This window comes from Bradyrhizobium sp. 44 (genome assembly GCF_023073095.1).
Taxonomy (GTDB): Bacteria; Pseudomonadota; Alphaproteobacteria; order Rhizobiales; family Xanthobacteraceae; genus Bradyrhizobium.
Genome location: NZ_JADPIY010000008.1, coordinates 112,847 through 169,797 on the forward strand (window position 1 = coordinate 112,847; position 56,951 = coordinate 169,797).

Annotated in this window: 49 protein-coding genes, 1 tRNA gene and 2 pseudogenes (2 of these 52 running past the window's edge); 22 read left to right on the forward strand and 30 right to left on the reverse strand. The window is 64.6% G+C overall.

Annotated features, from left to right (window positions below):
* Together trpS and murJ are read right to left on the reverse strand one after the other, a co-directional pair.
* Positions 1 to 683 carry the 5' portion of a tryptophan--tRNA ligase gene (trpS, locus tag IVB41_RS02600; RefSeq protein WP_247426378.1) on the reverse strand. The gene continues 370 nt to the left of window position 1, outside the view, so the window shows 683 of its 1,053 coding nt (coding positions 1-683); it begins with the start codon at positions 681 to 683; its stop codon lies off the left edge, out of view.
* Between the two features lie 73 nt (positions 684 to 756).
* Positions 757 to 2,307 carry a murein biosynthesis integral membrane protein MurJ gene (murJ, locus tag IVB41_RS02605; RefSeq protein ID WP_247426381.1) on the reverse strand — a complete coding sequence of 517 codons (1,551 nt, stop codon included), beginning with the start codon at positions 2,305 to 2,307 and terminating at the stop codon, positions 757 to 759.
* 125 nt (positions 2,308 to 2,432) lie between these two features.
* Here murJ and IVB41_RS02610 point away from each other — a divergent pair, with 125 nt between their 5' ends.
* Entirely contained in the window at positions 2,433 to 3,434 is a 1,002-nt protein-coding gene (locus IVB41_RS02610) for an adenosine kinase (protein ID WP_027566117.1), read from the forward strand.
* Positions 3,435 to 3,555: 121 nt separating this feature from the next.
* On the opposite strand, the gene IVB41_RS02615 is transcribed toward IVB41_RS02610, so the two are convergent.
* On the reverse strand, positions 3,556 to 5,250 hold the full coding sequence (locus tag IVB41_RS02615) for an AMP-binding protein (RefSeq protein WP_247426384.1): 1,695 nt from the start codon (positions 5,248 to 5,250) through the stop codon (positions 3,556 to 3,558).
* A gap of 80 nt (positions 5,251 to 5,330) precedes the next feature.
* Complete coding sequence (locus IVB41_RS02620; protein WP_247426388.1) at positions 5,331 to 6,524, reverse strand: serine hydrolase; 1,194 nt, start codon at positions 6,522 to 6,524, stop codon at positions 5,331 to 5,333.
* Between the two features lie 347 nt (positions 6,525 to 6,871).
* On the opposite strand from IVB41_RS02620, the gene IVB41_RS02625 reads away from it, so the two are divergent.
* Complete coding sequence (locus tag IVB41_RS02625) at positions 6,872 to 7,192, forward strand: hypothetical protein (protein WP_027566114.1); 321 nt, start codon at positions 6,872 to 6,874, stop codon at positions 7,190 to 7,192.
* A gap of 121 nt (positions 7,193 to 7,313) precedes the next feature.
* Positions 7,314 to 8,807, forward strand: a complete 1,494-nt coding sequence (locus IVB41_RS02630) for an NAD-dependent succinate-semialdehyde dehydrogenase (RefSeq protein WP_247357448.1) — start codon at positions 7,314 to 7,316, stop codon at positions 8,805 to 8,807.
* Positions 8,808 to 8,926: 119 nt separating this feature from the next.
* On the opposite strand, the gene IVB41_RS02635 is transcribed toward IVB41_RS02630, so the two are convergent.
* The 3 genes from IVB41_RS02635 to IVB41_RS02645 all read right to left on the reverse strand — a co-directional run bounded on the left by IVB41_RS02635 (position 8,927) and on the right by IVB41_RS02645 (position 13,347).
* The gene (locus IVB41_RS02635; RefSeq protein WP_247426390.1) at positions 8,927 to 11,143 is read right to left on the reverse strand and encodes a SulP family inorganic anion transporter; all 2,217 of its coding nucleotides are present in this window, start codon (positions 11,141 to 11,143) and stop codon (positions 8,927 to 8,929) included.
* 294 nt (positions 11,144 to 11,437) lie between these two features.
* Positions 11,438 to 12,352: a phosphoribosylaminoimidazolesuccinocarboxamide synthase gene (locus IVB41_RS02640; RefSeq protein ID WP_247426395.1), complete on the reverse strand. Its 915-nt coding sequence runs from the start codon at positions 12,350 to 12,352 to the stop codon at positions 11,438 to 11,440.
* A 77-nt stretch (positions 12,353 to 12,429) separates the two neighbouring features.
* Complete coding sequence (locus tag IVB41_RS02645) at positions 12,430 to 13,347, reverse strand: pirin family protein (protein ID WP_247426398.1); 918 nt, start codon at positions 13,345 to 13,347, stop codon at positions 12,430 to 12,432.
* Positions 13,348 to 13,615: 268 nt separating this feature from the next.
* Between IVB41_RS02645 and IVB41_RS02650 the strand changes: the two genes are divergently transcribed.
* The gene (locus IVB41_RS02650) at positions 13,616 to 14,677 is read left to right on the forward strand and encodes a helix-turn-helix domain-containing protein (protein WP_247426401.1); all 1,062 of its coding nucleotides are present in this window, start codon (positions 13,616 to 13,618) and stop codon (positions 14,675 to 14,677) included.
* 144 nt (positions 14,678 to 14,821) lie between these two features.
* Positions 14,822 to 16,249, forward strand: a complete 1,428-nt coding sequence (locus IVB41_RS02655; RefSeq protein ID WP_247426404.1) for a serine hydrolase — start codon at positions 14,822 to 14,824, stop codon at positions 16,247 to 16,249.
* 5 nt (positions 16,250 to 16,254) lie between these two features.
* Here the strand turns inward: IVB41_RS02655 and IVB41_RS02660 are convergent, their stop codons facing one another.
* Positions 16,255 to 17,622, reverse strand: a complete 1,368-nt coding sequence (locus IVB41_RS02660; protein WP_247426407.1) for an MmgE/PrpD family protein — start codon at positions 17,620 to 17,622, stop codon at positions 16,255 to 16,257.
* A gap of 122 nt (positions 17,623 to 17,744) precedes the next feature.
* Here IVB41_RS02660 and IVB41_RS02665 point away from each other — a divergent pair, with 122 nt between their 5' ends.
* Positions 17,745 to 18,860, forward strand: coding sequence for an aromatic acid exporter family protein (locus IVB41_RS02665; protein ID WP_247426410.1), 1,116 nt, complete (start codon positions 17,745 to 17,747; stop codon positions 18,858 to 18,860).
* 1 nt (position 18,861) lies between these two features.
* On the opposite strand, the gene IVB41_RS02670 is transcribed toward IVB41_RS02665, so the two are convergent.
* The 11 genes from IVB41_RS02670 to rpsT form a co-directional block, all read right to left on the reverse strand.
* Positions 18,862 to 19,512, reverse strand: coding sequence for a 2-hydroxychromene-2-carboxylate isomerase (locus tag IVB41_RS02670; RefSeq protein ID WP_247426413.1), 651 nt, complete (start codon positions 19,510 to 19,512; stop codon positions 18,862 to 18,864).
* Positions 19,509 to 19,997: a DUF2867 domain-containing protein gene (locus IVB41_RS02675; protein ID WP_247285147.1), complete on the reverse strand. Its 489-nt coding sequence runs from the start codon at positions 19,995 to 19,997 to the stop codon at positions 19,509 to 19,511. Before IVB41_RS02675 ends, IVB41_RS02670 begins: the two co-directional genes overlap by 4 nt.
* Positions 19,994 to 21,388: an MATE family efflux transporter gene (locus IVB41_RS02680; RefSeq protein ID WP_027566103.1), complete on the reverse strand. Its 1,395-nt coding sequence runs from the start codon at positions 21,386 to 21,388 to the stop codon at positions 19,994 to 19,996. The genes IVB41_RS02675 and IVB41_RS02680 overlap by 4 nt, the downstream gene beginning before the upstream one ends.
* Before the next feature lie 258 nt (positions 21,389 to 21,646).
* Complete coding sequence (murA, locus tag IVB41_RS02685; protein ID WP_247426415.1) at positions 21,647 to 22,942, reverse strand: UDP-N-acetylglucosamine 1-carboxyvinyltransferase; 1,296 nt, start codon at positions 22,940 to 22,942, stop codon at positions 21,647 to 21,649.
* 270 nt (positions 22,943 to 23,212) lie between these two features.
* Positions 23,213 to 25,648, reverse strand: a complete 2,436-nt coding sequence (gene gyrB, locus IVB41_RS02690; RefSeq protein WP_027566101.1) for a DNA topoisomerase (ATP-hydrolyzing) subunit B — start codon at positions 25,646 to 25,648, stop codon at positions 23,213 to 23,215.
* A 281-nt stretch (positions 25,649 to 25,929) separates the two neighbouring features.
* The gene (locus IVB41_RS02695) at positions 25,930 to 28,095 is read right to left on the reverse strand and encodes a hypothetical protein (RefSeq protein ID WP_247426418.1); all 2,166 of its coding nucleotides are present in this window, start codon (positions 28,093 to 28,095) and stop codon (positions 25,930 to 25,932) included.
* A 126-nt stretch (positions 28,096 to 28,221) separates the two neighbouring features.
* Positions 28,222 to 28,959, reverse strand: a complete 738-nt coding sequence (locus IVB41_RS02700; RefSeq protein ID WP_247426421.1) for a hypothetical protein — start codon at positions 28,957 to 28,959, stop codon at positions 28,222 to 28,224.
* A gap of 118 nt (positions 28,960 to 29,077) precedes the next feature.
* Positions 29,078 to 30,214, reverse strand: a complete 1,137-nt coding sequence (gene recF, locus IVB41_RS02705) for a DNA replication/repair protein RecF (RefSeq protein WP_247426441.1) — start codon at positions 30,212 to 30,214, stop codon at positions 29,078 to 29,080.
* A 109-nt stretch (positions 30,215 to 30,323) separates the two neighbouring features.
* Entirely contained in the window at positions 30,324 to 31,442 is a 1,119-nt protein-coding gene (dnaN, locus tag IVB41_RS02710) for a DNA polymerase III subunit beta (RefSeq protein ID WP_007598262.1), read from the reverse strand.
* A gap of 280 nt (positions 31,443 to 31,722) precedes the next feature.
* Positions 31,723 to 33,135: a chromosomal replication initiator protein DnaA gene (gene dnaA / locus IVB41_RS02715; RefSeq protein WP_026233035.1), complete on the reverse strand. Its 1,413-nt coding sequence runs from the start codon at positions 33,133 to 33,135 to the stop codon at positions 31,723 to 31,725.
* 1,263 nt (positions 33,136 to 34,398) lie between these two features.
* Entirely contained in the window at positions 34,399 to 34,665 is a 267-nt protein-coding gene (gene rpsT, locus IVB41_RS02720) for a 30S ribosomal protein S20 (protein ID WP_007598259.1), read from the reverse strand.
* Positions 34,666 to 35,104: 439 nt separating this feature from the next.
* Between rpsT and IVB41_RS02725 the strand changes: the two genes are divergently transcribed.
* The 3 genes from IVB41_RS02725 (at position 35,105) to IVB41_RS02735 (ending at position 37,257) form a co-directional block, all read left to right on the forward strand.
* A complete protein-coding gene (locus IVB41_RS02725; RefSeq protein WP_247426444.1) occupies positions 35,105 to 35,422 on the forward strand; it encodes a hypothetical protein in 318 nt (105 codons plus the stop codon).
* A gap of 163 nt (positions 35,423 to 35,585) precedes the next feature.
* A complete protein-coding gene (gene msrA, locus IVB41_RS02730; RefSeq protein ID WP_247426448.1) occupies positions 35,586 to 36,242 on the forward strand; it encodes a peptide-methionine (S)-S-oxide reductase MsrA in 657 nt (218 codons plus the stop codon).
* Positions 36,243 to 36,513: 271 nt separating this feature from the next.
* Positions 36,514 to 37,257, forward strand: coding sequence for a polysaccharide biosynthesis/export family protein (locus IVB41_RS02735; RefSeq protein WP_027566096.1), 744 nt, complete (start codon positions 36,514 to 36,516; stop codon positions 37,255 to 37,257).
* Positions 37,258 to 37,281: 24 nt separating this feature from the next.
* On the opposite strand, the gene IVB41_RS02740 is transcribed toward IVB41_RS02735, so the two are convergent.
* From IVB41_RS02740 to IVB41_RS02755, 4 genes are all read right to left on the reverse strand, one after another.
* The gene (locus IVB41_RS02740; protein ID WP_247428976.1) at positions 37,282 to 37,764 is read right to left on the reverse strand and encodes a hypothetical protein; all 483 of its coding nucleotides are present in this window, start codon (positions 37,762 to 37,764) and stop codon (positions 37,282 to 37,284) included.
* Between the two features lie 140 nt (positions 37,765 to 37,904).
* On the reverse strand, positions 37,905 to 38,579 hold the full coding sequence (locus IVB41_RS02745; protein ID WP_247426451.1) for a dienelactone hydrolase family protein: 675 nt from the start codon (positions 38,577 to 38,579) through the stop codon (positions 37,905 to 37,907).
* 159 nt (positions 38,580 to 38,738) lie between these two features.
* A complete protein-coding gene (locus IVB41_RS02750; protein ID WP_247285157.1) occupies positions 38,739 to 39,074 on the reverse strand; it encodes a hypothetical protein in 336 nt (111 codons plus the stop codon).
* A gap of 23 nt (positions 39,075 to 39,097) precedes the next feature.
* Complete coding sequence (locus tag IVB41_RS02755) at positions 39,098 to 39,862, reverse strand: alpha/beta fold hydrolase (protein WP_247357466.1); 765 nt, start codon at positions 39,860 to 39,862, stop codon at positions 39,098 to 39,100.
* A 306-nt stretch (positions 39,863 to 40,168) separates the two neighbouring features.
* On the opposite strand from IVB41_RS02755, the gene IVB41_RS02760 reads away from it, so the two are divergent.
* The 3 genes from IVB41_RS02760 to IVB41_RS02770 all read left to right on the forward strand — a co-directional run bounded on the left by IVB41_RS02760 (position 40,169) and on the right by IVB41_RS02770 (position 44,297).
* A complete protein-coding gene (locus IVB41_RS02760; RefSeq protein WP_007616069.1) occupies positions 40,169 to 40,660 on the forward strand; it encodes a (2Fe-2S)-binding protein in 492 nt (163 codons plus the stop codon).
* Complete coding sequence (locus tag IVB41_RS02765; protein WP_247426455.1) at positions 40,657 to 42,939, forward strand: molybdopterin cofactor-binding domain-containing protein; 2,283 nt, start codon at positions 40,657 to 40,659, stop codon at positions 42,937 to 42,939. Before IVB41_RS02760 ends, IVB41_RS02765 begins: the two co-directional genes overlap by 4 nt.
* Before the next feature lie 263 nt (positions 42,940 to 43,202).
* On the forward strand, positions 43,203 to 44,297 hold the full coding sequence (locus IVB41_RS02770; protein ID WP_027566090.1) for an HD-GYP domain-containing protein: 1,095 nt from the start codon (positions 43,203 to 43,205) through the stop codon (positions 44,295 to 44,297).
* A 182-nt stretch (positions 44,298 to 44,479) separates the two neighbouring features.
* On the opposite strand, the gene IVB41_RS02775 is transcribed toward IVB41_RS02770, so the two are convergent.
* Both IVB41_RS02775 and IVB41_RS02780 read right to left on the reverse strand, forming a co-directional pair.
* Positions 44,480 to 46,060: an ATP-dependent acyl-CoA ligase gene (locus tag IVB41_RS02775; protein WP_247426460.1), complete on the reverse strand. Its 1,581-nt coding sequence runs from the start codon at positions 46,058 to 46,060 to the stop codon at positions 44,480 to 44,482.
* A gap of 181 nt (positions 46,061 to 46,241) precedes the next feature.
* Positions 46,242 to 46,661 (reverse strand): VOC family protein, encoded by a 420-nt coding sequence (locus IVB41_RS02780; RefSeq protein ID WP_247357469.1) that lies wholly within the window; start codon positions 46,659 to 46,661, stop codon positions 46,242 to 46,244.
* Between the two features lie 124 nt (positions 46,662 to 46,785).
* On the opposite strand from IVB41_RS02780, the gene IVB41_RS02785 reads away from it, so the two are divergent.
* Together IVB41_RS02785 and IVB41_RS02790 are read left to right on the forward strand one after the other, a co-directional pair.
* Positions 46,786 to 47,760 carry a tripartite tricarboxylate transporter substrate binding protein gene (locus IVB41_RS02785; RefSeq protein ID WP_027566087.1) on the forward strand — a complete coding sequence of 325 codons (975 nt, stop codon included), beginning with the start codon at positions 46,786 to 46,788 and terminating at the stop codon, positions 47,758 to 47,760.
* 166 nt (positions 47,761 to 47,926) lie between these two features.
* The gene (locus tag IVB41_RS02790) at positions 47,927 to 48,205 is read left to right on the forward strand and encodes a DUF3551 domain-containing protein (protein ID WP_027566086.1); all 279 of its coding nucleotides are present in this window, start codon (positions 47,927 to 47,929) and stop codon (positions 48,203 to 48,205) included.
* A gap of 75 nt (positions 48,206 to 48,280) precedes the next feature.
* Here the strand turns inward: IVB41_RS02790 and IVB41_RS02795 are convergent.
* Positions 48,281 to 49,524 (reverse strand): annotated as a pseudogene (locus IVB41_RS02795) (S1C family serine protease).
* A 202-nt stretch (positions 49,525 to 49,726) separates the two neighbouring features.
* On the opposite strand from IVB41_RS02795, the gene IVB41_RS02800 reads away from it, so the two are divergent.
* The 5 genes from IVB41_RS02800 (at position 49,727) to IVB41_RS02820 (ending at position 52,693) form a co-directional block, all read left to right on the forward strand.
* On the forward strand, positions 49,727 to 50,344 hold the full coding sequence (locus IVB41_RS02800; protein ID WP_027566084.1) for a hypothetical protein: 618 nt from the start codon (positions 49,727 to 49,729) through the stop codon (positions 50,342 to 50,344).
* Positions 50,331 to 50,705, forward strand: a complete 375-nt coding sequence (locus IVB41_RS02805) for a transcriptional regulator (RefSeq protein WP_007616058.1) — start codon at positions 50,331 to 50,333, stop codon at positions 50,703 to 50,705. The genes IVB41_RS02800 and IVB41_RS02805 overlap by 14 nt, the downstream gene beginning before the upstream one ends.
* 30 nt (positions 50,706 to 50,735) lie before the next feature.
* Positions 50,736 to 51,479, forward strand: coding sequence for a di-trans,poly-cis-decaprenylcistransferase (locus tag IVB41_RS02810; RefSeq protein WP_027566083.1), 744 nt, complete (start codon positions 50,736 to 50,738; stop codon positions 51,477 to 51,479).
* 122 nt (positions 51,480 to 51,601) lie between these two features.
* A complete protein-coding gene (locus IVB41_RS02815; protein WP_247426464.1) occupies positions 51,602 to 52,150 on the forward strand; it encodes a GNAT family N-acetyltransferase in 549 nt (182 codons plus the stop codon).
* Positions 52,151 to 52,207: 57 nt separating this feature from the next.
* Positions 52,208 to 52,693 carry a Crp/Fnr family transcriptional regulator gene (locus IVB41_RS02820; protein ID WP_027566081.1) on the forward strand — a complete coding sequence of 162 codons (486 nt, stop codon included), beginning with the start codon at positions 52,208 to 52,210 and terminating at the stop codon, positions 52,691 to 52,693.
* On the opposite strand, the gene IVB41_RS02825 is transcribed toward IVB41_RS02820, so the two are convergent.
* The gene (locus IVB41_RS02825; protein ID WP_247426468.1) at positions 52,632 to 53,459 is read right to left on the reverse strand and encodes a metallophosphoesterase; all 828 of its coding nucleotides are present in this window, start codon (positions 53,457 to 53,459) and stop codon (positions 52,632 to 52,634) included. The genes IVB41_RS02820 and IVB41_RS02825 overlap by 62 nt on opposite strands.
* Positions 53,460 to 53,678: 219 nt before the next feature.
* Between IVB41_RS02825 and IVB41_RS02830 the strand changes: the two are divergent.
* Positions 53,679 to 54,364, forward strand: a pseudogene (locus tag IVB41_RS02830) (DNA-3-methyladenine glycosylase I).
* 242 nt (positions 54,365 to 54,606) lie between these two features.
* Positions 54,607 to 54,900, forward strand: coding sequence for a hypothetical protein (locus IVB41_RS02835; RefSeq protein WP_007598221.1), 294 nt, complete (start codon positions 54,607 to 54,609; stop codon positions 54,898 to 54,900).
* 113 nt (positions 54,901 to 55,013) lie between these two features.
* Here the strand turns inward: IVB41_RS02835 and dinB are convergent, their stop codons facing one another.
* Positions 55,014 to 56,117, reverse strand: a complete 1,104-nt coding sequence (dinB, locus tag IVB41_RS02840) for a DNA polymerase IV (RefSeq protein WP_027566078.1) — start codon at positions 56,115 to 56,117, stop codon at positions 55,014 to 55,016.
* Positions 56,118 to 56,239: 122 nt separating this feature from the next.
* Between dinB and IVB41_RS02845 the strand changes: the two genes are divergently transcribed.
* Positions 56,240 to 56,449, forward strand: coding sequence for a hypothetical protein (locus tag IVB41_RS02845; protein ID WP_007598219.1), 210 nt, complete (start codon positions 56,240 to 56,242; stop codon positions 56,447 to 56,449).
* A gap of 51 nt (positions 56,450 to 56,500) precedes the next feature.
* On the opposite strand, the gene IVB41_RS02850 is transcribed toward IVB41_RS02845, so the two are convergent.
* Together IVB41_RS02850 and IVB41_RS02855 are read right to left on the reverse strand one after the other, a co-directional pair.
* Positions 56,501 to 56,577, reverse strand: a tRNA-Arg gene (locus tag IVB41_RS02850).
* Positions 56,578 to 56,651: 74 nt separating this feature from the next.
* On the reverse strand, positions 56,652 to 56,951 hold the 3' portion of the coding sequence (locus IVB41_RS02855) for a diguanylate cyclase (protein ID WP_247426474.1). The gene runs 756 nt beyond the window's last position; only the last 300 of its 1,056 coding nucleotides appear in the window; its start codon lies beyond the right edge, outside the window; it ends in the stop codon at positions 56,652 to 56,654.

Below are 56,951 nucleotides of genomic sequence, written 5' to 3' on the forward strand. Positions count from 1 at the left end.
TCGTCGGTCAGATTGATGCGCGAATTATCCGAGGCGTCCGACTTCGACATCTTCTTGGTGCCGTCGCGCAAGCTCATGACGCGCGTCGCCGGGCCCGTGATCAAGGGTTCCGGCAGCGGGAAGAACAGGCCGTCATTGGCGCCCTGGCTGCGGATCGAGTCAGCGAAGTCATTGTTGAACTTCTGCGCAATGTCGCGCGACAGCTCGAGATGCTGCTTCTGGTCCTCGCCGACCGGCACGTGGGTGGCGCGGTAGAGCAGAATGTCGGCCGCCATCAGCACGGGATAGTCGAACAGACCGACGGACGCGTTCTCGCGGTCCTTGCCGGCTTTCTCCTTGAACTGGGTCATGCGACCAAGCCAGCCCATGCGCGCGACGCAGTTGAAGATCCAGGCGAGCTCGGCGTGGCCCGAGACCTGGCTCTGGTTGAACACGATGTGCTTGCTCGGATCGATGCCGCTGGCGATGAACGCCGCGGTCACCTCGCGGGTATTGCGCGCGAGCTCGACCGGTCCACCCCAGACGTCCACGCCCTGCGTAATCGCGTGCATGTCGACGACGCAATAGATGCAGTTGTGGGTTTCCTGCATCTTCACGAAGTTGACGATCGCGCCGAGATAATTGCCGAGGTGCAGATTGCCCGTCGGCTGGACGCCCGAAAAAACCCGTTCAACGAATGGCATGGCAGCTTCCCTGCAAGATACGGGGCGTCGTTTCCAACAGCGGCGCTGCCCCGTCAAGGGAATTTCGCTGACCTCAGGCGTCAGGATCGGGCTGGGCGGGGCGCTTCAAGGCACCGGCGGCCTCGCGCCAGGACGCGACGCCGAGGATTTGCAGGAGCAAGCCATAGACGATGATTCCGGCGGCGATCTGTGAGCCCAGCGCAATGAAGCGGATGAACCCATGGGCCTGTGCAGGCAAGAGACCCGCGGTCAGCCACAGCAGGCCGCCCATGACGAGCGCGGCGAGCACGATTCGCGGCAGCCGCTTGCGGGCGGCGGCATCGACCGAGAAGCCGAATTCACGCGTGCCTTTCCGGAGCAGCGAGATCGCACTGCTCCAGGCGCCGGCGGCAATGCTGGCGGCGATCCCGCTCGCGCCGAAAAAGTGACCGAGTAGGATCGCGAGTACGACCGCGACCACGAACCCTTTCGCGGTCGCCAGCAGCGGCGTCATCGTGTCGCTGCGGGCAAAATAGGCCGGGGACAGCGCCTTGATCAGCACATGCGCCGGCAGTCCCAGCGCCAGCCACACCAGTGCATGCGCCGTGGCCGCGCTGTCCTCCGCGCCAAAGGCGCCGTGTTCAAACAGCAGCCGCACGATCGGCTCGGCCAGCACGATCAGGCCGAGCGTCGCCGGCAATGCCAGCCCGGTCGCGAGTTCCAGCGCACGCGATTCCGCATAGGCAACCGCGTCGCGGTCACCGCTCCTCACCGCGCGCGTCAGCTCCGGCACCAGCACCGTGCCCATGGCGACCCCGACAATACCGAGCGGCAGCTCGATCAGGCGGTTGGCGAAATAGAGCCAGGAGATCGCGGCGGGCGTGGCGGAGGCGATGATCGCGCCGGCAACCATCAGCCATTGCGGGCCGGAGCTCGCGATCATGCCCGGGATCGCCTTGGCGAAGAAGCCGCGCATGTCCTTGTCGAAGCTCACGCGCAGCGGTGTCGCCAGACGCGCACTTCGCTGCGACAGCAGCATCAGGAGTTGCAACAGGCCGGCGATGCCGACGGTGGCCGCCAGCATCCACGCGGCGAAGGTTGCATCGGCGTGCCCCAGCAGGAGTGCCGCGATCGCGGCGATCAGGGCGATGTTGAACAGCAGCGGCGAGAAGGCGGTGAGTGCAAATCGCCCCTGCGCGTTGAGCAGGCCCATCAGCACCGTGACGGGTCCCGCGAAGGCGAGATAAGGCAGCATCAGCCGCGCATTCTGGACGGCGAGATCGAGCGAGGCGCCGCCGATGAAGCCCGGCGCGATAATCATGACGATCAGCGGCATCAAAAGTGCAATCACGATCGAGATTGCGATCAGGCCCGCGCTGACCGTACCCAGCACGCGTCCGGCGAACGCCGCCGCAGCCGCCTCGCCTTCGCCGTCACGAACGCGCAGCCAGGCTGGGATCAACGCTGCATTCAGGGCGCCCTCGCTGAGCAGGCGCCGCACCACATTGACGAGCTGAAATGCCGCCAGAAACGCGTCAGCCACGACGCCGGTGCCGAGCAGCGCCGCGATCAGGGAATCGCGTGCAAAGCCCAGCAGCCGTGAAGCCAGTGTCCCCGTCGAGACGGTCAGGAAGGAGCGGATCATCGGAACTGCATAATACCGTTGCTTGCCCGCGAAGGGCCGGTCGTGATAGGCCGCGAACCAGATTTCAGACCGACAGGAAGCGGATTTCCGCGGGTATCGCAATCCGCCAAACAGGATCAAGGTGAATGGCTGACGTGAAATATGACGTTCTCGGCATCGGCAACGCGCTGTTCGACGTGTTGGTCAAGACCGACGAAGCCTTTCTGGGCAAGCACGGCATGACCAAGGGCAGCATGTCCCTGATCGACGAGGCGCGGGCCGCCGCCATCTACAAGGACATGGGCCCGGCGACGGAAGTTTCCGGCGGTTCGGCTGCCAACACCATCGTCGGCATCGGCAGCCTCGGGGCGCGCGCCGCCTATGTCGGCAAGGTCAAGGACGACCAGATCGGGAAGCTCTACGTCCACGACATCCGCGCGGCCGGCGTCGCCTTCAACACGCCCGCAGCGAAGGACGGCCCTGCGACCGGCTGCTCCTACATCCTGGTGACCGATGACGGCGAGCGCACCATGAACACCTATCTCGGTGCCGCGCAGGATTTGTCGCCCGCCGACATCGACCCGGCCGAGATCGCAGCGGCCGGCATCGTCTATCTCGAGGGCTATCTCTGGGACCCCAAGAACGCCAAGGACGCCTTCGTCAAGGCGGCCAAGATCGCCCATGATGCCAAGCGCAAGGTGGCGCTGACATTGTCGGATTCCTTCTGCGTCGATCGTTATCGCGACGAGTTCCTGGGGCTGATGCGCAACGGCACCGTCGATATCGTGTTCGCCAATGAGTCCGAGCTGCATTCGCTCTACCAGACCTCCGATTTCGACACCGCGCTCAAGCAGTTGCGCAACGACGTCAATCTCGGCGTGGTGACCCGCAGCGAAAAGGGCTGCGTGGTGGTCACGCCAACTGATGCAGTCGCAGCGCCGGCGTCTCCGATCGCGAAACTCGTGGACACCACCGGCGCCGGCGACCTCTTCGCTGCCGGCTTCCTGTATGGCCTGGCGCGCAACCTGTCCCACAAGCAGTGCGGCGAGCTCGGCGCGCTCGCAGCCGCCGAAGTGATCCAGCACATCGGCGCGCGTCCGCAGGTGTCGCTGAAGGAACTCGCAGGGCAGCGCGGACTGACCGTGTAACGCTCGTCTCTCTCTCTCTCCCGTCATTGCGAGGAGCGCAGCGACGAAGCAATCCAGACTGCCTCTGCGGAAAGATTCTGGATTGCTTCGCTGCGCTCGCAATGACGATTGGGTTGGCAACCTACGCAGTCTTCGCGGCCTTCAGCCCAAGCCGTTGCTCCACCTGGTCGCGCATCAGGAATTTCTGGATCTTTCCGGTCACGGTCATCGGAAACTCGTCGACGAATTCCACGTAACGCGGAATCTTGTTGTGGGCGATCTGGCCGTCGCAGAAGGCGCGCACTTCTTCGATCGTCAGCATCTCGCCGGACCTGACGCGGATCCAGGCGCAGAGCTCCTCGCCGTAGCGGGTATCCGCAACGCCAAAGATCTGTACGTCCTGAATCTTGGGGTGGCGGTACAGAAATTCCTCGATCTCGCGGGGATAGAGGTTCTCGCCGCCGCGGATCACCATGTCCTTGATGCGGCCGACGATGTTGCAATAACCCTGGTCGTCGATGACGGCGATGTCGCCGGTATGCATCCAGCCGTTGGCGTCGAGCACATCGGCGGTCTTCTCCGTCTCCTCCCAATAGCCCAGCATCACGCTGTAGCCGCGGGTGCAGAGCTCGCCCCGTTCGCCGCGTTTGACGATTCTGCCGTCGAGATCGACGACCTTGACCTCGACATGCGGATGGATTCGTCCGACCGTCGAGACGCGGCGATCGAGCGGATCGTCGACGGCGCTCTGGAAGCTGACCGGGCTCGTCTCCGTCATGCCATAGGCGATCGTGACCTCGCCCATGTTCATCTCGCTGTTGACGCGCTTCATCACTTCGATCGGGCAGGGTGCACCGGCCATGATGCCGGTGCGCAGCGACTTCAGATTGAAATTTGAGAATTCACCGTGGTCGAGTTCGGCGATGAACATCGTCGGCACACCGTATAGCGCGGTGCATTTTTCCTGCTCGATCGTTCGCAGCGTCGCGAGCGGATCAAACCCCTCGCCGGGATAGACCATCGTCGCGCCGAGCGTGACGGAGGCGAGGTTGCCCATCACCATCCCGAAGCAATGATAGAGCGGCACCGGAATGCAGATGCGGTCCTGTTCGGTGAGGCGCATGGCGCGGCCGACGAAATAGCCGTTGTTGAGAATGTTGTGATGGGTCAGCGTCACGCCCTTGGGCGATCCCGTCGTTCCGCTGGTGAACTGGATGTTGACGGCATCGTCGAATTGCAGGGAGGCACCGAGCGCGGCGAGCTGCTCGCGGTGCAAGGGTCTGCCCATGCCGGCGACCTCGTCGAACGGGATCGTGCCCGGGCAGGCGGGGCCGCCGATCTGGATTACGATGCGCAAGGCCGGCAGCCGCGCGGCGCGCAATTGCCCGGGCTTGGCGGTCGCAAGCTCGGGCAACAGCGTGTTGAGCATGTCCATGTAGTTGCTGGTCTTGAACGCCGTCGCGGTGACGATGGCGCTGCATCCGACCTTGTGCAGCGCGAATTCCAGTTCGCTCAGCCGGTAAGCCGGATTAATCGTCACCAGGATGAGGCCGGCCTTGGCGGCGGCGAATTGGGTCAGCGTCCATTCCGGCCGGTTCAGCGACCAGATGCCGATCCGTTCGCCGCGTTCGAGGCCGAGCGCGACAAAGCCGGCGGCGAGCGCGTCGACCCGCTCGGCAAACTCCTTCCATGTCCATCTCACGCCGTGGCTGGGCGAGACCAGCGCCTCGCGATCGCCCCAGCGCCGCGCGGCCTGATCGAGGCTGCGCCCGATGGTGTCGCCGAGCAGCGGCGTGTCGGAGATGCCGCAAACGTAACTGTCGGCTTTGTCTGTCAAGATCGTGTCCTCCAGTCAGGTGCGTGGACGGCCGGGACAACAAGCCCGGCCGTGACGCCTCGTGAGAGTCAGGCGGCGCCTTACGCCGCCTTCTGCCCGCTGCCGGCATCGAGCCCGGCATAGACGCCGCGCTCGAAGCCGGCAAAAGCCTCGAGACACTTTGCGTCGGCGAATGGCAGCAGCTGCATCAGGATCACGCCGGTGACGTCGCGCGCCGGGTCGATCCAGTAGTAGGTGTTAGCGAGGCCCGCCCAGGCGAGGCTGCCCGCGCTACGGCCCTCGGCGGTCTTGGCGGTGTTGATCATGAAGCTGAGGCCCCACTTCTTCACCTGCTCGGGATAGAGATCGACGTCATTGGTGTACATCGGCGCCGCCGTGGTCATCTTGCCCATGGCGAGATCGCCGATGTGGTTCTGCCCCATCGTCGCGATGGTCTCGGCCTTCAGCACCTGATTGCCGTTGCCGCGGCCCTTGTTCAGGATCATCTGGGTAAACCTGATATAGTCGGCCGCGGTCGAATAAAGGCCGCCGCCACCCATGTGGAATTCCGGCTCCTGCTCGAGCTCGAACGGGATCGCGGCGAGCTTGCCGTCCTCGCCGCGCGCATGCATGCCGACCAGGCGCTTGCGCATGTCGTCGGTGATCTTGAAGGCGGTGTCGCTCATGCCGAGCGGTGCGAACAGATTGTCGCGCAGATAGGCATCGAGGCGCTTGCCGCTGGCGGCTTCCACGGCCTTGCCGACGAAATCGATATTGGTGCCGTATTCCCAGCGCGTGCCGGGGTCGGTCATAATAGGCGTCTTCAATGCCGCGTTCTGGCAGGTGGTGATGGCGGGGATGCCGTTCTTGTCCAGATAGACCGCGAGATCGCCGTTCCACATGTTGTAGCAGAAGCCTGCCGTGTGGGTCATGAGCTGGCGCAGCGTGATCGGCCCCTTGGCCGGCCGCAGCTTGGCTTCGCCCTTGGCGTCAAAGCCTTCGAGCACCTGCGGCTTGGCGAGATCGGGCAACACCTCGCCGATCGGCGCATCCAGCGACAGCTTGCCCTGCTCGACGAGCTGCATCGCGCCCGCTGATGTCACCGCCTTCGTCATCGATGCGATCCAGAACACGCTGTCGACGGTCATCGCATCCGGCTTGGACAGGTCGCGCTTGCCGAATGCGCCCTGATACAGCACGTCGGTACCGCTGGCGGCGATGGCGACGACGCCGGGAATCTCCCCGGCCTCGCTCTTCTGGCGCAGAATCTGGTCGATCTCAGCTTTGCCTTGCATCCGCGTTTCCTCCGGTTTGATTATTGTTGGAAGCGATCGATTGTCCTCCCGCGTGCGCCGCGCGGCAAGCGCATCCGCGTACCTGCCGCGGTCGCGATGTCGTGACTTGACGGTCGGCTCCCCGCGCACGACGACAAGGCGCTGAACTGCAATACCCCGTCACAATCTGCGGTGGATGGCCGCAACCAGCTGTGACCGTGGATGGCTGCTGGCGCTATGTTTCGACTGTTTTGACGCACTTGAAACATTTTGTGAGCTGCGGCGTTCAGCTCTCGGCCGATCGACGGCCAACGTTAAGACTTGATGCAAATTTAGCGGCCGCCCACCGGCCGCGAGGGGGACCTCAGATGATTTCGACCTGGAGCGAATGGAAGCGCTATCCCCGTCCCGGACGGGGCGAGAATCTCGAGGCGCCGATCTCGCCCGGCATCTATGAGGTTCGCATCGCCGGCACCGGCGCGCTCTATTCATTTGGCGCGGTCGACAATCTGGCGCAGGCGCTGGCGCTACTGCCGGTCGGTTCAAAGTCCTGGTTCGGCCGCCGCAACGCGTCCGACGTCCCTGATCTCGAATATCGGACCTGCGCGACCTCCTCGAAGGCCGACGCCAAGGCCGCCGCCGAGCGCATGATCGGGCGGCGCGAGACCTATCTGAGCGGCGCGGCGTAAGTCCGCCGCTCCGAGCCTGGCTCCCAGCAGATGTGCGTTGCGGGACGGTGCATTGCGCGCCGCTTCTCCCTATATTCCGGCCGAACCGGAACAGCCCGCAAAAGCCCGCAGGAGCAACGCCATGACCCCGACCGCCGCCGCACGTGCTCAGCACGCCACGTCCAATCTGCGCGACCGGTTGAAGGACCCGTCGCTTCTGAAGGAGGCTTGCTACATCGATGGCGCCTGGGTCGGCGCGCCGGTCTTCGCCGTCAACAATCCCGCGACCGGCGTCGAGCTCGCAAAGGTTCCGCAGCTTTCGGCCGATGACGCCACCAGGGCGGTCGAGGCCGCCGAGCGCGCCTTTCCGGGCTGGGCCAAGCACACCGCCAAGCAGCGCTCCAATATCTTGCGCAAATGGTTCGAGCTGATCATCGCCAACCGCGAGGACCTCGCGCTGATCCTCACCTCCGAGCAGGGCAAGCCGCTTGCCGAAGCCCTCGGCGAAGTCGACATCGGCGGCGCCTATGTCGAATTTTTCGCCGAGGAGGCCCGCCGCGTCTATGGCGAGACGATTCCGACGCAGCGGCCGGATGCGCGCTTGCTCGCGATCAAGCAGCCGATCGGGGTCTGCGGCGCGATCACGCCGTGGAATTTCCCGAACTCGATGATCACGCGAAAGGTTTCGCCGGCGCTTGCGGCCGGGTGCACCGTGGTGCTGAAGCCCGCCAATGAAACGCCGCTGTCGGCGCTGGCGCTGGCCGCGCTCGCGGAGAAGGCCGGCGTGCCCAAGGGCGTGTTCAACATCATCACCGGCGATGCAGCGCCGATCGGCAAGGTGCTGTGCGAGCATCCGGCCGTGCGTTTCGTCGGCTTCACCGGCTCGACCGCGGTCGGCAAGATTCTCTACCGGCAGGCCTCCGTCGGCGTGAAGCGGCTCGGGCTCGAGCTCGGCGGCAACGCGCCGTTCGTGGTGTTCGACGACGCCGATATCGATGCGGCGGTTGAAGGCGCGATCGTCTCGAAATACCGCAACATGGGCCAGACCTGCGTCTGCGCCAACCGCATCTATGCCCAGGACAAGATCTACGACGAGTTCGTGCAGAAGCTGTCGAAGAAGGTCGCGGCGATGAAGATCGGCGACGGCACGGAAACCGGCGTCACGCAGGGCCCGTTGATCAATTTGAAAGCGGTCGACAAGGTCGAGCGCCACATTGCGGACGCCGTCAAGCGGGGTGCCAAGGTCGTCACCGGCGGCAAGCGCAGCGAACTCGGGCGCTCGTTCTTCGAGCCGACGGTGCTTGCCGACGTCAAGCCGGACTCGCTGGTGGCGCAGGAGGAAACCTTCGGCCCGCTCGCACCGGTGATCCGCTTCAAGGACGAGGCCGACGTCATCGCGATGTGCAACGCTTCGCCGTTCGGTTTGGCGTCGTATTTCTACTCCCGCGATCTCGGCCGCGTCTGGCGTGTCGCCGAGGCGCTTGAGTCGGGCATGGTCGGCGTCAACACCGGCCTGATCACCACCGAAGTCGCACCCTTCGGCGGCGTCAAGGAGAGCGGCCTCGGCCGCGAAGGCTCGCATCACGGCATGGAAGAATATGTCGAGATCAAATACGTGATGATGGCGGGGGTTTAGGTCGCCGTCATTCCTCCACGTCATTGCGAGCGAAGCGAAGCAATCCAGAATCTTTCCACCGAGACAGTCTGGATTGCTGCGTCGCAATAGCTCCTCGCAATGACGAAGCTACGCGCCAATCAACGTCGCAACACCGCGATCGTGCGGTTCGCAAAGGTCAGCCGCTCCGCCATCACAGACACGAAATAGGTCAGCAGCTTGTGGCTGAGTGCGGGATCCTCGGTCTTGATGGCGTCGAATTGGTGCGTGTTCAGCACGTAGAGCACGCTGTCGACCTCGGCCTGGATGGTGGCGCTGCGCGGTGTCTGTGATACCAGCCCCATCTCGCCGATCGTGGTGTAACGGCCGAGGCTGCGCACGCGCGTGCTGCGGTCGTCGTCGGCCGGGATCATGATGCCGACGCGGCCGTCGAGGATGAAATGCATGGAATCGGCGGGGTCGCCGGCTTGCACGATGACCTCGCCGGCTTCGACCTCGATGCGCTGGCAGCGGCGGATCAGCTCGTCGGCGCCGTCCTCACTGCCGAGCATTCGCGTGAACCAGTCGCGCAGGCTGGCTTCTTCCTGCGCCAGCTCCTGATGCTGCGAGATGAGCTCGTTCTCGCACCATTCCAGCGCGCGATCGAGCTCGGGGACGATGGTGACGCCCTCGCCGACGAAGTCGCTGGAGCGCAGCACCTTCTCGGCTGTGGCCGACAGATGCACCAGGATCAGCTCGACGCCGAGTTCGCCGGCGCTGCGCTTGATCTGGGCAAAGCTATAGGCGGCCGATGAATCGACGCCAGTGACGAGCTTGAAGTCGAACAGCAGATAGCGGCATTCGGGGCGTTCCTGCAGCAGCTGCTTGACGTGCTGATAGAGCCGGTTGGCGGAGCCGAAGAACAGATAGCTCTGGAGATTGAGGCCGCGGATCTTGCCGCCATGGGCCAGCAGCACCTCCTGGTCGTCGCGCGAGCGATCGAGCGAGGAGCGGTACTCCGAGCCGTCGAAACTGTATTTGATCGACTCGACCCGCGCGGCGCTGAACGCAAACGTCGCGCAGCCGATGATGACGCCGATCAGGATGCCCGGCACGAAACCCCAGGCCACGATGATCGCGATGATGGCGATCAGCGACAGATATTCCAGCTTCGACAGCCGCTTGCGCGACTCGATGATCCATTTGTGCAGCTGGTCGGCGCCGAGATAGAGCAACAGGCCGCCGAGCACGAATTTGGGGATGAAGCCGAGCAGCTCGGGTGCGACGGCGAGCACCAGCAGCGACAGCGCTGCGGCCGTGAGGCCGGACAGGCGCCCGCGGCCGCCGCTGGAGAAATTGAGCATCGAGCGGCTGGTCGAGCTGCAGCCGGGATAGCCGCCCAGCATGCCGGTCAGGATATTGGCGGCGCCGGTGACGTTCAGCTCACACTCCAGGTTGGCTTCGCGATGCGTGGCCACCTCGATGCCGGTGGTGTTGAACAGCGTGCTGGAGGCCGTGACGAAGATGACCGCGACGACGTTGCCGAGCAGGTCCGGTATGGCAAACCAGGGATAGCGGGCGAGATCGTCGGTGTGCCAGGGCAGCACGAAGACCGCTTGCGGTGGGGACTGAAAGGTCCAGCCTAATGTGTGCGCCTCATCGGAGGAGACGCCGGTGATCCAGAACGCCAGATGCGCGGTGAGCACGCCGCCGACCAGGATGATCGGCAGTCCGAACGGGCTGCGCGAGCGGTGCCAGGTGAGATACAGCACCAGCGCCATCGCGCAGGCGGCACCCAGCTCCAGCAGGATCGTGCGGTTGGCGAAGTGCGACAGTGTCGCCAGTTGCAGCGGGTGGTCGGTGATCACCCGGACCGCACCCATGACGATGAGAAGTCCGGTTGCGCCCAGGAAGCCGCCGACCACCGGATAAGGCACGTAGCGGATGGCGCGGCCAAGCCGCGTCAGGCCCAGCCCACACAGCACCAATCCCGTCAGCATCGTCGACAGGCCGAGCGTGATCAGGATTGGTGACAGCAACGGCGCCGACAGGTGCGCCGTCTCGATGCGTTCGACCACCGAGGCTGCCAGGATACCCGTCACCGCGGCGGTCGAGCTGTCAGGGGCTGCAATCGCGAAGGGCAGGGAGCTGCCGAGCCCGACGACGGCCGCAAGCACCGCAGAGCTGACGAAAGTGGCCGTGATGCCGTAGGACAGATAGGGCGACAACGGCCCCGCGAAGATCAGCAGCGAGTAGGACAGTCCGAATGTGACGGTCAGGACGCTGGCGGCGCTCCCGCCCAATATATCAGTCAGCGCACGCTTGAGGGCCGGAGTGAGCCCGGCCGACGGAGTGAAGCCAATTGCTGGATCTGTCACGCCGTAACACTCGCTCGTGAATATTTCCCTCCGAGAGGTAGACGACTGCGAGGCTAGTGCAACAGGATTCTTGCAAGCCGGATGGAAGAAACCGAAGCGCCCGCCATTCGTCGTCGTCCTGGCGAAAGCCAGGACCCATTACCCCAAGGAGCAGTTTGGCGAAGTCTGCGCATTCGGGATTTGCACCGAACGCACGCGATAAACCTCGCGGTATGGGTCCTGGCTTTCGCCAGGACGACGCAGGGGAGGCATCGAGGCGGCCGGCAATGACGGAGCGAGAGGTGCCGAGTGGGGCTAGATCTTCAAATCCTGCCCCGTCACGCGGCGATATGCTTCCAGATACCGCTTGCTGGTCGCATCCACCACGTTTGCCGGCAAAGGCGGCGGCGGGGCGTCGCCATTCCAGCGGCCGGCGCGGCGCTCGACATCGAGATAGTCGCGCAATGGCTGCTTGTCGAAGCTCGCCTGCGGCTGGCCGGGTTTGTAGGCATCGACGGCCCAGAAGCGCGAACTATCCGGCGTCATGACTTCGTCGATCAGGATGATGCGGCCGTCCTTGTCGCGGCCGAATTCGAACTTGGTATCGGCGATGATGATGCCCTGCTCGCGGGCGAGCTCCTCGCCGAGCGTGTAGATCGCGCGCGTCATGCTCTCGAGCGTGTAAGCCGTCTCGTCGCCGACGACCTCGCGCATCTTCGCGATGGTGATGTTCTCATCATGGCCGGTCTCGGCCTTGGTCGCCGGGCTGAAGATCGAAGGCTCCAGCTTCTCGCTCTCGACCAGACCTGCTTTCAGCTTCTCGCCGGCCAAGGTCCCGCTGGCTGCATATTCCTTCCAGGCCGAGCCCGAGAGATAACCGCGGATCACGCATTCGATCGGAAACACCGTGGTGCGGCGGCACAGCATGGCGCGGCCGAGAATTTCGGCGCGATGTGGCTTCAAGGCCGGCACGGCGGCGATGATCTCGTCGGTGTCGGCGCTGATCATGTGATGCGGCACCACGCCTTCGAGCTCGTTGAACCAGAACGCGCTGATTTGCGTCAGCACCGCGCCCTTCATCGGAATGGTCTCGCCCATCACGACGTCGAAGGCGCTGATGCGGTCGGTGGTGACGAGCAGCAGGCGGTCGTCGTCGACGGCGTAGATATCGCGCACCTTGCCGCGCCCGATCTTGGGCAGGGGGAGGTCGCTGGAGAGCATGGCGGTCATCGGCAGAACTTTCGGAGCAAGGCCTTGCGACGGGACATCCGGCCGCGCCTGATCGCGCGACCGGAAACCGGGATAGCCTATTCCGGCAGCGGAATGAACTCATGTTCCTGCGGAACTGCCGCGAAGCGGCCGGTTTTCCAGTCCTGCTTGGCCTGCTCGATCCGCTCCTTGCTGGAGGAGACGAAATTCCACCAGATGTGGCGCGGGCCCTCCAGCGCGTCGCCGCCCAGAAACATCATCCGCGTGGCTTTGAGCGCCTTCACCGTGATGCGGTCGCCCGGACGGAAGATCAGGAGCCGCGGCCCCTCGTAGCGCTCGTTCGCGATCTCGACCTCGCCGTCGACCACGTAGATGGCGCGCTCCTCGTGATCGGGGTCGAGCGGCACGGTCGCGCCCGCGGCCGCCGTGACCTCAGTGTAGAACCAGGGCGACACCATCGAAACAGGGGAAGTGACGCCGAAGGTCGAGCCCGCGATCACCTTCGCGGTGAAGTCGCGCTCGGAGACCATCGGCAGGTCACCCGCCCCGTAGTGCTGAAACGAAGGGGCGATTTCTTCCGATCCTGCCGGCAGCGCGATCCAGCTTTGCAGGCCCAGCATCTTCTGCCCCGAGGCGCGCTGCACATCCGGCGTGCGCTCGGAATGCGCGATGCCGCGGCCGGCCGTCATCAAATTCATCGCGCCGGGCTGGATCTCCTGGATGTTGCCCTCGCTGTCGCGATGCATGATCGCGCCGTCGAACAGATAGGTGACGGTAGCAAGCCCGATATGCGGGTGCGGCCGCACGTCCATGCCCTTGCCTGAGACGAATTGCACCGGCCCGAAATGGTCGAAGAAGATGAAGGGTCCGACCATCTGCCGCTTGCCGTGCGGCAACGCGCGGCGTACCGCGAAGCCGTCGCCGAGATCGCGCGTGCGCGGCACGATGACGAGATCGAGCGCATCGCAGGACATGGGATCGCCGAGCACGGGATCGTTCGAGGGTTGCCAGCTCATGGTGGACTCCTTTTGGTTTTTTCGAGCTAAATCGTAGCAGAATTTTGTGCGGCCGTCGCGGCTAAGCCTGGACCACATACTCCGCCGTCATCGCCCGCGAAAGCGGGCGATCCAGTACGCCGCGGCCACTCGGTTCGATCACCGCCGTCTCGGAGTCCTGGATCGTCCGGTCAAGCCGGACGATGACAGCTGTGGTGCGGATGGTCCTTGAAAAAATCAATTGGACGGACGATGTTCGGCTCGCCCATACCGATGGCCACAGCATCTGATGACGTCAGCCGCCCTTGAACTCGCATTCCGCGCCGCTTCTGTGGCGTTGCTATTAGTGCTGGCAGCATCGCTTGTCAGCGATTTCCGCAATGTGCTGGCAGCCCGGCTCGGTGCGGCCTTTGCGCTCGGCTCGGCCGCGCATGCTGTGAGCTATTCTGTCGGAACATCATCGCTGGTCCCGGCCTGGCATACGCCGCTGATCGCGGTGTCGACCGGCAATATCGTGGTGTTCTGGCTGTTCACGCGCGCGCTGTTCGACGACGAGTTTCGCCTGCGCCGGTGGCACGGATTGGCCTGGGCGTTGGTGGCAGCCTTCAGCTTCGTCAGCTGTCTCTGGCTCGCACCTGGCGGACATGTCCGGGTCGCCCTGACCGCGGTGAACCTGATTGTGCTCGGCTTCATTGCGCTCGCGATCGTGCAGACAATCGGCTCATGGTCAGCCGATCTGGTCGAGCGCCGCCGCCGTGTTCGCGTCTTCATCGTCTGTGCCGCCGCGCTCTATGGCGGATTGAACGCGCTGCTCCAGATCCTTGTCGGCGGCAGTGACGTCGGCGATGTCGCCAACACCGTCAATACAGGCGTGCTCGCCGGCATCGTCGCGGCCATCGCCTATGCGATGATGCGGGTCGATGGCGCCGACCTGTTTCCAGCCGCCGCGGAGGCTGCGCCCGCGATCGCGGCGAGCCAGCCTGTCGGCGAGGATGCCGCCGACCAAAAGCTGATCGACGCCCTGATGCGGCTGATGGCGGACGAACGGATCTATCGGCAGGAGAACATCAGCATCGGCGTGCTGGCGGGCCGGCTGAAGATTCCCGAATACCGGCTGCGCCGGCTGATTAACCAGGGACTCGGCTACCGCAATTTCAATGTGTTCCTGAACAACCACCGGATCGAGGAGGCCAAGGCCGCGCTGGCCGATCCTGCCCAGGCCGAGGTCCCCGTCATCACCATCGCGATGGATTCCGGCTTCCAGTCGCTCGGCCCGTTCAACCGCGCCTTCAAGGCCGTGACCGGCGTGACGCCGACGGAGTACCGGCGGCTCAAGGTCAATGCCGTCTAAGCTTTAGGGTACTGAAATATTTCGGTTATTTTGGAATCGGCGAGCGTCTCGCGGTTTCGGCTAGGCCGCTTTCCAAATCCGGCGAGCAGGCATCGCGTGAATGCCGCTTCGTCTCCGGCACACGCCTCAAGCCGGAGCAAGCCCGTGACCCGCTGCCGCAAGATCGTCCTTCTCACCACCACCATCGCCCTTGTCGGCTTCGCGCTCGGCGCGGTTCGCGCCCATGACGTGCCCAAGGTCGCCACCGGCTTCATCGCCGACGTGCTCTGCGCGGAGACGTTTGTCTCGGGCCTCGATGTCAGGCGTAATTTGACCGAGACCGCCGATGCGATGCCGGGCGCCGGTCTGCTCACCTGGGCGATGGACTATCAGGTCGATCGCATGCGCAAGGACGTTACGGTGACGCTGTTCGGCATTGGCCGCAGCCACGCCGTCTATCGCGAGGGCCTCGGCTGCACGCTCGAGCACGGCGGAGGGATCACCGACGTCACGTTGCCGCCGGATGACAGGCAGCCGCCGTTGCTGCCCGAGATCGCTGGCTCCGCGGTCGTGTCGCCGCAGAGCCCGGAGTTGTCAGTAGCGCTCGATCGCGCCTTTGCCGAGCCGCCATCGCCGCCATTCCGCCGCACCCGCGCAATCGTCGTCATGAAGTCGGGCCGCATCATCGCCGAGCGCTATGCGGACGGCATCGGACCGGAGACGCCGCTGCTCGGTTTCTCCATGACGAAGTCCGTGATCTCGGCTCTCACCGGGATCCTCGTGCGTCAGGGCAGACTGAAACTCGACGGGCCCGCACCGGTCGCCGCCTGGGCAAATCCGGACGATCCGCGTCACGCGATCACCGTCGATCAATTGCTGCGCCACACCGCGGGCCTGGCGCTCGGCAGCTCGCTTCAGGCCTCGCTCGGCTCCGCGTTCGAGCCGGTCAATCGCATGAAATTCGTAGAGGCCGACATGGCCGCCTATGCCGCGAGCATGCCGCTTGCGACGTCGCCGGCCGCCGTGTGGAATTATCACGATGGCAACACCATCATGCTCGCGCATCTGATCCGGAACGCTGCCGGCGGCAATCCGGCGGATGCGCTTGCCTTCGCGCGCCGCGAATTGTTCGCGCCGCTCGGCATGCGCCATGTCACGCTCCAGCTCGACGGCGCGGGGACGATCAAGGGTTCGAGCGAGATGCTCGCATCCGCGCGCGACTGGGCACGCTTCGGCCAGCTCTATCTCAACGACGGCGTCGCCGGCGGCAGGCGCATCCTGCCCGAGGGCTGGGTGAATCACTCGGCGTCGGCGACGCCCAATGCCTGGGTCGGCATCGGCGCCGGCTTCTGGACCAACCAGGGCGACAGCTTTGGCGCGAAATTCCGCGTCGAGCACGGCTGGCCGCGCGACGCCTTTTTCGCCAAGGGCACGATCGGGCAATACACGATTGTGATTCCGTCGGAGCGTCTGGTGATCGTGCGGTTAGGCCGTTCGCCGAACGCACCACCGCAAGCGGATGGTGTGTTTGATCTGGTGCGGGATGTCGTGGCAGCAACGCGCGACAAAGGGAAAGTCGCGGGGGTGGATTAGGAGCTTTACCTTCCCAGCTCGGTCGCCTTCGCCACGCGATCGAACCGCTCCAGCGTCATGATCGCGTCCGCGAATTTCTCCGCGCGCGCATTCAGCACCGGACGGGCCAACGTCAAGAACTTCTGCTGCATCGCCTGTGCGTCGGGGAAGGAGGTCGGCTCTCCCGAGGGATCGGCATACAGCCGCTCATGCACGCCGTCGTCCGTCGTGATACTCACGCGGGCGCCGAAGGGGTGGGTGCGGCCGACTTCGAGCCGATCGTCCTGCACCACGTCGAACTTGTCGGCGAGCGCGTCGATGGCGGCGTCGCCCAGGCGGCTGTAGTCGTCCCAGCCAAATGAGCCCTGGTCGAGCGCGAGCGCGCCGGTGAAGAACATCGAGAACTGGCCGCCGACGATCGAGGTCGGGTGCCGCTTGGTCGCGGCGTCGCCGGTGAGCGTGATGCCGTTGCGATGCAGGCCGATCTCGACGCGCTTGACCTGATCGGGCGTCAGATTGTGCTCACGCCGCATCGCGATCAGCGCGTCGATCGCGGCATGGGTGTAGCGGCAGCTCGGATACGGTTTGACGCCGATCTTCATGGTCTCGTAGGTCTTGCCGAGCTCGGCGACTGCCTTGTCGGGATGGGCATCGTCGGTGTAGCCGGCGAGCAGGCCGTGCTTGCCCTCGACCGATTCCGTCGCACCGACGAAATCGTTGCGCGCCAGCGTCGCGGCGATCACGCCGTTCATCGCGGCGGCGCCGACCTGGTAGCGCTTGTTCCAGGCGCCATTGACGAGGAATTGCAGCGAGCCCGCGGCCTGGCTGCCGGCGACGCCGAAGGAGGCGACGAGCTGCTGCTCGGAGAGGCCGAACAATTTGCCGGCGGCCGCGGCTGCGCCATAGGTGCCGGCGGTGGCGGTCGGATGAAAGCCGCGGGCGTAATGCGAGGTCGGGTCGAGTGCGTTGCCGAGCCGGCAGCAGACCTCATAGCCCGCAACGATCGCGGTCAGCACGTCGCGGCCCGACGCGGCGACCATCTCGCCGATGGCGAAGGCGGCCGGAACCACCGGCGCGCTCGGATGCAGCGAGGAGTCCGCATGGGTGTCGTCGAAGTCGAGGGAATGGCCGAGCGCGCCGTTGAGCAGCGCCGCGACCGCCGGCGTCCAGGTCTTGCTGTCGCCGAACACGGTGGATTCGCCCTTGGTATCGAGCGCAAGGGCCTCCAGCATCTTCAGGATCGAGGGGGTCGATTCCGCTTCGCTGCGGGCCCGGATGGCGCTGCCGAGGAAGTCCAGCGTCAGCACTTTTGCCCGATCCAGCACTTCCGCCGGAATATCCTGGAATTTCAGGTTGGCGACATAGGCGGCGAGCGTTGCGGTTTCGTGAGCCATCGTGTTTCCTCGTTTTGGCGCGCAAGTTAGGCGGGCTGATTTGGCCTTTCAAGCGGCCTCGGGGCCGCGGGCATCAGCTATGCTTTTGGCTGGCTTTACCAGAATTGGATCGGGATAGGACGATGGCATTCGCAGGAGAGCTGTTCGACCGGGTCTGGTCGCGAAAGACCCAATTGGGGCTGGCGGTCCGGGTCACGGTGGCGGCCACCGGCGCCTACGCGCTCGCCACCGCGCTGCATCTCTTGTTGCCGCTCTGGGCCGTCCTCACCTCCATCATCGTGACCCAGATGAGCGTCGGGCGCTCGCTGAAGGCGACGCGCGACTACATGCTCGGCACCATCGGCGGCGCGATCTATGGCGGCGCCATCGCGATCCTGATCCCCTATTCCGGTGAACTGGGCCTGCTCGGCCTGCTGGTGCTGGCCGTGGCGCCGCTTGCCTTTGTCGCATCGATCTATCCGAATCTGAGCTCTGCAACGGTGACGGCCGTGATCGTGCTCGTGCTTCCCTCGATGCATCATGCCGATCCCATGGCCTCGGCGAACGATCGCGTCAGCGAAGTTACGGTCGGCGCGGTGACGGGGCTGCTCGTCTCGTTCCTGGTGCTGCCATCGCGCGCGGTGCGGCAAATCCGCGCCAGCGCGGCGAAGCTGCTCGAATTGATCGCGGAGGCCTTCACCGAATTGCTCGCGGGCCTGACGCGCGGCCGGGACAACGACGCGCTGCATCGGATTCAGGACGGTATCGGCACCGCAATGGTCGGCATGAATACCATCGGCGCCGAAGCCGAGCGCGAGCGCTCTGCGCGATTGTCGAGCGGGCCGGACACCGGCCCGTTGTTGCGCACGATCTTGCGGCTGCGCCATGACGTCGTGATGATCGGCCGCTCGACCGTGGTGCCGCTGCCGGCCGAGGTGCAGACACGGCTTGCCGCGCCGCTGACGGAAGTCTCGACGGTGATCGCACGCTTCCTGCGTTCGGCCGCCGCGGCGTTGCGCGAAGGCGCCGGCGCGCCGCCGATCCACCCCGTGCATGTCGCGCTCCAGCATTATGCCGAAGCGGTCGCCGCCGTGCGCCAGGACGGCCTGATCCGGGGGCAGCCCAGCGACACCGCGGAGCGCTTCTTCGCGCTCGGCTTTTCGCTGGAGCAGATGCACCAGAATCTCTGCGATCTCGATCGCGTCGTCGGCGAATGGTCCGAGGCCGCGACCGACAAGCCCGCGCGCGTGGCGGAGTGAGCTAGCGCCGCATCAGGCCTTTGCTCTCCATGCGCCAGACCAGCAAATCGATGCGGTCCTGACCGAAGAACGGCTCGTTGTCGAACACGAAGGTCGGCACGCCCCAATGGCCGGAGGCGGCGTGGTCCTTCTCGTTCTCAGTGATTACCTGCTCGTAGCGATCCGGGTCCGCGGTGATCGCGGCATCCATCGCGACGAGATCGAAGCCGGCCTTGGCGGCGGCGCGCACGAGATGATCGCCTTCGTTCCAGCCCGCCACCGAGCCGTCCCACAGCACGCGGGCGATCGCATCGGTGAATGCGAGCGAGCGTCTTTCGAGCTGCGCCATGGCACCAAGCCGGGTCAGACGGTGGATGTAGGGCTGCTCCGCCGCGACGTCGAACGTGACCTTGTCCTGCACGATCGGATCGGGCCTGGGAAAGCGGAACGGAATGCCCTCGTGCTGCGCGACGCGCGTGCTGTCGAGCACCACATAGCGAATGAAGTTCGGGCTGGCCTTCTTGAAAAACCCGGGCACACGGACTGCGAGCGGATAGACCGGCCGCACATTGACCGCCAGATCGTAGGTTTCGACGAGCTTGAGCGTCTTGGGCAGCGCCAGATAGCTGAACGGACTGCGAAAGGAGTAGAAGAGGTCGACGGAGAGCGTCATCGGGCCGGCTCCGCGAGCCGCCCCATCATGCTGCGGGCCACAAGCTTGTGGAAGGGCGTGATGAGCGCGAGGTAGGCGCGGCCCAGCCGATTGTTGGTCCGCACCAGCGTGGTCAAGGTGACGTGGCGCGGCACCGCTTCGCCGACCACATCGACCACGATGCGGAAATCGAGATGATAATCATTGAAGCCGGCGACCAGCTGCTCGGGCGTTTCACTCAGCACCGGAAACAGGCCGATCAAACCGCCCGGCGCCGGCGTACCCTCGCCCGATGTTTTCAGGCCGAACGGCGTCACCAACACGTTGCGCAGGCGTGTCAGTGCACCGACCCAGCGCGGCCCGTGCAACACCATCCTGGTGCAGGCCTCGCGGGCATTCACCGGTGCCGTGCCGATCTCCACGCGAAAGGCGTCGATGAATTGCGCACCGGCCAGCAGCGCGCCGGTGTCGACATCGGGGGTGACTTCGCGGACGGTCCCGTTCATTCCGTCAGTCTGCGCGTCAGCATCCGGAAGCGCAAGATCAGAAGTCCGGCATAGACGAACGATCCGATCGACAATCCGATCCAGACACCGACCGCGCCGAGATCGGCGTGAAAAGCGAGCCACCAGGCGATGGGAAAGCCCACGCACCAATAGCCGATCGCGGCGAATACCAACGTCATCCTGGTGTCATTGATGCCGCGCAGCGCGCCGCCCATGATGGTCTGGATGGCATCGGCGATGAAGAAGGTCGCGCCGACCAGCAGCAGCTTCGCGGTCAGCTCGACGGTCGCCATGCTCGCCACGTCGCTGCCGAAGAACAGTCGGCCGAGCTGATAGCGGCCGAAGATGATCGCGACGGTCAGGGCCGAGACGAACGCGATCCCGATCACGGCTGCGGCGAGACCTGCGCGCTTCACCGCAAGCGGCTCGCCGCGGCCGAAGGCGTGACCTACCCGCACGGTGGCCGCCATGCCGATGCCGAGCGGGACCATGAACAGCACGGCGGTGACCTGGAGCGCGATCTGATGCGCCGCGAGCGCCGTGGTCGAGATCAATCCCATCAGCAGCGCGGCCGAAGAGAACAGGCCATATTCCAGCAGCAGCGAGAACGAGATCGGCGCGCCGATCGCGATGAGCTTGCGCATCAGGGGCCAGTCGATCCGCCAGAGATGGGCAAGCGGACGATAGTCCGCGAACGGCTTGCGCAGCCCCGCAATGGCGAGCGTGGCGGCGAACGAGCCGAGATTGACCAGCGTGGTCGCAAGCCCCGCGCCGAACAGGCCGAGCTCCGGCAGGCCGAACAGGCCGTGGATCAGGACATAGACCAGCGCGGCATTGACGGGGATCGCCGCGAGCGTGATCCACAGCGGCGCCTGCGGCCGGTTCACCGCGCTCATCATGCTGCGCAGCGCGATGAAGCCGAGCGCCGGCGCGATGCCCCAGGCCAGCCCATTCAGATAGCGCTGGGCGAGCGCGGCCGAGTGCGGCGCCTGACCGAGTGCAACCAGGATGTGCTCGCCATAGAGCGGCGAGGCCATCATCGGCAGCGAGATCAGCAGCGCGACCCACAGGCCGACGCGTAAGGAGCGGCGGATGCGCCTGACATCGCCGGCGCCGAACGCCTGCGCGACCAGCGGTGATACCGCCGCCATCAATCCGAGCCCGAACGTGAAGCTGACGAAATAGACCGTATGCGCCAGTGCCGCTGCTGCCACCGCGCTCTCGCCGAGCCGGCCGATCAGCGCAAGATCGGTCGTGATCATCGCGATCTGCCCGAGTTGCGTCAGCGTCATCGGCACGGCCAGCCGCAGCGTCTCGACGAATTCGTCGGCGAGAGGATTTAGCGGCGCGCCGGCTTGCGGCTGCGAACGAGGCTGGACGGTGTCGAGCATAGCGGGTCAATAGCACGGCCGGGCGACGAAAACATGGCTTGGTCTTCTCCCTCTCCCCTTGCGGGAGAGGGTGGTTCGCCACGTAGCGTCGAGACGGGTGAGGGGTATCTCTCCGCGTACGGCACTCAAGCAGCAGGACTCGCTGAAGCAACCCCTCATCCGGCGCCATAGCCGATGCGAAGCTTCGGCGTTCTTAAAAACGGCGGCCGAAGGCCGCTTATGCCACCTTCTCCCACAAGGGGAGAAGGGAAGAAACTCTCAGCCCTTCCGTTCCGGCACGCGCCTGATCTTCGCGCCGAGCGCATTCAGCCGTTCGTCGATGCGCTCGTAGCCGCGCTCGATCTGGTCGGCGTTGTTGATCGTGGAGGTGCCCTCGGCGCAGACGGCCGCGAGCAGCATGGCCATTCCGGCGCGAATGTCGGGTGAGGTCATCGTCGCGCCGTGCAGCCGGCTTGGACCGGCGATGATGGCGCGATGCGGATCGCACAACACGATGCGCGCGCCCATCGCGATCAGCTTGTCGACGAAGAACATCCGCGATTCGAACATCTTCTCGAACATCAGGATCACGCCCTCGCATTGCGTGGCGGTGACGATCGCGATCGACATCAGATCGGCCGGGAAGGCCGGCCAGGGCTGGTCTTCCAGCTTCGGCACGTGGCCGCCAAAATCGTCCTGGATCTTCAGCGTCTGGTTCGAGGGCACGATGAGATCGTCGCCCTCGATGCGGCAGACGATGCCGAGCCGCTCGAATCCCATGCGGATCGAGCGCAGATGCTCGACGCCCGCGCGCACGATGCGAAGCGGCGAACGCGTCACGGCGGCAAGCCCGATCAGCGAGCCGACCTCGATATGGTCGGGCTGGATCCGGTAGGTCGCACCACCCAACGTCGCCGGACCATGCACGATCATGGTGTTGGTGCCGATGCCCTCGATCCCTGCGCCGAGCGCGACCAGGAAGTTGGCGAGGTCCTGCACATGCGGCTCGGACGCGGCGTTGCGCAAATAGGTGGTGCCTTCGGCGGCGACGGCTGCGACCAGCGCGTTCTCGGTCGCGGTCACGCTGGGCTCGTCCAGGAACACGTCGGCGCCGGTCAGTTTCGAAGCGCGGAATTCGAGCCGGTCGGTCGCGGTGACCTTGGCTCCCAATTGCTCGAGCGCGAGCACATGCGTGTCGAGCCTTCGGCGGCCGATGACGTCGCCGCCGGGCGGCGGCAGCATCACTTCGCCGCAGCGGGCGAGCAGGGGGCCCGCGAGCAGGATCGAGGCGCGGATGCGCACGCATAGCTCAGGATCGAGATCCGCGGCGCGGATGCTCTTGGCGTGGATATGAAGCGTGTTGCGGGCGGTCCATTCCGCCGCCGCGCCGACCGAGCGGATCAGCTCGACCAGCGTCTCGGTGTCGCGGATCCGCGGCACGTTTTCCAGCGTCACCGGATGCTCGGTGAGCAGGGCTGCCGCGATGATCGGCAGGGCCGCATTCTTGTTGCCGGAAGGCTCGATCGAGCCCGAGAGCCGGTGACCGCCCTCGACAATGTACTGGATGGGCGCCACGGGGTCTCTCGCTGTCGTGTTGAGTGGGGGCGGGTTTTCGAGGCGGAAGCTACCGAGAATTGAGCGCGGGAGCAATTCTGCACTTGTTGCGAGGGCGGGGGGAGGTTCAGCCGAGGTGTCTCTACGTCATGGCCGGGCTTGTCCCGGCCATCCACGCCTTTGCCAGATGCACGGAGAACGTAGATGCCCGGGCCTTCGCCTCGCCGAAGCGGCTTCGGCCGCGCAGGCGGGACAAGCCCGGGCATGACGACCGTCCAAAGCCATCCGATCTCAGATATCGATCGTCGCGCTCAGCGAATGTTCCTGGATGAAGTCGCGGCGCGGCTCGACCACGTCGCCCATCAGCTTGGTGAAGATGTCGTCGGCCTCGTCGACCTCCTTGACCTTCACCTGGAGCAGTGATCGCGCATTGACGTCCAGCGTCGTCTGCCAGAGCTGCTCCGGATTCATCTCGCCCAGCCCCTTGTAGCGCTGCAGCGAGACGCCCTTGCGGCCGGCGTCTGTGACGGCTTCGAACAGATCGACCGGGCCGTAGACCATGTGCTCGGTATCCTTGCGCCGCAGCTTGCCGGGCCGGGCATAAACGTCCTGGAGCTTGACCGTGTACTCGTCGAGCTTGCGGGCTTCGACCGAGCCCAGGAACGCGTCGTCGATGAGGGCGACGTCCTTGACGCCGCGCACCGTGCGCTCGAACTGGAAACCATGGCCTTCGACGTATTGACCGATCCAGCCGCGCTCGACCTCGTCGGCGAGCGTGTCGAGGCGGGCGGCGATGTATTGCGCGGCCGCGGCGGCTTTCTCCCGATCGCCGTAGATCGCCTTGTTGAGCACGCCGGTGATGGCAGCCTGCTCGATCACCTTGCGATTGTAGCGGGTGTGCAGGCTGCGCAGGACGCCGCGAACGGCACGGGCGTCGTCGACCAGCGAGCGCAGGTCGCGGCCGGTGCGATCGCCGCCGGTGCCGGGAATGTAGACGCAGTCGTCGAGTCCGGTATCGATCAGATAATCTTCCAGCGCCCGCTCGTCCTTCAGATATTGCTCGGACTTGCCGCGGTTGACCTTATAGAGCGGCGGCTGGGCGATGTAGAGATAGCCGCCGTCGATGATCTCGCGCATCTGCCGGTAGAAGAAAGTCAGCAGCAGCGTGCGGATGTGGGCGCCGTCGACGTCGGCGTCCGTCATCACGATGATCTTGTGATAGCGCAGCTTCTCGATCGAGAATTCGTCGCTGATGCCGGTGCCGAGCGCGGTGATCAGCGTGCCGATCTGCTCGCTGTGCAGCATCTTGTCGGGACGCACGCGTTCGACATTGAGGATCTTGCCGCGCAGCGGCAGCACGGCCTGGAATTCGCGGTTGCGGCCCTGCTTGGCGCTGCCGCCTGCCGAGTCACCCTCGACGATGAAGAGCTCGGATTTCGCCGGATCCTTTTCCTGGCAGTCGGCGAGCTTGCCGGGCAGCGAGGAGACCGAGAGCGGGCTCTTGCGCGTCAGCTCGCGCGCCTTTCGCGCGGCTTCGCGGGCAGCTGCCGCCTGGATCACCTTGCCGACGATCATCTTGGCTTCGGAAGGATGCTCCTCGAACCAGGCTTGCAGCGCCTCGTTGAGCACGTTCTCGACCACGGGGCGCACTTCCGAGGACACCAGCTTGTCCTTGGTCTGCGACGAAAATTTTGGATCCGGCACCTTCACCGACAGCACAGCGGTGAGGCCTTCGCGGCAATCATCGCCGGTGAGCGCGATTTTCTCTTTTTTCGCGTTGGCCTCGGCATAGCCGTTGACCTGGCGCGTCAGCGCGCCGCGGAAACCGGCGAGATGGGTGCCGCCGTCGCGCTGCGGGATGTTGTTGGTGAAGCACAGCACGTTCTCGTGGTAGCTGTCGTTCCACCACAGCGCGGCCTCGACGCCGATGCCGTTGGCTTCCGCGCGCACCATGATCGGCGCCGGCACGATCGCCTTCTTGTTGCGGTCGAGATATTTGACGAATTCCTCGACGCCGCCGGAATAGTGCATCTCCTCGCGCTTCTCGACGGCGTGACGCATGTCGGAGAGAGCGATGTTGACGCCGGAGTTGAGGAAGGCGAGCTCGCGCAGCCGGTGCTCCAGCGTGGCGAAATCATACTCGATGTTCTTGAAGGTTTCCGTCGAGGCCTGGAACGTCACCTCGGTGCCACGCCTGCCGGGCGCATCGCCGACCACCTTGAGCGGCGCGACCGCATCGCCATGGGCGAATTCGATGTAGTGTTCCTTGTTGTCGCGCCAGATGCGCAAGCCGAGCTTGCTCGACAGCGCGTTGACGACGGAGACGCCGACGCCGTGCAGGCCGCCGGAAACCTTGTAGGAATTCTGGTCGAACTTACCGCCGGCATGGAGCTGGGTCATGATGACCTCGGCCGCCGAAATACCTTCGCCCTTATGGATGTCGACGGGAATGCCGCGGCCGTCGTCGCGCACGGTGACGGAATTGTCGGAATTGAGGATCACGTCGACGCGAGTGGCATGGCCCGCGAGCGCTTCGTCGATCGCGTTGTCGACGACCTCGTAGACCATATGATGCAGGCCTGAGCCGTCATCGGTGTCGCCGATATACATGCCCGGGCGCTTGCGTACGGCGTCGAGACCCTTGAGCACGCGGATCGATTCCGCCCCGTAATCGCTCGGATTTGAGGGTTCGTTTTCGGCAGGCGTCTGCCGAGCAGGTTCTGTCATGAGAGGCCTTCGAGATGTCGCCCGAATCAGCGGCGCAAAAGGCGCTGATATGCGGGCTATTTGTGCCACGAAAGACGGATTGCGCCTAGCGCAAAGTATCTCCTGGCAAGTCTTTGATTAAATGGGATTTTTCGGCCGATTTTCAAGGCTTACGAGGGCCAATTCGGCGGCTTGGAAAAAGCGCGATTCGGGAAGCCGTTTAGGGCCGTGGAAGGCGTGGATTTTGCGGGGACGAGGGGTGCTCCGAGGCGCCTTGGAACGCCCCGGAACGGCCTTGCAACTCAATACATCTGAAGCGGCAGCACGTCTCCGCTTGGCCCCACCAGGAGGCCCCAGGCATCGCCGGCGGCAACGGTGAGGGTCTCGGTGCGAGCAGGGCGTCCCGGCAGACGCAGCGCGTACTGGTACTTGCCCGGCGGCAGATCGAGCATCGGGCCTTTCGGCGATTGCGGACCGCCGGCGCCGGCCGCGATCTTCACGGTTTGATTGTTGATCGTCAGCGATGCTTCCTTCGGTCCCATATTGCCGAGCATCAGCCTCGCCTGTCCCGCCTTCGGCATGATGTCGGCCTTGGCCGCGGCCTGCGGATTCCGCTGCATCAGGCTGACAATCGTCTCGTCCCTGGCGCGGCCAAGCTTCAGCACGGCCGGTCCCTGCGGCGAGGTGAACGCGAGCTCCGCCCGCTCGGCGGTCACGATCGCGCCGTCGGTCTTTTCCTGCCAGCCCCGCTTGGTCAGCTCCGTGCGATAGAACGCAAGGACCTCGCCAAGCTCGGCGGGAATGCTGGCTTCGAGCTCGGTCCGGAACGACTGGTCGCTGCCGGGGAATTTCGTGGAGCTTAATCCGGTCGAGCTGTGCTGCGTCGGCACGGGCAGGGCGGAATCGGGATCGAGCGTGAGCGGCTCCTTCGATTTGGCCTGGGCCGCCTTGGCTTGGGTCGATTTGGCCTCGACAGGCTTCGCCGCGGCGATAACCAGACCGGAGCCGTTGGCGCTAACGTTCACCTTCGGCCCCATCTGCATCACGGTCATCGAGATCGACTTGCCGCTCTTGGAGAATTCCATCACCGCCATGTTGGGCTGGTTGATGACGGAAGGTTGCTCCTTCCAGCCCGCTGGCTTGAGCGATGCGCGATAGAACGCGGTGAGCGCCTTCACGCTCGACGTCGAGGAGAATTCGAGCTGGCCGTCGTCGCCCTCGAACTTCACGCCTTCGGCGTTTTCGGGCAGCGGCACCGGCGTCTTGCTGTCGGCCAGCGCATTCAGCGGCGCGTCGGACAACGCGGCCGCCTGCACCTTGCGCCTTGCTTCGTCGGCAGTGATGAGCTGCTTGGCCGCACCTAACGCATCCCCAAGGAACTTCTCGTCCGCCTCTTTCTTCGCCTTGGCACGGGCGGCAAGCGCGGAGTCCTTCACCTGCGCGGTCAGGCTGACCATGGTGAAATCATATTTGCGGCCAAGCCGCAGCACGCCGGTTTCCTCCGCCGAAGAGATCTTGATCGCGACCTCGTCACCGGGTGCGAGCGGCGCGCTGCCGTCCTCCTGCCAGCCGCGCGCGGCGAGCTCGCGGTGATAGAAGGCGAGCACGGCCGGCAGCTCGGCCATCGCGGCGGCCGACATTTCGCGCTTGTTGTCGCTCGCGCCTCCGAGGCCCCTGGCCGTCTTGGTCGGGCTCGGCCGCGGCAGGCCGGCCAGATCGCTATCGGCCCTGAGCTCGCTGGGCAGCGCGAAGGGCGCGACCCGGATATCGATATTGGTGCGGCCGTCGTCGCGGCGCGTCAGCGTCAGCATCACGGGCTTCTGCTGATAGAAGCCGGTCTCCTTGCTATCGGCGTGCGCGTAGAACGCGCGCAGGCCGTTGGGAACGGTTTCATCCAGGCTGGTCGCCCAGCGCGCGGCGGTTTCCGGCGTGAGCTTCTGCCAGCCGATCGCAGCCATCTGGCTGGCATAGAAATCCGACGTCGCATCGAGCGTCGTCGGTGCGACGCAGCCGAGATAGGGCCGGGTCCCGTCGAACACGATGTCGCCTGCCCCTTCCGGAAATGGCACGTTCCCGTAAATCCGGTCGGTGGTGTAGTAGACCACGGACTGGTCGGGCCGGCCGGGCGCCTGCGTGAAATGCACGGAAAGGCCCTGTCGTCCCTTCCTGAACTTCAGCAGGCTGCTTTTTTCCTCAAGCGGCATCACATAGGCGACCCAGCCGTTGTCGCTCAGCAGCTTTTGGACCGCGGGCAGTGTCACGGCCTGCCGCGTCGGTACGCGATATTCGACGCTATAGGGATCGGGGCGCGAAGTTTCTTCCACCGCACCCTCGAGCTGCGGCAGCGCGTGGACGTCGACGCCCTCGTCGGCGCCGGCCGCGATCGAGCAGCTCGCCATCAGGAAGAGACCGCATGCAAGCAGCCGCCATCGTGCCGGGACTTGCGTCCCGCGCGGGATCATCGCCATCGTTACGTCTCCAGGATGCCGCGCGGCGCTTGGGCGCCCGCGATTGCAACGGCTGCGACACCGTCGGCGGGGCCTCAGACGAGAAGTCGCGGCAGGAACCGGGCAGGTTCAAAGATCCCGAACTGGTCAATACAGCTGGAGCGGCGACCATGCCTCGCCGTCGCGCCCGACGGTGAGCTCCCAGGCGTCGCCGGCTGCGACAGTGAGGATGTGGGTGTAGGCTGGACGGCCGGGTACGCTCAGTTCGTAGGAATATTTGCCGGGCGCCAGATCCAGCGATACGGCGTTGGCGCCGGCGGCGCGCTTGATGATCCGCGCGTCGATCCCGAGCACGGCTTCCGTTTCACCGATGTTGCTGAACACCAGCTTCGCCTGGCCCGGTTCGGGCATGACGTTCGCCCGGCTTGCAGTATCCGAGTTCTTCTGCACGAGATGAACCAAGGTGCTGCTGTCCTTGCGGCCGAGCTCCAGCATGGCCGGCCCGAGCGGAGAGACGAACGCGAGCTGGACGTGATCGGCGGAAACGACGGCGCCATCATGCTGCTCCTGCCAGCCGAGTTTTCCGAGCTCCCTGCGATAGAAAGCGAGAACGTCGCTGAGCTCGGCGGGCACGGTGGCTTCGAGCTTGACGCGAAGCGGCGCATCGACGCCCCGCATCAGAGTGGTGTGGATTCCTCGAAAACTGTAGCGGGTCGGTGCGGGTAGCCTGGCATCGGGATCGGGCATGAGATCGGCCGAAAACAGCGGCTGCGGCATCCAGGCGCCGGCGCTTGCCGCGAGCATGCACGTCGCGAGCAAGACGAGGCCGCACGCAAACGCCTGCCATCGTGCCGGGACTCGCGCCCCGGACCTTGCCGCCCGCATCTCACTCTCCAGGGTTCGCGCGTGATGTCATTGCGCGATTGCAAATCGGCCGCGACGCCGTCGGCGCCGCCTCCGGCAACTAGTCGCGGCGGAAATGGGGCCGGTTCAACGGCTGCGACTACCGCCGAGCCGATACCTGTCCGCTTTCGACGTCAAAGATCTCGCCCCCGGCGCCGATCTCGGCGAAGGCGGCGGGGTCTGCGCCGGTCAGCCACACCTGCGCGCCGAGCTTGCGCAGCTCGTCGAACAGCGCGGCGCGCCTGCCAGGATCGAGGTGCGCGACGACCTCGTCGAGCAGTAGCAGCGGCACGATGCCCGTCATCTCGGCGACCAGGCTCGCATGCGCCAGCACCAGCCCGATCAGCAACGCCTTCTGCTCGCCGGTCGAGGCATCGCGCGCCGGCATGCTTTTCGGCGCGTAGATCACCTGCAGATCGGTGAGATGCGGACCATCCGTGGTGCGACCCGCGATGGCGTCACGCGGACGGTTGTCGCGCAGGATCTGGCGGTAGCGATCCTCGACCGACGTCGCGGTCTCCGTCAGCAGCGCGTTCTCCATCCAGCCGTCGAGCGCGATCTGCGCCGAGGGGAAGGCGGAGGCTTGCGCGCGCGCGTTGAGCATGCCGGTCAGCCGCGCCGCGGTCTGGCCGCGGGTTGCGGCGACCGCGACCGCAAGCTCTGCGGTCTCGCGCTCGATCGCGTCACACCAATGGTCGTCGTAATTGCGGGTCTCGAGCAGGCGGTTGCGCGAGCGCAGGGAACGTTCGAGCGCGGAGATGCGGCTGGAATGGTCGCTGTCGATGGCAAGCACCAGGCGGTCGAAGAAGCGCCGGCGCTCGGACGCCGCTCCCATGAACAGCCCGTCCATCGCCGGCGTCAGCCACACCATGCGGATGTGGTCGCCGAACGACGCCGCCGAATTAACCGGTTCGCGGTCGATGCGGCAGCGCCGGCTGACCGCGGCGTCTGCGCGCGGCGGATCGATGCCGGTGCCGAGCGTGGCAAGGCCCAGCGCGCCTTCGACCTGTGCCGACACCGCCCAGGAGCCGTCGCCCTGGTTGTCGGCGACGTCGTCCAGCGTCGCGCGCCGCAAGCCGCGTCCCGGCGACAGGAACGAGATTGCCTCGATGCAATTGGTCTTGCCCGCTCCGTTCGGCCCGACCAGCGCCACCATGTCAGCCTTCGCCTCGAGCCCCGCCGCCCGGTAATTACGAAAATGCGTCAGCGTCAGGCGATGAATGCGGGAGGGGGTCATGTTGTCTTTGTCATTGCCGGGCATCCACGTTTTGTCTCCAAAGACGTGGATGGCCGGGACAAGCCCGGCCATGACGGATGTAGTCGATGCGAAGGGGCGCCGGTAGCCCTCACACCCGCATCGGCATCAGCACGTAGAGTGCGCTCTTGTCGTCGCGGTCTTGCACCAGGGTCGGTGAGCCCGGGTCGGCGAGCCGGAGCGTTGCGACGTCGCCTTCGATCTGGGCGGCGATGTCGAGCAGATAGCGGGAGTTGAAGCCGATATCGAGGGCGTCGGAGGCGTATTCGACTTCGAGCTCTTCGGTCGCGCTGCCGGAATCCGGATTGGTCACCGACAGCACCAGCTTGCCCGGCGACAGCGAGAGTTTCACGGCGCGGCCGCGCTCGCTGGAAATCGTCGAGACGCGGTCGACCGCGTTCTCGAAATCCTTCTTGTCGACGACGAGCTCCTTGTCGTTGCCCTGCGGGATCACGCGGCCGTAATCGGGGAATGTGCCGTCGATCAGCTTCGAGGTCAGCACCACATTGCCGATGGTGAAGCGGATCTTGGCCTGCGACAGCTCGATCGTGACCTCGGCCTCGTTGTCCTCGATCAGGCGCTGCACCTCGCCGACGGTCTTGCGCGGCACGATCACGCCGGGCATGCCCTCGGCGCCCTTGGGCTGGACCAGGTCGAGCTGGGCGAGGCGGTGGCCGTCGGTGGCGACGCCGCGCAGGGTGGCGGCTTTGGCCGAGCCCGCGGCATGCAGATAGATGCCGTTGAGATAATAGCGGGTCTCCTCCGTGGAGATCGCGAACTGGGTGCGGTCGATCAGCCGCTTGACGTCCTTGGCGGCGAGGCTGAACGAATGCGACATGTCGCCGGCCGCGAGATCCGGAAAATCATTCTCCGGCAAGGTCTGCAGCGTGAAGCGGGAGCGGCCGGCGCGGATCGCCAGCACGGCGCGGTCGCCGTCGGCTTCGAGCACGATCTGCGAACCGTCCGGCAGCTTGCGCACGATGTCGTAGAACATGTGCGCCGGCACGGTGGTGGAGCCCGCGGTCGCGGTTTCCGCCGCGAGCGTTTCCGTGACCTCGAGGTCGAGGTCGGTCGCCTTCAGCGACAATTTCGCGTTCTCGGCCCTAACAAGCACGTTGCCGAGGATCGGAATCGTGTTGCGGCGCTCGACCACGCGATGGACGTGGCCCAGCGACTTCAGGAGTTGCGCGCGTTCGACCGTAACCTTCATTGCACTACTCGCCCGATCCCCAAGGAAACACAAATCTGGAAAAGCCGGGCGGCGGGACGCGCGCCACGGCACCGAAATCCCCGGAAGGCCGGGTCATCCAGCCGATATGACCAAAGCCGTCAGGGTCGCGCAAGGTGGCGCGTAAAGTCATCCGTTTCAAGGGATTGCGCGACAGTTCCCCACGATTTACCGGCAAAGACGGGCCGGCGCCCAGCTGGACCAAGACCGCCGCCCCAGGCATGGCCGGGGCGGCGCGAGGGAAGGGGAAAGACCTAGGCGTTTATTCCTGAAGCTGGCGCTTGAGCGATTCGACCTCGTCCGACAGCGCCGTGTCCTTGGAAACCAGGGCCTCGATCTTGCGAACGGCGTGCAGCACCGTGGTGTGATCGCGCCCGCCGAAGCGGCGGCCGATCTCCGGCAGCGATCGCAGAGTCAGCGTCTTGGCGAGATACATCGCCACCTGGCGCGGACGGACCACGTTGGCGGTCCGGCGCGAGGACAGGAGGTCGGAGCGGCTGACATTATATTGCCGCGCCACCACGCGCTGGATGTCCTCGATCTTGATCCGCTTCGGTTCCTGCGGCCGGATCAGGTCGCGCACCTCGTGCTCCGCCATCTCCAGCGTCACCGGCCGGTTGTTGAGCTTCGAATGCGCGAGCAGGCGGTTGATCGCGCCTTCGAGATCCCGGCCGTTATGGGTGATGGCGCGGGCCAGATAGGTCAGCACCTCCTCCGGCACCTCGAAGGTCGCATGATGGGCGCGGGCCGCGGCGACGCGCGACTTGAGAATGCCGTGTCGCAGCTCCTCGCCGAGCGAGGCCATCTCGACCACGAGGCCGCCGGCCAGCCGCGAGCGCACGCGGTCGTCGAGGCTTTCGAGATCGGACGGCGGACGGTCGGCCGCGATCACGACCTGGCGGCCGGCATCGATCAGCGCGTTCAGTGTGTGACAGAACTCGGCCTGGGTCGACTTGCCCTGCAGGAACTGGAGATCGTCGATCACGAGCACGTCGATGCCGCGCAACGCTTCCTTGAAGGCGAGCGCCGTCTGCGTCTTCAGCGCGGCGACGAAGCCGTACATGAATTTCTCGGCGGTGAGATAAAGCACCTTGCGCTCGTTGCCGGAATTGCCGGCCCAGGTCACCGCCTGCAAGAGATGCGTCTTGCCGAGGCCGACGCCCGCATGGATGTAGAGCGGATTGAACATGACGGGATCGCCGCGACGACCCTCGGCGACCTGACGCGCAGCCGCATGCGCCAGCGTGTTGGAACGGCCGACGACGAAGCTTGCGAAGGTCAGGCGCGGATCGAGCGGCGAACCGCCGAGCGCATCGTGATTGGCCGACACCGGCGCAGTCGCGGTCGAGCGCAGCTCCGGCGCAGGCGAGCGGCGCGTTTCGACCGGCGCTGGCGCTTCCTTCTGCTGCACAACGGGGCGCACGGCCGAGCGCACGGTGAGATCGATGCGATGCACTTCCGGCATCTCGGCCTGCCAGCACGACAGCACGCGCTCGGCATAATGGGCCTGGATCCAGCTCTTCAGGAAGCGGGTCGGCACCGACAGACGCACGCTCTCGTCCTGGACGCCTTCCAGATCCATGCGCGCAAACCAGCTCGTATAGACGTCTTCGCCAACGTTCGAGCGCAGCCGACTCTTCACGCGTGACCAGCGATCCTGTTCCGGGGTTGTCATCATTTGAGAACTTTTCTTGAGAGATAAGGTTGCGTGGTGAGCGCCATGCAGAGTTCCTGCCAGCAATACCTGCCCAGGATTATTTGCAATGGCGGGACCTCAAGCGATTTCACCTGCAGGCATGGCTCGACCGCTCGGCGGAAACGCCGCGTCCGATCAGCAATGTCTAGAGATGGAGGGGTCGCGAGGTCAGCGCGTACTCGGCGCTCCGTGACACGCGGGAGGCTTGGTGTCCGACGAATCTAAAACGGCATCGCTGGAAGTCGAAATGCTGGAAGTCGAAATGTGTTTCAATACCGCGTTGAGTTCGTAAGACATGATACCTCCCCGTCCTGCCGTGATTGCTCGCGACAAGGTCCTGCGTGTCCAAACGACACCCGCGTCGTCATCGGATGCCTGCCCGTGTACTAGTCCGCTCGGCCTCGCCATCATGCCTGTCGGGGCAGCTTTCAAGATGTCTCTTAAGCGCGAGAGAAAGATCCCGCTTGGAGACATTCAGACAAAGAGCTACCGTTCCCGCATTGCTGTGGGTTTTGATCCGACAATCGCTTGTTGAAGCGCCGCCTACGTGCACATCGCCGCCGATTTGCACGCTCGCCCCGTTTCCGATACCGCGCTGGTCTCAAGATCGTGGGCGCCGCTGACGTCTTAAGGAATACACTATGCGGAAAGACTCGCAACGGAATTGATTCACACTTGAGGCATCAAAAATCTTGATCTGCGTTAACGCCACGCGGACTTGTGCACAGGCTTCAGAGCAAGTTTTTGGATTCGTGCACAGAATCGAAGACGCCACGTTTCATGTGACAATTCTCCGCCACCGCCAAAAATTTTTTACAAAAGCGTCACGCGCGCGACGCGCGGACGAGTTTTCCAAATGCTTGGCCTCACTATGTCGATAAGTGGTTAGCTAGCCATCGTTTTTTGAGTCTCGTTTCACAGGGTAACTCCATCGCGTGACGCGATCCGGGGAAACTACGGTGTGCAGAACTCGCAGACGCGCGAATTCAACTTGCGCCCGCCTCGCAAGGGTCTTTTGCACCGCGGTGGAGTTTCCGCTGTTGCAAAATCATTCGCAGGTAGAACTACGGGACATCATGGTGCAAACGCCGCAATCCTCCGATCGAAGGTCGCTCGGCGCGTGACTGCTTGCGTGGATATGGCAGGCAACAAAAAAGCCCGGCGTGATGCCGGGCTGTTTGACGTATGCGATGTGCGACCGGATCGTCCGATCGAACGAATGCTGCTAGATCACTCGCGAGCTTACTTGGCGAGCTTGGCGATCTGCGCGGTGAGCCGCGAGACTTTGCGGCTGGCATTGTTCTTATGAATGATGTTTCGCTGCGCGGCGCGCATCAAGGCGGGCTCGGCGTTCGCCAGCGCCGTCACGGCTGCGGCGCGGTCGCCGGTCTTGATCGCTTCTTCGACGTTACGCACGGCACCGCGCATCTGGGTGCGGCGCGACTTGTTGACGGCGGTGCGGCGGGCGATCTTGCGCGTCGCTTTCTTGGCGGAAGTGGTATTGGCCATGGTCTCAATGTCCTTTGCGGGTACCGGTCGCGTCTTGGTCGGGTAGCGCCGGCTTGCTTGACCGCGTAATCGACGCTCGGAATTAGGGTGTTCGGTTGCTAGGCTGTTCCTGGAACAAGAGCGACGGCCTTGCGGCTGTCTCTGAGGCCCAAAGAGCCTCTCAGCTCTAGGAGCCTCTAAGCCCCGAAGAGCCTCTAAGCCCAAAAGAGCCTGCAACTGCTCAAAGAACAGCGGCGGCAGGATTGCGCCCGCCGCCAGTTGGCGCCCTTATAGAGAGGGTCTTTGGCACCGTCAACGCTTTCCCGGGCTGGACAACCAGCCTCTTGGGGTGGGGATGAATGCCGTAACGCCCTGAAGAGGTTGAATTTCTGCCGTCTCCCTTGTATTGGCTGGCGGCGTTCCGAGGGTCGTCCGATCGGACGACTATAAAGGGTGAGGCATGATCCGCGGCTTTTTCCGACTGATTGGGCTGCTGCTGCTCGCTGGCGGGTTCATCTTCATGGTCTACGACGGCGCCCGCTGGGTCGCCGACCAGACCCTTCGGTTCACCCGCTTCGGCCAGTTCTGGAACGACATCAATCAGGCCAGCCAGACGGCATTCCGGACCTGGGTCGAGGCCAAGGCGCCCTGGCTCTGGAACTCGGTGATCCGCCTGGTGCTGGATCAGCCGGTTTTCGCCGTCCTCGGCATTCTCGGCATCCTCCTGATGATCCTGTTCCGCCCGCGCAAGCCGCTGATCGGCTATTCCCGGGATTGAGCTTTCGATTCGCGCGCCTCGAACCGGCGCGCGGACGGCGTAACGGGGCTGCCCCTTTGCGCGTAAAGACCTATATTCCCAATTGATCGCGAGCACGCCGCCTGAGCGCTTGGCTCATCGCCTTGGCTCAGGCGAGGCACAGCTCGTTCCCGGAGATCCGTCCATGCTGTTCATGCGCAAGACCACCGCATTGCCGAGCGCCACGGAAGCGCTGCCCGGCCGTGCGCAAGCCATTCCGACCGCGACCACCCATTTCGTCAACGGCACGAAGTTGCAGCCGCCTTATCCCGCCGGCCTCGAGCAGGCGGTGTTCGGGCTCGGCTGCTTCTGGGGCGCCGAGCGCAAGTTCTGGGAGCTAGGCGAGGGCGTTTACACAACTGCTGTCGGCTATGCCGGCGGCCACACGCCGAATCCGACTTATGAAGAGACCTGCTCGGGCCGCACCGGTCACACCGAAGTGGTGCTGGTCGTGTTCGATCCGAACAAGGTGTCGTACGAGAAGCTGTTGAAGACGTTCTGGGAGAGCCACAACCCGACGCAGGGCATGCGTCAGGGCAACGACGTCGGCACGCAATATCGAAGCGCGATCTACACCTGTTCAGACGTGCAGAAGAAAGCGGCCGATCAATCGAAGGCGCTCTATCAGAAGGCGCTTGCTGCAAAAGGTCTCGGCACCATCACCACCGAGATCGCACCCGCCGGCGAATTCTACTTTGCCGAGGACTATCATCAGCAATATCTGGCCAAGAATCCCGCCGGCTATTGCGGTCTGGGCGGCACCGGCGTGTCCTGCCCGATCGGCGTCGGCGTGAGCGCGTAAGTCAGCCGCGAAGGTGGTGCACCTCTCCCGCTTGCGGGAGAGGTCGACGCGTCCCGGGCGATGCGAAGCATCGTCCCGCGCGCCGGGTGAGGGTTCTATCCTCTGGGGGATTGTCCCGTCGTGGATACACCCTCTCCCCAACCCTCTCCCGCAAGCGGGAGAGGGAGCGCACTGCGCCCGTAGCCGCATCGTCGCGCCACCCGGCCCTCAACGCTTTATTAACCATAACCGGTGCATCACTGGATCTGTCTCGTTTCGAGGGATAAGTCCGGTGCCGGTTGCACGCGCGTTTCGATTGTCGATCTCGGCAGCGTCCCTGGCAGCGTCCGCCGCGCTGACCCTTGGCGGCTGCATGCAAACCGCTGGTCCCGTCGCCTATGTGCAGCCGCGCGCCGATCTCGATTCGATGGCCTATGGCCAGCCGTACAACGCGCCGCAGCCGGTCGTCGTCGGCAGTGGCGGCGGTGCCATTGCAGCACTCAGCAATTCCTTTGCCTCGCCTGCGCCCATGCCGGTTGGTTATGCCGCACCGATGGCGGCGCCGGTCCGGTACGATTCCTCCTACCATCTCGACGCCGGCGACAGGCTGCGCGTCGTGGTCTATGGCCAGGAAGGTCTCACCAACAGCTACGCGATCGACGCCGGCGGCTCCATCACGATGCCGCTGATCGGCGGCGTGCCGGCGCGCGGCCGTACCCCGGCGGGCCTTGCCGGCGAGATCGCCGCGCGGCTGCGCAACGGCTACATCCGCGAACCTTCGGTCGCCGTCGAGATCGAGGCCTATCGCCCGTTCTTCATTCTCGGCGAAGTCTCCGCGCCCGGCCAGTATCCGTATGTGCCGAACATGACGGTCGAAAGCGCCGTCGCAATTGCCGGCGGCTTCTCGCCCCGCGCCAAGCGCGACGTGGTCACCGTCACACACACTGAAGCCGGCGGCGCCATGCGCGCCGTGGTGCCGCTCGGCACGCCCTTGAGCCCCGGCGACACCGTGTTCGTCGGCGAGCGCTGGTTCTAGAGCGCTTTCGAGCGAAGCTCTAGCTCACCGCCTGAAATCCAGCCGCCCGTTCGGAAAACATCCGTCGATCCTGGTGGCGTCGACCACCAGCCCAACCCATGGCCGTGTAATCACCGGATTGGTTAGGTTGATATATTTCCCGACCAGGCGATCCCCGCCGTCGCGCGCCGCATCGATCAGCCCGTGCCGGCGGCCATGGTCCCAGTCGAAGCGCAGGAAGATGCGCTCGCCTGTGACCCGCACCTCAGCGCGTCCTTCTTTCCAGGCTTGCGGCGTATCGCCGGCAATGGTCGGATCTGCGCCGCCATTCCAGCGGCTGGCCCAGATGCCGTCGAGCGGGTCTGACTGTGCCGCGATTTTTGCCCACGCCGCCGCGTTGACGTCGGCGGCATCGCCGGCAAGCGTGGCGATTGCGGCATAATCCATGACGTCGCGATCATCAGGCGCGGGCACGTCCATGGTGCCGAACGGATTGCGGATGACGACGTTCGTATTGGCTTGCTGCATCACGATCTCCCGGCGTGGGTTGGCTTGATCAGCCAGCTCTATCGCCGTGCGGCAGGATGCAGCCACCCGATTCCTGCTCTCTTCATCATTCCGGGCGTGCGCCCGTCGGCGCATCCCGGAATGACAGAGAGCCGCGCGCGCTACGATTTCAAATGCTTGGCGAAAAATTCCATGCTGCGCGGCCAGGCGATGTCGGCGCTGGCCTTGTCGTAACTCGCCCGCTCGTCGCAGTGAAAGCCGTGCTGCGCGCCCGGATAGACGAAGACCTCGACGTCCGGCCGCTTCGTCTTGATGGTCTCGACGTCGGTCAGGGGAATGCCGGCATCCTTCTCGCCAAAATGCAGCTGCGTCGGCACTTTGGGTGCCTCGTCGGCAAAGCGCACGACGGCGCCGCCGTAATAGCCGATCGCGGCCTTCAGGCCCGACAGCCGTGTCGCCGCGACGAAGGCGACGCTGCCGCCCAGGCAAAAGCCGATGATGCCGACCGGGCCGACGCTCTTCACCGCATCGATCGCCGCCTGGGTGTCGCGCAGCATCGCGTCCCAATCCGGACTGGCGACGAACTTGCGCGCCTCCGCGATCTCATCGGGCGTGTAGCCGGACTGGAAGCCCGGCGAGGTCCGGTCGAAGATCGACGGGGCGATCGCGACATAGCCTTCCCCGGCGAGGCGATCGCAGACCGAGCGGATGTGATGGTTGACCCCGAAAATTTCCTGGATCACCACCACCGCGCCCTTCGCCGTGCCCGCGGGGTCGGCGCGATAGGCACTGAGCAGGAAATTGTCGGAGGCCGTCAGCTTGGTGTCTTGTCCCACGCGGGTTGTCCTTGGTGGTTGTCACGAATTCACTCTTTCTCCTCATCCTGAGGAGCGCGCTCTTGCGCGCGTCTCGAAGGATGAAAGGCCGAGCTGCGAGAGGCGGGCCTGCATGGATCGAGACGGCGCTTCGCGCCTCCTGACCATGAGGAGAACCACCTACTCCCACATCCAGTTTTCGCCGTAATCCTCCTTCCATCCCGCCAACCGGCCATGACGGAACTGCAGGAACAGGCGGTGACGGTAGGGGATCAGTCCGCTGCCGCCGATGTTGCGAAGCGCGAGATAGATCTCGTTGCCGGGACGCCCGCGCACATATTGCAGCGGTTGCCCGAGCGCCCGCGCGGTCTGCCCGGCATCCATGCCGAAGGCGAGCGGCGTGTTGTTCGACAAGGTCGCGACGAAGGGCAGGCGGGGTGGTGTCCCGCCGAACTGCTCGGCTTGCGCGGATACCGACAGCAACACCGCGCCCGCAGCCAACATCGCTCGCTTCATTGCCTGTGTTCCCGTCCGATCGTCTATTCCGGCAAGTTCTTCAGGAAAGGCAGCACCGCGTCAACAAAAGCCTGCGGCTGGTCGATGTTGACGGCGTGTCCGGCGGCGGGAATCACGACCTTTTGCGCGCCGGGAATTTTCGCGGCCATGTAGTCCGACGCGGCGAGGAACGGCGTGTCGTCGGCACCGACCACGATCAGGCTGGGCACCTTGATCTCCGGCAGCAGCTCGATCACCTTCGCATCGCGCTGGGTCAGCATGCCGCGTGCGGCGAGCGCCAATCCCGTGGCATTGCGATGGCGCGCGGTGGCGCGCTCGCGCGTCGCCGCCTTCAGCACGTCGAGCCCTTCGCGGTCGAACTTGTCGGCGGTGGCGAGCGCCCGCGCATTCCAGGCCTCGCGTGCATCGTCCTTCTTGAAGCCCGGGCCGGTGTCGATGATCAGCAGCGCGCGGACGCGCTTTGGATGCGCGCGAGCGAAGGCAAGCGACATGTAGCCGCCGAGCGACAGCCCGCCGATGATGGCGCGCTCAGTGCCGACCACATCGAGAATCGCCGCGATGTCGCCGACCGTGAGCGCTTCGCTGTAGGCGGCGGGATCGTCGGGATAGTCGGACTGGCCGTGACCGCGCATGTCCCACAGGATCAGCTTGTGGTCCTTCGCGAGCGCATCGACCTGCCCATGCCACATCGCCGAGGTCGATGAGTAGCCGTGGGTCAGCAGCAGCGGCGGGCCTTCGCCATGAACCTCGTAGTAGATTTTGACGCCGTCCCGATCGATCCCAGCCATTGCATGCCTCTTGCTATCTCGTTTCTTCACCCATCCTAACGCGCCAGGTTACTCGGGGGAAACCGCCTGAACGCGATGGCCTGCATGTTTGGCGTGCACTCTGTTGCGTCCAGTCGCTGCATCATCGCTGTTCTCGCAACGCACAAGATGCGCGCGCCGCGTTTGTTCGATCGATTCCAAATTGCATTTGCCTCCGCGCCTGAACGCGATCATTCTTGCGGTCAAGGCTGGCGCCGGCCCGGTGGGCGTCCGCCAAGACAAGTTGCCGCCGTAAGCGGCTTCATGCACCGGCAGGGGAAGACGCCTATGCCAACTCTCACCATCAACGGGCGGAGTCTGTCCGTGGATGCGGCGAACGACACGCCGCTCCTTTGGGCGATCCGCGAGCAATTGCAGATGACCGGCACCAAGTTCGGCTGCGGTGCCGGGCTTTGCGGCGCCTGCACCGTGCACGTCAACGGCGAAGCCGTGCGGTCGTGCCAGACCATGGTCGGCGATGTCGCCGGCAAGAAGATCACCACCATCGAAGGCCTCGCCGCCAAGGGCGACCATCCCTTGCAGAAGGCATGGATCGCCGAGCAGGTGCCGCAATGCGGCTACTGCCAGTCCGGGCAGATCATGCAGGCGGCGTCGCTGCTCGCCAAAAATCCCAACCCGACCAAGGAAGAGGTCGTGGCGCATATGGACGGCAATCTCTGCCGTTGCATGACCTATTCGCGGATCCAGAAGGCAATCATGCGCGCCGCAACCGAGATGCGCACCGCATCCGCCTCCGGCAACGAGCGGAGGCCCACATGAATAAGCACATCAAGAGCGTCACAGCCGAAACGACAGATCTCAGCCGCCGCTCCTTCCTGGTCGGCACCGCGGCAACCGGCCTCGTGCTCGGTTATGCCGGCGTGCCCGGCATCGGTGAGGCGCTCGCGGCGCCCCAGAACTTCGAGCCTAGTGTCTGGTACGCGATCGCGCCCGATGGTCTCGTCACCGTCACCTGCGGCAAGGCCGACATGGGCCAGCACATCGCCTCCACCATGGCGCAGATCGTGGCCGAAGAGCTGGGCGCCAAATGGAGCGACATGCGGGTTCAGCTCGCCTCCAATGATCCGAAGTTCAACGATCCCGTGCTCGGCGCGCAGATCACCGGCGGCAGCTGGTCGACCATGATGAACTTCGAGGCCATGAGCCGCGCCGGCGCCGCCGGACGGATGGCGTTGACGGAAGGCGCGGCCGCCGCGATGGGCGTGCCTGCGTCGGAACTGGTGGTGCGCGATTCCATGATCTCGCATCCGAAGTCGAAGAAGGCGATGTCGTTCGCCGATGTCGTCAAGAGCGGCAAGGCGACAAAAACCTTCACACCGGACGAGCTCAAGGCAATCAAGCTGAAGACGCCGGAACAATACACCATGATCGGCGTGTCGGTGCCGCAACTCGACATCCCCGCCAAGACCAATGGCACGGCCAAATACGGCATCGACGTGATGATTCCGGGCATGGCCTATGGCGCGGTGGTGACGCCGCCGGTGCGCTTCGGCGCCACGGTCAAGTCGGTCGACGATAGCGCCGCCAAGAAAGTGCCGGGCTTCATCAAGGCCGTCACCCTCGACGACAAGACCGGAACGACCTCGGGCTGGGTCGTCGCGGTCGCCAGCACCTATGCCAATGCCAAGAAGGCGGCGCAGGCGCTCAAGATCGCCTATGACGGCGGTCCGAACGCGAAAGTGTCGAGCCAGTCGCTGCTCGACGAGGCCATGCGGCTTCAGAAGCAGGGGGATTCCGGCCAGTTCTTCGTCAAGGACGGCGATCCCGCGGCGGCGTTCGGCACGGCGGCCAAGGTGCTGGAGGCGGAGTACACCACCAGCATCAATATCCATGCGCCGATGGAGCCAATGAACGCCACGGCGGAGTTCAAGGGTGAGATCCTGCACATCTATTCCGGCAACCAGTTCGCGACGCGCTCCGGTGCGATCGCGGCGGGAGCGGCCGGGATCGATCCGAAGTTCGTGGTCATGCACCAGATGTGGCTCGGCGGCGGCTTTGGCCGCAGGCTCGATGCCGATATGATGATTCCGGCGGTGCAGGCGGCGAAGGCCGTCGGCAAGCCGGTGAAGGTGATCTACACGCGCGAGAACGACATGACGATGGATTTCTCGCGTCCGCTCACCTATCAAAAAGTAAAGGCGGGCGTGGACGGCGACGGCAAGCTCGTCGCGCTCAGCCACGACGTGGTTTCGGCCTGGCCGACCGCGCGCTGGGGAATCCCTGATTTCCTGACGCCGTCGGTGGACAAGAAGGGTCCGCTCGACTCCTTCACGGTGAACGGGGCCGACTTCTTCTACACCGTGCCCAACCATCATGTGCGCGCGATCAAGAACGAGATGGCGCACAACGCGACGCCGTCCGGCCAGCTCCGCTCGGTCGCGCCGGGTTGGACCTTCTGGGCGGTCGAGAGCATGATCGACGAGATCGCGGCGGCGGCGGGCAAGGACCCCGCGCAGTTCCGCATCTCGCTGCTCGATGGCGCCGGCAAGAACGACGGCGGCGCGCAGCGGCTGCGCAACACGCTGCTCGCCGCGATGGGTCTTGCCGGCTACGGCAGCAGGAAGCTGCCGAAGGGTGAGGGCATGGGCGTAGCCTGCGTCTCGTCGCAGGAACGCGCGACCGCAAGCTGGACGGCCTGCGTTGCCCATGTCGCCGTCGCGCCGTCGGGCGAGGTGACCGTGAAGAAGCTCACGGTCGCCACCGACGTCGGCACGCAGGTGCATCCCGACAACATCCGTGCCCAGGTCGAGGGCGCGGCGCTGTGGGGCTTGTCGCTGGCGATGTATGAGAAGGCGACGCTCAAGGATGGTGGCATCGAACAGACCAATTTCGACAGCTACACGCCCTTGCGCATGAGCCAGGTGCCGGAGGTCGCGATCGCCGTGATCGCCAATGGCGAAAAGGCCACCGGTGTCGGCGAACCCGCGGTGACGGTGATTGCCCCCGCAATTGGCAACGCCATCTTCAACGCCTCGGGCGCCCGCGTCCGGGCCCTGCCGATCACCGCCGAAGCCGTGAAGAGCGCGATGAAGGCGTAAGGCTGGTTGCGATTGTGACCTGACATGATCCGCCGGGAGCAGCCCCCGGCGGATTTGTCGTTAAAAAAGCTCTGTGTTTGCAAGCACATCTCTACTGTGCATGGGGTTGTTTTCGAGGTTTTGATTGGAACCGCTCGGAGAGGCGAACTCCGTAAAATTGTCCCTGATTCCGCAAGGTTCCATTGAGCACGCCTCTTAAGGGCCGGAGAACCTGATCCGGCTTAGGCTTTGGCCCGAAACACGCCCGTGCTCTTGGGGAAGCCATGAACGCCTCAGCCAAACCCGCCGCCAAACGCCGGCTTCTGCTCGCCTCCGACCGGAGCGACGAGAGCACCGAACTCGCCAGCATCCTCAAGGCGGTTGGCGACGTCGCGACAGTGACGACGCAGGAGATCCCCGAGCAGCCCTCGCGCGATCTCTCCGGCCTCGTGGTCGACATCAATCTGCGCTCGCCCGAAAGCGTGCAGCGGGTGCGCAACAAGCTGCGCGGCGATGCCTATCGCGCGATGCCTCGTCTGTTCGTGCTTGCCGACGCCCTGCATCACGGCACCATGCAGGCCTGGGCCTTGGGCGCCACCGACACCATCTCGCGGCCGCTTCAGCCCGAGGACATCCTGCAGCGCATCCGTGCGGCGTTCCCCGACACCGCCGTCTACGACGCGACCGATCGCGGCAAGACGCTCAATCGCGGCGTCGAGGCCGCGCATGCGGTGCTGAAGAAGATGTTCGAGAAGCTGCCGCTTGGCGTGCCCCTGACCTTCGACGACGTCATCGCCGCCGAGAGCAAGATCCTGAAGGCGATCAAGCACTCCTCGCTGCGCGAGTGGCTCACCACGGTGGGCTGCCACCATGTCGGCAGCTACCGCCACTGCCTGTTCGTGACCGGATTTGCGGTCTCCTTCGCCCAGCACCTCGGCATGCGCGAGGACGACCAGCGCCGGCTGACCCGTGCCGCACTGCTGCACGACGTCGGCAAGGCGTTCGTTCCCTCCGCGCTGCTCGACAAGCCCGGCAAGCTCACCGACGAGGAAATGGCCGAAGTCCGCCAGCATCCGCGCCGCGGCTATGACGCGCTCGCAGCCCAAGGCGGCTTCCCGCCGGAGATGCTGGACGTCGTGCTGCATCATCACGAATTCCTCGATGGCTCCGGCTATCCCAACAATCTCTCGTCGAACCAGATCAGCGATATCGTGCGGGTCACGACGATCGTCGACATCTACGCGGCACTCGTGGAGAAGCGCGCCTATCGCATGCCCTTCACCCACTCGCGCGCGTTTACGATGATGGAAGGCATGGGCGGCAAGCTGGACCAGCAGCTGTTGCAGGCCTTCCGCCCGGTGGCGCTGGGGTCGTTCTGACGATCCGTTGCTGCGAATCTTGCGGCGCTAGCACTACACGCTCGGTGTCGTCCCGGCGAAGGCCGGGACCCATAACCACAGGGAGTGGTTTGGCGACGACTCGTCGTTTGGTACAGGCACTGCCCGTCCTTGTTAGATCACGCGGTATGGGTCCCGGCCTTCGCCGGGACGACGATGTGCCCTCATCCCACCATCTTCCTCAGCTCCGCCTTCGCGACCTTCTCCAGCGTCGAGCGCGGCATGTCGTCGACGAAGCGGATCTCACGCGGCACCTTGAAGTCGGCGAGGCCGGCGCGGCAGGCGGCCATCACGGCCTCGTGCAGATCAGGCCGCGCACCGGCGACGCCACCCTGCGGGATGATGAAGACGACCGGCACCTCGTCCAGCATCGGATGCGTCTTCGCCACCACGGCGGCCTCGCGCACGCCGGGGACGAGCGCGACCACCTGCTCGATCTCGGACGCGGCGACGTTCTCGCCGCCGACCTTGAGCATGTCCTTGCTGCGGTCTGCGAAGCGAATGTAGCCGTTCTCCAGTCGCACCACGCGGTCACCGGTGAGAAAGAAGCCGTGCTCGTCGAAGCTCTCGCGCGTCGCCTTCTCGTTGTGCAGATATTCGGCGAACAGCGACAGGCCGACAATGCCCTTGATCGAGAGATTTCCGGTGCCGCCGATTTCGGTCGGCCGCCCGTCGTCGTCGGTGATGCGGATTTCATATTCCGGTGCGGCGCGGCCGATCGACATCGGGATGTTGGGCTGGTCGATCTCGCCGACGATGCCGTGGGTGATGGTCTCGGTCATGCCCCACCAGCCGATGATCTTGACGCCGAAGGCGGCGAAGGCCGGCGGCTCGTTGATCGCGGTGCCCCACAGACGGAATTTGTGATCGCGCGGGATGTCCTGCTCGAGCAGCGCCTTCATGCAGAACGGGATCGTCGAGGTCCAGGTCGAGCCGTGCTCGCGCGCGGCGCGCCAGAACCGGCTGGCGGAAAAGCGCGGCTGGATCACGCAGGTGGCACCGACCCATAGCGTCGCCAGCATCGAATAGGCCAGCGCGTTGGTGTGGAACAGCGGCAGATAGGCCTGATGCACGTCGCTTGCGTGCAGGTCTTCGTGCGCGGCGTTGATCTTGGCGCCCCACAGCGCGTTGGCGTGGGTCCACAGCACCGCCTTGGGGCGCGATGTCGTGCCCGAGGTGTATTGCACGCTGCACGGCGCGCGCGGATCGATCGCGCGCCTGGGACGGTCGGCGCTGTCGGCGAACAGCTCCTCAAAGCTGTCGCCGCGTGAGACCGGGTTCGCGGGCGCCGCGCCCGAATCGTGCGAGGTCACCGCCATCCATCGAATGTTGCGGCAATTCTGCGCGACGATCTCGGCATAGGCCGGCTGCGTGATCGCGGCAACCGCGCCGCAATGATCGGCAAAATAGTCGAGCTCGGCCGGTGCCGAGCGCGTGTTGGTGGTCACCGCGATGGCGCCGAGTTCGACACAGGCAAACCAGGCCAGCAGCGCCTCGATGCAATTGTCGAGATGAATGAGCACATATTCGCCCGGCTTGACGCCGCGCTTGGCCAGTCCCGCCGCGAGCGCGCCGACCCGCTCGTGAAACTCGCCATAGCTCCAGCGCCGCGCAGGCGCGTCGAACGGCGCCCAGATCAGGAACGGATGTGAGCTGCGCACCTCAGCCCGCATCTTCAGCAGCCAGGGCACGTCGAGCCCGTCGAACGGGCCCACGATTCCGGCGGCGGCTTGCGAATTCGGCATATGTCCTCCCGTGCAGCCTGCATCTTGCTGGCGGCTGCGTTTTGATATTGCGTCTTCCTGCTCTCTCCGCCGTCATTGCGAGTGGAGCGAAGCAATCCAGAATCCCTCCCCGGAGGCAGTCTGGATTGCTTCGTCGCAAGGGCTCCTCGCAATGACGATGCGTGGGGCAGGCGGCTTGGCCTTACCGGCCTCCGTCCTCATACGACGAAATCTCGATCAGGCTGCCATCCGGATCCCTGCAATAGACCGAGCGCAGGGTGCCGCGGGCGCCCTGCTTGGGAACCGGGCCCTCTTCGATCGCGACGCCATGTGCCTTCAAATGCGCCACCACCTCGTCGGGACTCGCGGAGGTGAGGAAGCACAGATCCTCGCTGCCGGCGGTCTGGTGGTCCGCGGTGAACCACTCCACCTTGTTGGCATCGCGCGGCCGGACGTTGATCTTCTGGTTACCGAATTGCAACGAAGTCCGCGGCGCTTTGCCGCCGCCGGGGTCGAACACCTTGACTTCCATGCCGAGAATCTTGCCGTACCACGCGGCGGTCACTGCGACGTCCGCGACGTTGATCACGAGATGATCGAGGGCTTCGACCTTGACCGCCATGCCTTATCCTTTCGTCGTGATGCGCCCCGTGCACTTTCCGCCTGCGGCAAGCTTTGTTACAACCGCGCCGACGCCATTTTCAAGCTATCTGGCTCAAGAACAACACGTTGGGAGAACCCTTGAGATGATCACTCGCCGTACCGCGCTGAGCCTGCTCGCCGCCAGTCCGCTTGCAGCCAGCCCGCTGTCGAAGGCCCTTGCCGCCGATTACCCGACCCATCCGGTGAAATGGGTGGTCGGTTATCCGCCGGGCGGAGCCACCGACATCCTTGCGCGGCTGATCGGTCAGCGACTGTCGGAGAAGTTCGGCCAGCAATTCGTGATCGAGAACAAGCCGGGTGCCGGCAACAATATCGCCACCGAATCGGTCGTCAACGCCGAACCCGACGGCTACACGCTGCAACTGGTCAATCCGGCCAACTACATCAACGCCTCGCTCTACACCAACCTGAAGTTCAACTTCGTGCGCGACATCGCGCCGGTCGCCTCGTTCCAGCGTGTACCGAACGTGATGACCGTCAACAAGGACGTGCCGGCCAAGACCGTCGCCGAGTTCATCGAATACGTGAAGGCCAATCCCGGCAAGGTCAACATGGCCTCCTCGGGCAACGGCACCTCGGTGCATCTGTCCGGCGAGATGTTCATGGCGCTGACGGGCTGCAAGATGCAGCACGTGCCCTATCGCGGCGCCGCGCCCGCGATCACCGACATGCTCGGCGGCCAGGTGCAGGTGATCTTCGACAACATGCCCTCGATCATCCAGCACATCCGGTCCGGCTCGCTCCGCGCCATCGGCGTCACCACGGCGGAGCGCTCGCCGCAGCTGCCCGACGTGCCGGCGATCGGCGAGACGGTGAAGGGCTACGAGGCGAGCGCGCTGTTCGGCATGGGTGCGCCGAAGAACACGCCCAAGGAGATCATCGCCAAGCTCAACAGCGAGATCAACACGCTGATAAAGGAGCCGGACATGGCCAAGCGCCTGGTCGAGCTCGGCGGCGAGCCGCGGGCGCAGACGCCCGAGGCGTTCGGCGAGGAGATCAAGGCCGAGACCGAGAAATGGAAGAAGGTCGTCGAGTTCGCAGGCCTGAAGGTCGAGTAGCGATCTCGTGATGTCCGTGATGGAGCCCTGCCCGTTCGGCAGGGCTTTTTTCTTGCGCATCAAGGTTTCTTGCGTGTCAGCGCCCGTCGATCTGGAATAAAACGGCGTGGCGAAACCTGATGTTATATGGCGCGTATCTCGCGCTGTGAGGATAGGAGTTGGGATCATGCGCAAGACGCAATTGGCTCTGCTGGGCCTCGGCGCGACACTCCTTGCCGGCTTCTCCGCCGTCACTCCCGCCGCGGCGCACGACTATCCCTGGTGTGCCCAGGGCGGCGGCTACGAGTATCCCGGCGATTGTACCTACAGCACCTATGGACAATGTCAGGCCAGTGTGTCCGGCCGGCTCATGGCCTGCGGGCCCAATCCGCTCGTCGCCTACGGCCAATCGTCCGTGCCGCAACCGCGGCAGCCGCGGCGCACGCGTCCCGTCGCGCCGTATTGAGGAACTCGCGTTTGACTGGCAGCCCGGATCGCGTTCGCGCCATCCGCGGCCGCGCAGACGCCGTGCGCGTTGCCGCTACCGCTTCGCCTCAGCCTGCTCCGTGCCATTGCACGAGATCAGCATCGTATACGGCCGCGCATTGCCGGCGATGTCGGTGGTCTTGATCTCGCCCTTCGGTTCGGCAGTCTGGTAGGGCACCACGGAGTTGTCGAGGAAGTCGCGCAGCGCGCCGGTCTTGATCGCGAAGTTGATGTTCTCGGGGATGTTGCCGGTCGCAGCGGCGACCCGTAATCCGTCCAGCTTTCCCGTAACGACGCCGACGATCTGCCCGGTGGTGTCGAACAGCGGGCCGCCGCTATTGCCGGGCTGCACCGGCGCACTGATTTGCAGGAAACGCGAATCGTTGCGCATGCCGCTGAGCGAGCTGACGATGCCAGTCGTCACGGTGAAATCCGAAGTCAGCAATCCATGGAAAGGAAAGCCGATCGCGACGACGGAATCGCCGGAGCGAATCGAGCGGTCGCGGATCCGGGCGAACTCCTTGAACGTGGTCGTCGACGGCGCCTGCAGCAACGCGAGATCGTTGTTGGCGTCGCTCGACACCACGCGCAAAACCATCCCGGCTTCACCCGTGAGATTGCCCCTGATGTCGCCGACGCAGCCATTGATCACATGATTATTGGTGACGACATGTCCGCTGGCACTCACGACAAAGCCCGTACCGCTTTTGGCTTTGGCGGACTTGCTGGCCGGCGGTGATGCCTGCTTGTCCGGCGCGGCCTGCGGCTTTGCCGCGACCTTCGTAAAGTCTCCGGCCTTGTTCAGGCCGTCGGCCTTCACCTTGGTGACGCAATTGGCCAATGCCGCAATCACGGGCCCAGCCGAGGTCAGGTCGAAATTCAGCACGGTGCGGCCGCTCGTCGCGACCATCAGGCTTGCCTTCTGAAACGCTCGTACCACGTTGGCAGGCATGACGGAGCTGAGCATGTTCGTCTGGTTGGCCGTGGCGAACAGTCTGGCCTGCTCCTGTCCGTCAAAGATGACGTCGATCGCGGCGTTCTCGCCCGCTTGAAGTGGTAGCTGGGACTCGCAAAGCTCAATATCCACGAGCCCCCAGTATTCTGGCCGACGACGAGAACGACGCCGTTGGCATAAGGCGCCGTCGCGGCACAATGCGAGAAGGCTCCCGTTTCGTCATTGCTGAACGCGCCGCCAACCCAGTTGCCGATTTTGACGCTGCCGAATGGCCCGGCCGCTTGCGCTACGCTGCCAACGCTCAGCTGCAATAATGACGCAACGATGAATGACTTAAGCCACATACTTTCCCCCCGGAGCGCATTCGCGCGCATCTTATCTGTGGGAGCAGGTGTCGCGCAACCGACAGTTGTTCGGCGAGGTCCGGCGTCAAGAGGCGACGTTCGGGACTTGCCTTTACTTTGCAGTCCGATATACTTTGCGATACAAAGTAGCGGGATCGATAGTCCCGGCAAGCATGGGCGGAACGAGGTTTTGGCGTTGCCAATGCGCGATCTCGACAAGGCGCTGGCTGACATCGTGGCGATCCGCAGCCAGATTGCGGCCGGCACGGCGTTCCGCGGTTACGGCCCGGCGACGATGGCGGCGACCGGTGCGGTCGCGCTTCTCACCGCAATCCTGCAATTCTGGTTGCTCGATGATCCCACCGGCGAGCCGCTCGGTTTCTTCTTCGGCTGGTTCATTGCCGCCGCGCTCTCCGGCCTGACGATCGGTATCGAGATGCGCGCACGTTCGCGCCGCCATCATTCGGGCCTCGCCGATGCGATGATCCACCAGGCCGTCGAGCAGTTCCTGCCCGCAGGCGTTGCCGGTGTTCTCCTTGCGGTAGTGATGTGGAAGTTCGCGGGCGAAACGCTGTGGTTGCTGCCCGGTCTGTGGCAGATCCTGGTGTCGCTCGGCATTTTCGCCTCCGTCCGCTCGCTGCCGCGCACCGTGGCGCTCGCCGGCGCCTGGTATTTCATGTCCGGCTTTGCGGTGGTGGTGCTCGCGAGCCAAACCCACACGCTGTCGCCCTGGACCATGGGTCTGCCCTTCGTGATCGGGCAGTCGGTGATGGCGGGCATTCTGTATTTCGCATCCGGAGACCATGATGTCGAAGATTGACAGCGCACCCTTCTCTTATGAAGGACTGGACCGCGTGATCCACGAGAAGGCGAGGCTCGGACTTCTGACCTCGCTGATGGCGCATCCGAAGGGTCTGGCGTTCGCCGATCTCAAGCAACTCTGCGGCCTCACCGACGGCAATCTCAGCCGGCATCTCGCCGTGCTCCAGGAAGCCGGCCTCGTCGAGGTGACCAAGGGCTACGAGGGCAATCGCCCGCACACGACCTGCCGCCTGACCAAGGCCGGCCGCCGCCGCTTCCTCGACTATCTCGCCGTGCTCGAACGCCTGGTGCGCGACGCCGCCAAGGCCGCCGGCCGCGAGGCGGCGCCGCTCGGCCGCCTCGGTATCGTCTCGACCTGATCCTCCCCTTTTTTGACCGGAGACTTTGCAATGCAAAGTGAACTTGTGTCCTCGCGCAACGAAAAGCTTCACGTCGGCATCATCATGGACGGCAACGGCAGATGGGCAACGCGGCGCGGCCTGTCGCGCATGCGCGGCCATGAGGCCGGCGTCGAGACGATCCGCCGCATCGTCGAAGCCGCGCCCAAGCAGGGCATCGGCACGCTGACGCTCTACGCCTTCTCGACCGACAATTGGCGAAGGCCGAAGGCCGAGGTCGCGGCGCTGATGACGCTTCTGCGGTTTTACCTCGCCAACGAGGTGCAGAGCCTGGTCAAGAACGGCGTGCGCCTCACCGTGATCGGCCGCCGCGACCGTCTGCCCGACGGCATTGCCAATGCGATTGCGCGAGCGGAAGACGCCACCGCGCACGGCAGCACGCTTCATCTGCGCATTGCGGTCGACTATTCCGCGCGCGACGCCATCCTCAACGCGGCGGCAAAGGCAGCGGCGCTGACGAGTCTCACCCGCGAGGCGTTCTCGCAGCTCGTCACCGGGGAAGCTGGTTTGCGCGACGTCGACCTCATCATCCGCACCTCGGGTGAGAAGCGGCTGTCGGACTTCCTGCTCTGGGAAGGCGCCTACGCCGAGTTGCACTTCACCGAGCGGATGTGGCCCGAATTCGACGCGGGCGATCTCGCCGCGGCCCTGGTCTCCTTCCACGGCCGCGAGCGCCGCTTTGGCGGCCTCCAGGCGATCGTGCCCGAGGAGGTGCCTTCACTCTCGCGCGTGTGACGCACGGCACCGAGGAACGAAACTGTTCGTTTTCGGCCGCAAGATTGGCAGCACCGTCCAAGCGTTAAGCGCGCGGTCTCGGCTAGGTCTGCATTCGATGCAACCTGCCGAAAGCCTCGCGGATGTCACAGTCATTGCTGGATGCCATTGTCGAGTCAGCCGAAGCCCACGCCACGGTCCGTATCAGGCCCGCCAGCGCGTCCGACGTCGAGAGCCTCTCGATCTATTTCACGAGCCTCTCCGCGACATCGCGCAACAAGCGCTTCATGGGCGCGCGGGCGGACATTGCCGTGGTCGCGGCCGAGTGCGTCGCCAGGACCAGCCATCCCGGTCATTTCACCCTGCTCGCCGAGATCAGGCAGGAGGGGCAAGGCACGATCATCGGCGAAACCAGATACGCCTACGATGCGGCTGCGCGGCATGGTGATTTCGCCATCTCTGTTGCCGATGGCTTTCAGCGCCAGGGCGTCGGCCTCCAGATGATGACGGCGATGGAGAGGCGCGCGAGCGATCTCGGTCACGAGATGATTGCAGCCGAGACCGCGCGCGTGAACGCCGAGATGCGCGGCCTTGCTAAGAAAGCGGGGTTCGAGGACACCGGTCTCGGAGACTGGCAGTCGGTCCATCTCGCCAAGCGTCTATCGCGGGTGCGCGGCTTGCCACAAATTTGAGCAAGCGCGCGACGCCGATCGTGCCCTAGTATCTCCCTGCGACGGAGCTTTGGTCGGATGCGCGCTGTTCTGGATTATTGCACCGGTGGGACGGAGCGGCAGGTTGCGGCCGGCACGCTGATCGTCGCCGAAGGCGGCACTACCGGTCATCTCTATGTGCTGATGCAGGGCAAGCTCGAAGTGCTCAAGGGCGAGATGGTGGTCGCCACGGTAACCGAGCCCGGTGCGGTGCTGGGTGAAATGTCTGTGCTGCTGGGGCAGCCGCACACTGCGACCGTACGGGCCTGCTCCGATTCCGTCGTCTACGAATTCGAGGACGCCGCCTCGTTCCTCAGGCAGGAGGCGGGCGTGGCACTTCTGATCGCCAAGATGCTGGCGCAGCGGCTCAATGTTGCCAACACCTATCTCGCCGATCTCAAGCAGCAATATGCCGGCCATGGCACGCATCTGGCCATGGTCGGCGAGGTGCTCCAGAGCATGATCAACCTGCCGCCGCTCGAGGTCTCGCCAGGCTCGGATCGGCAATCCGATCCAAGAATGTGAGCCAGTCGGGCGGCGCCTCGATCGGAGCGCCGGGCCGCTGCAGCGGCGCGCCAAGATCGATCCATTGCGCCTCGCCGGCCGCAAGCCAGAACGCCCTGTCGGCATCGAGGTCCAGCACGATGTATGTCGGCGGGCGGCCGGGTTGCAAACCGGTGTTGAAGACCCAGGTCTGGCCGAGCCGGTCGAACCACGAGCCATCGGTAATGAACGGCGATTGATGCACATGGCCCGAGATCACCATCGAGGGCTGGTACTGCATGATCCATTGCACCAGCTCGACGTCGCCGAAGAAACGCTTGCCGCCCCAGCTCGTCGGTGAATTCGCCGGCGGCGCGTGATGGATCCAGATCCAGCGCTGCGGCCGGCCGGCGGCGGCGGCGGCGAGCTGCGCGACGAGGCGTTGCTTGACCAGCGGCCCATCCCACCATGGGCACACCGTGAACAGCGTGTCGCCGACGGTGAGGCTGTCACCGTCGCAGGCAATCCCCAACTCGCGCACGTCCGAGATCCAGCGCGAGATCTTTTCGCCTTCCGCATTGCGCTCGTCGAGGTCGTGATTGCCGGAGCAGAGGATCACGCGGGTCTTCGCGGCGAGCAGGGCGAGGTACTTCTTCACCACCACGATCTGCGCGCGAAAATCCACCATCGAGCCGATGTCGAGCGCATCGCCGGCGAAGATCACGAGGTCGAATTGCGGAGCGGCGCTGACGAGCCAGTCGAGCTGAGGCAGCGAATAGTGCAGGTCGGCCACGACCAGGCAGCGCATCGGAAATCCAGGGGTGAGACGTCAAAATGCTCAGGGATTGCAAAATATCTGAACGCAAGAAGCAGACCAGCCGCATCTCTCGCCAATTCAATGCGGGCAGTATGCTGCGGCGCATCCGCGGGTGCAAGTATCGAAGCGTCGCCGGGCTGGACCGGATCATCGAATTCTGATGTCGTGGCGTATCCTCAACAACTCCTGTCCCCAACAGCTCGTCTTCCCATGACCTCCTTCAAGACCATTCGTGCGCGCGCCGAAAACGCAAAGGCGGGCCCAAGGCGCTCGAAAAGCTGATGCCCGGAAAGCCCGACCTGAAGGGCCTCGCCAAACGCGGCGACGACCGTATCCTCGCGGAGATGACGAAGCGTGTGTTTTGTGCCGGCTTTGCCTGGAGCGTGATCGAGACGAAATGGGAGGGGTTCGAAGACGCCTTCCTGCGTTTCCAGCCGGCCAAGCTCACCTTCCAGCCCGAGGATTATTGGGAGGGCCTGATGCGCGACGCGCGCATCGTGCGCAACGGTGCCAAGATCATGTCGGTGCGCGACAACGCGGCCTTCGTCCAGGAGATCGCAAAAGAGCACGGCAGCTTCGGCAGGTTTCTGACGAAGTGGCCGCCGTCGGACCAGATCGGCCTGCTCGATCTCCTGAGCAAGCGCGGCAGCCGGTTGGGTGGCAATACCGGCCAGATGCTGCTGCGGTTCGTCGGCTGGGACGGCTTTGTGACGTCCAGGGACGTTGTGGCCTGTCTGCGCGATGCCGGTCTCGACATCGCCGAAGAGGTCAAGTCGAAGGGAGATCTGGCAAAAGTGCAGGCGCAGTTCAACGCCTGGGCCGAGGAGACCGGACTGTCCTACACATATCTGTCACGCATCTGCGCGCTGTCGGTTGGCGAGAACAGGAGCGAGTAGCGAATTCGGCTCTTGGAATTCAGCTCTTGGAATTCAGCTCTTGGAATGTCGAATCATGTGCATCCTGTGGCGATCTGGTGCCACAAGCGCGGCAGACGCGACACGCGATCACGAAATGCATTTCTCCGGAACATTTGTGCGCAGCACCTGTTCGGGAGATTGGGCCAGGCGAACATAGGCGCAGGGAACGTTCGCTTTGGCTTAGCTCAATGAAACCGACGTGACAAAAAACGGAGCAGCTCATGAAGCTCACATCCGAACAGGTGAAGCAGACCGTCAACCAGCTCGGCGCTCAGGTGCTGCCCGACGAGCATCCCGCCATGCCGCAGCTCAACAGCATGTTCGGCGAGCACACTTTCTTCGTCGATGAGACCGGGCTGAAGGTCGTCGAGCCTACGGCGCCCCCCGGCACCGAGCGTCAGAGCGGCGAAGTCGTCAGCCTCGCCGATTGGGGCGATTCCGAGCTGACACGCCTGATGGCGCACGAGCCCGAGCCGACCGGCGTGATCGTGGTGTTCGAACACGTGAGGCATTGATCGGGCCCAGCGGATCGACCTTCGGCGGCGAGTCTAAACCAGCCACCGTAGATTCGCGTGGCGAGCGCGCTCTACGTGGCTGTCTGCGTCCGCCGAAAGCCTGTCAGTTTGGTTCAGATGCCGAGAGTCAGCTGCGGCGGCTCCGCATCGTTCCCGGCCTGGAGGGACGACAGCGAGACCCCCAGCAGCCTGACGCTCTTGAGCAGCGGCATCTCGACTTCGAGCAGGCCGCAAGCCAGCCGCTCAACATCGTCCCGGCCTGCAATCGGCGAAAGAGCGGACCTGCTGCGCGTGATGATCTCGAAGTCGGCAAACTTGATCTTCAAGGTTACGGTGCGGCCACGGCTGCCCGTCGCCTCGCAATGGCGCCACACCTTGTCGACCAGCGGCTTGAGCTCGAGGACCAGCGCGTCGAATTCGGTGAGGTCGCTTGAGAACGTCGTCTCCGCGCCGATGGACTTGCGGACCCGGTTGGCCCGGACCGGCCGTTCGTCGACACCGCGCGAGATCCAGTAGTAATAGGCGCCCGACTTGCCGAAATTGGCATTCATGAACTCCAGCGTCTGACGACGAATATCGAGACCGGTGAATATGCCGAGCGCGTTCATCTTCGCGCCCGTGGCCGGGCCTATCCCATGGAATTTTCCGACGGGCAGCGTCTCGACGAAGGCCGGTCCCGTCTCCGGTGAGATCACGAACTGACCGTTGGGCTTGCGATGATCGGAGGCGAGCTTGGCCAGAAACTTGTTGTAGGAGATGCCGGCCGAAGCGTTGAGGCCCGTCTCGGCCTTGATCTTCTCGCGGATCTTGAGTGCAATGTCGCGCGCCAGCGGGATGCCTTGCAGGTTTTCGGTCACGTCGAGATAGGCCTCGTCGAGCGACAACGGCTCGATGGTGGGCGTATGCTCCGCGAAGATGTCGCGGATCTGCCTAGAGATTGCCTTGTAGACCTCGAAGCGCGGTTTGACGAAGACCAGATCGGGACATTGCCGCTTCGCCGTCACCGATGGCATGGCGGAGCGAACGCCGAACTCGCGGGCCTCATAGCTGGCGGCCGCGACGACGCCACGTTCCGCGGAGCCTCCGACCGCGACGGGCTTGCCGCGCAGGTCCGGATTGTCGCGCTGTTCCACGGACGCGTAGAAGGCATCCATGTCGATATGGATGATCTTGCGGACGGGCGAGGCCTCGCCGGCCACCGTGTCGGATTCGCTCATGGAAAGATGATACAATTGAGGGATTAGAAGCGCGAGGTGATGTGTGATTCACCGAGCAATCTCAGGCTTGTGAGTGGCAAGCATGGGCATGCGATCTAATATGAGGTCGCGGAGGACAGCCCATGCAATACAGCTCCGAACTCATTCGAACGATGCGTCAGGCGCTGGAGGCCGTGATGGCCAGCGTGCCGCCCGATCAGTCGGTCTTCGGCCTGAAGGCGGCTGTAGCCGAATGCATCCTGAAGGCGGCCGCACACGGCCAGACGTCGTACGATGGCCTGGTCACGTCGGCTTCCGACCAGGTCCAGGCGATCATCTCGATGCTGAATTGAGCGTGGGCGCGCGCTGAGCAGGCGATGATTCCGGCCTGCATCGGAAGAGACTGGCGCACCCGACACGATTCGAACGTGTGACCTTTGCCTTCGGAGGGCAACGCTCTATCCAGCTGAGCTACGGGTGCTAGTCGAGGTTCATTTAGCCGATTGGCGGGGGGCGGGCAACCGCTTCCACCGTCTCCTGCCAGGCTGATTTGGGCTAGGCTGATTTACGGCCCGCGCTGCCAGGAACCGGTACGCCGTCCCGCCCGAGCTTGGCGAACTCGGCGAGCAGCCGTTCGGCACACATGATGCGGTTGCGGCCGAGCCGTTTGGCCGCATAGAGCGCCTGGTCGGCCGCGCCCAGCAGCCGGTCGGGGCTGTCGTCGGTTTCGTCGGGAATGTGGCTGGCGACGCCGACACTGAGGGTGACGCGGTCACCGGCCCCGACGGCGCCATGGGTGATCCGCAAAGCCATCACGGCGCAGCGGATCTCGTCGGCGATGACGCAGGCGGCATC

Bases quoted from the DNA above. Each gene is read 5' to 3' on its own strand.
- IVB41_RS02625 (WP_027566114.1), top strand. From the start codon at position 6,872: ATGATTTCGACCTGGAGCGAATGGAAGCGCTATCCCCGTCCCGGACGG.
- IVB41_RS02765 (WP_247426455.1), top strand. From the start codon at position 40,657: ATGAATAAGCACATCAAGAGCGTCACAGCCGAAACGACAGATCTCAGC.
- IVB41_RS02675 (WP_247285147.1), bottom strand. From the start codon at position 19,997: ATGAACGGGACCGTCCGCGAAGTCACCCCCGATGTCGACACCGGCGCG.
- IVB41_RS02780 (WP_247357469.1), bottom strand. From the start codon at position 46,661: ATGGCGGTCAAGGTCGAAGCCCTCGATCATCTCGTGATCAACGTCGCG.
- IVB41_RS02680 (WP_027566103.1), bottom strand. From the start codon at position 21,388: ATGCTCGACACCGTCCAGCCTCGTTCGCAGCCGCAAGCCGGCGCGCCG.
- dnaA (WP_026233035.1), bottom strand. From the start codon at position 33,135: ATGACAACCCCGGAACAGGATCGCTGGTCACGCGTGAAGAGTCGGCTG.
- IVB41_RS02775 (WP_247426460.1), bottom strand. From the start codon at position 46,060: ATGCCGAATTCGCAAGCCGCCGCCGGAATCGTGGGCCCGTTCGACGGG.
- rpsT (WP_007598259.1), bottom strand. From the start codon at position 34,665: ATGGCCAATACCACTTCCGCCAAGAAAGCGACGCGCAAGATCGCCCGC.
- msrA (WP_247426448.1), top strand. From the start codon at position 35,586: ATGCTGTTCATGCGCAAGACCACCGCATTGCCGAGCGCCACGGAAGCG.
- IVB41_RS02725 (WP_247426444.1), top strand. From the start codon at position 35,105: ATGATCCGCGGCTTTTTCCGACTGATTGGGCTGCTGCTGCTCGCTGGC.
- IVB41_RS02800 (WP_027566084.1), top strand. From the start codon at position 49,727: ATGCGCGATCTCGACAAGGCGCTGGCTGACATCGTGGCGATCCGCAGC.
- IVB41_RS02750 (WP_247285157.1), bottom strand. From the start codon at position 39,074: ATGAAGCGAGCGATGTTGGCTGCGGGCGCGGTGTTGCTGTCGGTATCC.
- IVB41_RS02815 (WP_247426464.1), top strand. From the start codon at position 51,602: ATGTCACAGTCATTGCTGGATGCCATTGTCGAGTCAGCCGAAGCCCAC.
- IVB41_RS02820 (WP_027566081.1), top strand. From the start codon at position 52,208: ATGCGCGCTGTTCTGGATTATTGCACCGGTGGGACGGAGCGGCAGGTT.
- recF (WP_247426441.1), bottom strand. From the start codon at position 30,214: ATGACCCCCTCCCGCATTCATCGCCTGACGCTGACGCATTTTCGTAAT.
- IVB41_RS02650 (WP_247426401.1), top strand. From the start codon at position 13,616: ATGACGTCAGCCGCCCTTGAACTCGCATTCCGCGCCGCTTCTGTGGCG.
- IVB41_RS02770 (WP_027566090.1), top strand. From the start codon at position 43,203: ATGAACGCCTCAGCCAAACCCGCCGCCAAACGCCGGCTTCTGCTCGCC.
- IVB41_RS02640 (WP_247426395.1), bottom strand. From the start codon at position 12,352: ATGACCGCCATGCTCTCCAGCGACCTCCCCCTGCCCAAGATCGGGCGC.
- IVB41_RS02785 (WP_027566087.1), top strand. From the start codon at position 46,786: ATGATCACTCGCCGTACCGCGCTGAGCCTGCTCGCCGCCAGTCCGCTT.
- IVB41_RS02740 (WP_247428976.1), bottom strand. From the start codon at position 37,764: ATGCAGCAAGCCAATACGAACGTCGTCATCCGCAATCCGTTCGGCACC.
- IVB41_RS02755 (WP_247357466.1), bottom strand. From the start codon at position 39,862: ATGGCTGGGATCGATCGGGACGGCGTCAAAATCTACTACGAGGTTCAT.
- dnaN (WP_007598262.1), bottom strand. From the start codon at position 31,442: ATGAAGGTTACGGTCGAACGCGCGCAACTCCTGAAGTCGCTGGGCCAC.
- IVB41_RS02645 (WP_247426398.1), bottom strand. From the start codon at position 13,347: ATGAGCTGGCAACCCTCGAACGATCCCGTGCTCGGCGATCCCATGTCC.
- IVB41_RS02630 (WP_247357448.1), top strand. From the start codon at position 7,314: ATGACCCCGACCGCCGCCGCACGTGCTCAGCACGCCACGTCCAATCTG.
- IVB41_RS02835 (WP_007598221.1), top strand. From the start codon at position 54,607: ATGAAGCTCACATCCGAACAGGTGAAGCAGACCGTCAACCAGCTCGGC.
- IVB41_RS02760 (WP_007616069.1), top strand. From the start codon at position 40,169: ATGCCAACTCTCACCATCAACGGGCGGAGTCTGTCCGTGGATGCGGCG.
- IVB41_RS02825 (WP_247426468.1), bottom strand. From the start codon at position 53,459: ATGCGCTGCCTGGTCGTGGCCGACCTGCACTATTCGCTGCCTCAGCTC.
- IVB41_RS02790 (WP_027566086.1), top strand. From the start codon at position 47,927: ATGCGCAAGACGCAATTGGCTCTGCTGGGCCTCGGCGCGACACTCCTT.
- IVB41_RS02670 (WP_247426413.1), bottom strand. From the start codon at position 19,512: ATGACGCTCTCCGTCGACCTCTTCTACTCCTTTCGCAGTCCGTTCAGC.
- IVB41_RS02845 (WP_007598219.1), top strand. From the start codon at position 56,240: ATGCAATACAGCTCCGAACTCATTCGAACGATGCGTCAGGCGCTGGAG.
- IVB41_RS02610 (WP_027566117.1), top strand. From the start codon at position 2,433: ATGGCTGACGTGAAATATGACGTTCTCGGCATCGGCAACGCGCTGTTC.
- gyrB (WP_027566101.1), bottom strand. From the start codon at position 25,648: ATGACAGAACCTGCTCGGCAGACGCCTGCCGAAAACGAACCCTCAAAT.
- IVB41_RS02805 (WP_007616058.1), top strand. From the start codon at position 50,331: ATGTCGAAGATTGACAGCGCACCCTTCTCTTATGAAGGACTGGACCGC.
- IVB41_RS02620 (WP_247426388.1), bottom strand. From the start codon at position 6,524: ATGCAAGGCAAAGCTGAGATCGACCAGATTCTGCGCCAGAAGAGCGAG.
- IVB41_RS02665 (WP_247426410.1), top strand. From the start codon at position 17,745: ATGGCATTCGCAGGAGAGCTGTTCGACCGGGTCTGGTCGCGAAAGACC.
- murJ (WP_247426381.1), bottom strand. From the start codon at position 2,307: ATGATCCGCTCCTTCCTGACCGTCTCGACGGGGACACTGGCTTCACGG.
- IVB41_RS02695 (WP_247426418.1), bottom strand. From the start codon at position 28,095: ATGGCGATGATCCCGCGCGGGACGCAAGTCCCGGCACGATGGCGGCTG.
- IVB41_RS02660 (WP_247426407.1), bottom strand. From the start codon at position 17,622: ATGGCTCACGAAACCGCAACGCTCGCCGCCTATGTCGCCAACCTGAAA.
- IVB41_RS02700 (WP_247426421.1), bottom strand. From the start codon at position 28,959: ATGCGGGCGGCAAGGTCCGGGGCGCGAGTCCCGGCACGATGGCAGGCG.
- dinB (WP_027566078.1), bottom strand. From the start codon at position 56,117: ATGAGCGAATCCGACACGGTGGCCGGCGAGGCCTCGCCCGTCCGCAAG.
- IVB41_RS02810 (WP_027566083.1), top strand. From the start codon at position 50,736: ATGCAAAGTGAACTTGTGTCCTCGCGCAACGAAAAGCTTCACGTCGGC.